The following is a 57,671-nucleotide window of genomic DNA, read 5'->3' as shown; positions in this document are numbered from 1 at the left end:
CTAACAGAAAATGCTATCCCACTATACGTTTCTCGTATAGAAAAGATATATTTACGCCTGCTTTTTTATACTTTCTAATACTTCTTCGACATGTCCCTTTACTCTCACTTTACGCCATTCTTGTACAAGTTCACCATTTTTATTAATAAGGAAAGTCGAACGTTCAATTCCCATATACTCTTTACCAAAGTTTTTCTTTAATTTCCAAACCCCATATTGTTCTGCTACCTTATGATCTTCATCCACTAATAGTAAAAATGGTAATTCGTATTTTTCAATAAATTTCACATGTCTATTAGCTGGATCCGGGCTTACTCCAAGAATGACAGTATCATTTTCTTGAAATACTCCATATGCATCTCGAAAATCACACGCTTCTGTTGTACACCCTGGTGTCATATCTTTTGGATAGAAATATAAAACAACATGTTTTCCTCTAAAATCAGATAACTTAATTTGTTCTCCATTGCTTGCTTCCAGAGTAAAGTCTGGTGCCATTTCTCCTACTGTGATCATACTTATCACTCCTTTTGCCTTCTACTATAACAAACATTTCCTTATTTTTCATTTTCTATTACAGTACGAACAACAAATGCAAAGGGTAATGTATATCCAATTAAAGCCTCTACAATCGCTATCCATCGTCCTATGCCAATCGGCGTAATATCTCCATAGCCAACCGACAATAAAGTTACTGCACTAAAATATAAACATGTTTCGACAAGCTGGAATGAATGAACAGTTAACTTTTCACCCTCTTCTCTTAGTACTGTAAACCCACTTTCTTCTAAAACAACATAACTTAATCCAAACGCAATAAGTACTGTTGTATAAATTAAAAATAATGAAGTTAAATTATACAAAGAAAAAAATCGTTTCGAATCAGCACATCTCCATACCAGTTGAATACTTCTTAAAACTGCAATTGCTGCAATTAAGAGAATAAGTCCCCATAACATGTCCTCCACCTCATTTTATATGTATGAGGACTGTATAGAATTTATCCGTCGAAACAAACAAGCCTTTCTAATTAATTTCCAGCTCCGCGATATCTTTTTACTCCTTGATTCCAAAGCGTTATTGCAATCGCAAAACAAACGATACCAACAATTGGTGTTGCAAATGCATAACTGTTCCACTCTGCTTTTCTAAGGAAATAGGCTGCCGGATAGACACCCACAAAAGCAAAAGGTAGTACGAACGTTAAAACAAAGCGAATGACACGGTTATAAATATTTACAGGATATCTTCCATAATTTCCGATGTTATACATAAGTGGCATAATAGAACTTTTCGCATCTGACCAAAAACCAAGGCTTGCAAGGGTTACAAATATCCCTCCATATACAAGCGCACCACCTCCTACCATCAGAATGAAGAAAAAGAAGTCATACCAATGGAAAGAAAGTCGGAGTTCTGCTGCGGCATATCCCATCACAATCATTCCGGTCAGCGCTCCAATTAATGATTCCAATTCCATTCTTTCTAATATAACTTGAAATAAGCTATGAATTGGTCTCGTTAATACACGATCCATTTCTCCTTTAATAATATATCGATCATTAAAATCCCATATATTAAAGAATGCGGAAAAAATGGCAAATGGAACTAAGAAAAATCCGTAAATAAAGATTACCTCTTCCCGACTCCACCCTTTTAATGCTTGCGTATGCCCGAAAACGACAAGGATGAAGATTAAATTAACAGCTTGTAATAACAAGTCCGAAAGTAATCCGACGATAAAGTCACCACGATACTCCAATTTTGTTTTTATATATTGGCTTGCATATTGTAAAAATAATCGCATATATAGCATCTCATCATCCCCCTTGTACAATTAGACGTTTTCTCGCCGTTTTCCACATCAGCACAATTGGAATAATAAGCATTACTGCCCAAATCATTTGAAAGAATAGCGCTTCATATAATTTATTTCCGCTTATTCCTTCAGAAAAAATCATACTTGGAATATAACTGATTGCTTGAAATGGTAAAAACACCATTGCCTTTTGGGCCCATAAAGGATAGAAACTAATCGGTAATAACAAACCAGAAAATAAATCAATCACAACTCGTTTCGCATACATAATTCCACTGTTATTAAACAAGAAAAAGGTAAGCATTCCCGTCATTAAGTTAATTTGTGTATTAATAATGAAACTAAATATTAAGGATAAAAAGAAATAGAACCACGTTTGAACATTCATTGTAATTTGTAATGAGAATAATAAAGTTACAATAATCATTCCTGGTATTGAAAAAAATGCAAAGCGAAATATCCCTTCTCCAAGCCCTTGCATGACTTTCATTCCTAAATAATTATATGGACGAATTAATTCTACTGCTACACGTCCTTCTTGAATTTCCATCGCAATTTCTCGATCGATATTATTAAAATAAAAAGCACGAGCCATCCAAGCAATCGCAATATAAGTCGTCATCTGCGAAATAGATAAACTTTCAATATTCTCTTTCCCACTATAAATAGCTTTCCATAAAAAGTAATACGCACCAATATTAATTGTATAAATTAAGATACCGCTATAATAATTTGTGCGATAAGCAAGCATCATTAAAAAACGAATGCGAATCATTTCCATGTACTTACCCATGAGTCATACCTTCTTCATAAATGTTACGAATCATTTCTTCTGTAGACACTTCATTAATTTTTAAATCTTTAATTTGAAAAGTTTGTACTACTTTTGAAATCAGCATAGAAATAATGACTTCTTCATTCGGTATTTTCGCAATCCATGTATGCTCATCTTTTGCTTTAGACCAAGCAACTTGACTGTCTGGCATAATCATTGCTAATTGTTGAGGCGAAACAGGAGAAACAAACTGAAAATGAATTTCCTTTTCTGCCCCCCATTGCGACCGTAAATTTTCTAAAGATCCATCATATATAATATTCCCTTCATCAAGCATAATAACGCGCTCACATAATGCCTCAATATCAGTAATATCATGCGTTGTTAATAAAATCGTTGTTTTGTAACGCTCATTCATCTCTTTTAAAAATTTGCGTATCTTCAATTTCACAAGAACATCTAAGCCAATTGTCGGTTCATCTAAAAATAATAACGGCGGATTATGAATTAAAGCTGCTGCTAATTCACAACGCATCCTTTGCCCAAGTGATAGTTTTCGCACTGGCTTATTTAATAACGGGCCAATATCTAATGTTTCAATCACATGTTCCATATGCTCTTTATACTGTGCATCTGATACACTATACACTTTTTTCAATAAGCGAAATGATTCTTGTACAGCGATATCCCACCAAAGCTGAGATCGTTGACCAAATACAACACCGATTGTTCTTACGAATTCCTCTCTCTGTTTGTGCGGATTCATTCCGTTTACTATAATTTCTCCAGATGTTGGAGTCAAAATTCCCGTTAACATTTTAATAGTCGTTGATTTACCAGCACCATTTTCACCAATATAACCAACCATTTCACCTCGCTTGACAGTAAACGAAACATCATTTACTGCTGGTACTATTTTATAATTACGATTTAATAAATCACGGAATGCACCTTTTAAGCCAGAACGACTGGAGTAAGCTGTAAATTCTTTTCGTAATCCTTTTACTTCAATTACTGATTTCATAATTAGCCCCCTTCCTAAATATCACAACGAATAGTTTACCCGAGCTAATATCCTTATCACAAATAATACGTCTTTCTAAAAAACATGTTAGAATAATACATAGATTTTTGTAAGGAGATGAATGATAGTGAATTTCACAAAATCAGAAGCATTACATAAGGAAGCTTTAGAACATATTGTTGGCGGTGTGAATAGTCCTTCTCGTTCTTTTAAAGCAGTTGGCGGTGGTTCTCCCGTTGCAATGGAACGTGGAAAAGGTGCTTACTTTTGGGATGTAGATGGCAATAAATACATCGATTATTTAGCAGCATACGGTCCCATTATTACAGGACATGCTCACCCACATGTAACAAAGGCAATTAAAACAGCTGCTGAAAATGGTGTTTTATACGGAACACCAACAGCATTAGAAGTAAAGTTTGCAAAAATGTTAAAAGAAGCAATGCCAGCTTTAGATAAAGTGCGTTTCGTAAACTCTGGTACAGAAGCTGTTATGACTACAATCCGTGTGGCTCGTGCTTATACTGGGCGCACAAAAATTATGAAATTCGCCGGTTGTTACCATGGGCATTCAGATTTAGTACTTGTTGCAGCTGGCTCTGGCCCTTCTACTCTTGGAACTCCTGATTCAGCTGGCGTGCCACAAAGTATTGCTGAAGAAGTGATTACCGTACCATTTAACAATGTCGAAACTTTAAAAGAAGCACTCGACAAATGGGGACATGAAGTTGCAGCGATTCTTGTTGAACCAATCGTTGGAAACTTTGGGATTGTAGAACCGAAACCTGGATTCCTTGAACAAGTAAACGAACTTGCTCATGCAGCTGGTGCCTTAGTAATCTATGATGAAGTTATCACCGCTTTCCGCTTTATGTACGGGGGGGCTCAAGACCTTCTTGGCGTAACACCAGACTTAACAGCTCTTGGTAAGATTATTGGTGGCGGACTACCAATTGGAGCATATGGCGGTAAAAAAGAAATTATGGAACAAGTCGCTCCGCTTGGCCCCGCTTATCAAGCAGGTACAATGGCAGGAAATCCAGCTTCTATGTCAGCAGGTATCGCATGCTTAGAAGTATTAAAGCAAGAAGGCGTATACGAAAAATTAGATAAGCTTGGAGCAATGCTTGAAAAAGGTATTTTAGAACAAGCGCAAAAACATAATATCAATATTACAGTAAACCGCTTAAAAGGAGCACTCACTGTTTACTTCACCACAAATACAATTGAAGATTATGATGGTGCGCAAAATACAGATGGAGAAATGTTCGGTAAATTCTTCAAACTTATGCTGAAAGAAGGAATTAATTTAGCTCCATCCAAATATGAAGCTTGGTTCTTAACAACAGAGCATACTGCAGAAGACATTGAATATACAATTGAAGCTGTCGGTAGAGCATTTGCTGCTTTAGCAAAATAATAAAGAAAAAGAAAAAAATAGAGACCTTTCTCTATTTTTTCTTTTTCCTATTTCATAAATCACACACAAATAGTATAATTATTCATAATTATCAGTTTTATTTCTTTTTTCGCATTCATTGCATACAAAGTCTTTTAACAATAATTAGTCAGATTATTTAGTTTTTTATAAAAAGAGGGGGGATTGACGGATGCTCAATACACAAAAGACATGGACACCGTCTTTATTTCGAGATTATAAAAACGCTGAACACGATGCGTGTGGAATCGTTTCCGTGATAGAAAAGCAAAGAATTCCTACAAAAGAAAACATCGACCTTTGTATACAATCACTTATTAAAATGAATCACCGTGCTGGTTTCATTAATGGTGAAGGAGATGGGATCGGCATTCACATTGATTTACCAAAAGAACTTTGGAAAGAAAAATTAAAAAATAGCGGATATAATCCAGCGATTGTGGAACATCCTCACTTTATCATTGGACATTTTTTTCTAGACAAAAAAGCAAATGTAAACCATTTAAAAAATGATGTACGTCAAAAATTAGAGCAAAACAATCTCACCATTATATTTGAGAATGATAATGCGGTAAACTCCGATGCACTCGGTCCTCTTGGGAAACAAGAAGAACCCGTATTTTGGCAAATTGCCATGATTGCAGAGAAAGACGCTATAAATATTGATCAAATGCTATTCTCTTTAACAATTGCGATTGAAGAGAAAAGGCAGGTTCACGTTTCCTCACTTAGTCAACATCATGTCGTTTATAAAGTGCTCGGAGCTGGTGATACACTTGTCGCTTACTATAATGACTTGCAACATCCGCTTATTGCATCAACAATGACATTAGGACATAACCGTTACTCCACGAATACATTATCTAATTTTTTTCGTGTACAACCGTTTAGTATTCTCGGACATAATGGTGAGATTAATACGATTGCTACACTACGTGATCAAGCCAAAATGATTGGTGTACCACTTACTGCTGGTGGCAGTGACTCTCAAGATTTAAACCGCACCTTAGAAACACTTCTCATTCATTACAACTACAGTTTATTCGAAGCAATGGACATCTTATTTCCACCGATTATAAATGAAATAAAATTATATGAAACACACTTACAAGATTTATATACGTATATACGTGAAGCGTGGGGACATTTTGCCCAAGGGCCAGCTGGTATCATTTCGCGTTATAAAGATGAAGCCGTCTTTAGTGTCGATTCCCTTGGTTTACGACCAGTTTGGAAAGTGGAAACGGAAACTTCTTTTATTTTTTCTTCAGAGCCAGGAATCATCTCACCAAATGAATATGTAGCAGAACCAAAACCTCTTGCACCTGGAGAAAAAATCGGATTACATTGGCAGGAAGACACCCTTGTTCTCTATGAATATGAAAAGTATCAAGAAGAAGTATTCAATCGTTTCAAACAGCGAATTGATGTGACAGACTACCATCTGAATGTAACCATTCCAGCTATAGAGAACATCAATGGACAATCTAATCGTAATCAAGTAGCAACCGAGGAATATGTTGCGTTTGGATGGAATCGTGAGCATATTCAGCTTCTTGAACAAATGGCTGCAAAAGGAGTTGAACCAATTCGCTCTCTCGGACACGATGCTCCTCTCGCTGCACTTGATACAGATAGACGTAACATCTCTGATTTTATAAAAGAAAGCGTAGCAGTTGTTACAAATCCAGCGATTGACCGCGATAGAGAGATTGAACATTTCTCTACACGTATCGTACTCGGAGAACGCCCAAGTTTATCACATACGTCTCATCATCCATTTGTGTTTGAACTTTTATCGCCAATTATATTAGAAGGGAATTTAGCTCAGTCTATAACGAATGATTTAGAAACTATCACATATGAGCAACTCCTTCAATTATTCGTCACTCATAGCACAATTTATAAACTGTCCATGACTTTTACATCATCAGAAACATTATACGATGCGCTGAATCGAATCAATGAAGAAGCAATTATGGCTGTCCGAAAAGGAGCTACTCTATTAATTTTAGATGATGCGAAAGCGCACAAAGATGGTCAACTATGGATGGATCCACATTTAATCACAGCTAGTATCCATCAGGCATTAATGGAAAAACAACTGAGAAGAAACTGCTCTCTTCTTGTTAGATCTGGTGCTCTTCGTTCCTTACACGATCTTGTGACGCTATATGGATTCGGTGCAGATGTTATTAATCCTTACTTCATGTTTGCAACTGTAAATGATGGTACAACATCACCGATTATTAATTTATATACAGCATTAAACAAAGGGATTGAAAAAGTAATTTCCACGATCGGGATTCATGAGCTACGAGGTTATGGTCGTCTCTTTTCTTCCATCGGATTACACGAAGAGATTGCAAATATACTGCAAATTACAAATTTCTTTGGGGCTAATCATTTAGCATTCTCCCTTACATCACTTGTAGAAGGCGCGAAATCTAGAGCAATGGATTATAACAATCCAAAGGTAAAAATGCGAAAAACGTTCCATATATTCCCGCGCATTTGGAAAGCGATTGGCGATGTGGCAAAAGGAAACCAGTATGATGATTTTCGCGAAAAATTAACAGAGCTAGAAGAAAAAAATCCAATCGCAATCCGTCATCTTATTCAATTAAAAGAAGCAGAACAAGCCGTACCACCTGAACAAGTTTCTATTGCCATCAAAAATCATAACTTACCATTTATTATTAGCTCCATGTCTTTTGGATCTCAAAATGAAACTGCCTTCCGCGCTTATGCGGAAGCTGCCGAGCGTTTAAATATGATTAGCCTAAATGGTGAAGGCGGAGAAATTAAGGATATGATTGGTAAATATCCACATACACGCGGCCAACAAATTGCATCTGGACGTTTTGGTGTAAATGCCGAACTACTTAACTCATCCAATTTAATTGAAATCAAAATCGGGCAGGGAGCAAAACCTGGTGAAGGCGGGCATTTACCAGGTTCAAAAGTAACTTTAAAAATCGCTGAAGCACGAAACGCAACAATTGGCTCAGACCTTATTTCGCCTTCTAACAATCATGATATTTACTCCATTGAAGACTTAGCTCAAATGATTACTGAAATTAAAACAGCGAATCAATTTGCAAAAGTGGCTGTGAAAGTTCCTGTTGTTCCTAATATTGGAACGATTGCCGTTGGGATTGCCAAAGCCGGGGCTAATTTTATTAATATAAGTGGATTCGATGGCGGAACCGGAGCTGCACGTATTCATGCCCTGCAACATGTCGGCCTTCCTGTAGAAATCGGAGTAAAAGCTGCTCATAACGCCCTTCTTGAAGCAAATATGAGACATCAAGTAGAAATATGGGCAGATGGTGGTATTCGCAGTGTTAATGATGCGCTTAAAATTATGCTTTTAGGTGCCAATCGCATCGGTTTTGGTACTTTATCCATGATTGCAATTGGCTGCACAACTTGTCGCGGCTGTCATTTAGATACATGTCATGTAGGAATTGCAACACAAATTGAGTCAGAAGCACAAGCAAAAGAGCACGGTCTCCGCCGCTTTATCCCGCGTCAATTCGAACATGCTGTAGAAGGATTACTAAACTTATTTACTGCTTTTGGAGAGGAACTGAAACGATTAACAGGAATACTTGGTTATACGAATTTACAAGAAATTGTTGGACGTTCAGATTTATTAGAGCAAACTCGCGGTATAGATTTATTAGATTTACACAGTTTATTACACACATTAAATATCTCATCTTCCACTTCAATCCAGTCTATACAAAACGAACAACCTATTGTAATGAATGCGGTCCGTTCTAAAGAATTAGTGGGTGTTAGTGTGAATCAACGCGTAATGGGAGGCTTAGAATCCTGTTATCGCGTTCGTAGTAAGCTGTATGAAAATAATCCTCTTGAACCGCTCATTCTCAAGTATACAAATGGATCTATTCCAGGTAACGGCCTAGGAGCTTATAATAGTGAGAATTTATTTATTCACGTCAATGGTGGTGCTCAAGATGGTATCGGAAAAACATCATTTGGCGGTGGCATTTATATTACAAAATCAAAAGGAAAAGATGGTGTATATTACAACGGCTCTGTCGGAAAGTGCTTTGGATATGGTGCTCAAAAAGGGGCCTTATATGTCCAAGGGAATGCTGATGCACGTGCAGGAATTCGTCTTTCAGGAGCAGACATGGTTATTGGCGGCAGAATTACCAAACCACTTCGCTCGAAGGAAAACGGCAACTTAGGTTCCTATGCAAGTATAAAAGGATTCGCCTTTGAATATATGACAAATGGTCGCGCTCTTGTTTTAGGAGATCCTGGTCCATGGATTTGTGCTGGCATGACAGGTGGAATTGTCTATTTACGTCATCAACCAGAACTCGGTTTAACAGAGCACGCTTTAAAAAGACGAATTGCCAAAGGGGCAAATGTCACATTACAACCGCTTAGCAATCATGGCAAATTAGACGTTACCCAATTATTAACAGACTATATTCGAGTATTAAATGAACATGAGCAATTTGAAGAAGTTGCTCTCTTAACACCGTTACTAGATGATATACAAAAACATTTTTATGAAATCATCCCGAAAAAAGAACAAGCAGATCCATCTGTTTCAACTGAATAATTTTATCCTTATAAGAATTGACTAAGTCAATCACGCATAGTAATCTATAATAACAAATTGAAACCTGCTGACATTCAGCGGGTTTTTTCACTAAGCATGATGGATTCAAAAAAAGAGAACAATGAAAAATCCTTCACTAGTCTTTTTACATGAATTTGATTTGAAATGTCACTAAAATATCACTTGCTAACATATTGTAATGAATGTATAGTATCATGTTGTACATTCACTATGACAAGAAGAAAGGACATCAATAAGGGTATGAAACTTGGTGCTCGCATTTTAAAAACGGGTATTGCCATTACATTAGCACTGTTTGCTAGTACTTTGCTCCATCTGCCAAGTCCAGTATTTGCAGGGATTTCAGCCATTTTTGCTGTACAACCATCTGTATACCGCTCATACTTGACAGCACTCGAGCAAATTCAAGCAAATATAATTGGTGCGGTCTTTGCCATCGCATTCGCTTTTGCTTTTGGAAATAATCCATTTATTATTGGATTAACTTGTATACTAGTTATCGCTCTTACATTACAATTACGTTTAGAAAAAACAATATCAATCGCTTTAGTTACAGTCATTGCTATTATGGAATATCAAGGGGAAAATTTCTTTGATTTTGCATTACTACGCTTTGCAACGATTATGACCGGAATTATTGCTGCTTCACTTGTGAATTTAATATTCATGCCGCCAAAATACGAAACGAAACTATATTATCGTATTGTTGATAATACAGAAGAAATTGTAAAATGGATTCGCATGAATAGTAGGCAAGCCTCAGATTTCACAACATTAAAAACTGATATTGATCGCATGAAAGAAAAGATGATTAAGCTCAATCATTATTACTTGCTTTATAAAGAAGAACGAAGCTATACAAAGAAAATACGATTTGCAAAAATTCGTAAGCTTGTTTTATTTAGACAAATGCTTGCAACGACGAGCCGTGCTTTAAGTACGTTAAAATCACTTCATCGCACTGAGAATGAGCTGCGCCATATGCCAGAGTCATTCCAAGAATCCATTCAAAATGAACTGGATTCCTTAACAAATTACCACGAGCAAGTTTTATTAAAATTTATCGGCAAAGCGAAAAAGCAACAATCGGTAGAAATGTTAGATGAAGTTGAAACAGGTAAACAAGAATTGATTGATATTTTTATGGATTATCAAAATAAAGATGATGAAGAATCTTATAAAATATGGCTGCATCTCTTTCCTCTTATTTCCTCCATTATTAATTATAGTGAGGAAGTGGAGCATTTGGACTTACTGGTAGACAGTTTTTACACCTATCACAAACCAGAAAATGAGTTACAAATTAGTGAAAAACAAGCCGATGAATAAGAAACAACCCCATTAGCGTAAAGGGGTTGTTTCTTCTATATGCTGAAGTTGATACAAATTATAATACAATCCACGCTTCTCCATGAGTTGCTCATGAGAACCTTTTTCCTTGATTTCTCCATTTTCAATATAAACGATTGTATCAACATGCGTAATTGTTGCGAGTCTATGAGCAATGATAATTGTTGTACGATCAGCAGCTAATGTTTGAAGAGCCTCTTGAATATATCTTTCATTTTCTAAATCCAAAGCTGAAGTTGCTTCATCTAATATAAGCAAGGATGGATTTTTTAAGAACACACGAGCAATCGCAATACGCTGCCTTTGTCCGCCAGATAATTTTACTCCTCGTTCCCCAACTATCGTATAATACCCATCTGGTAAAGCAAGAATAAAATCATGAATCTGCGCAGCTCTTGCAGCTGCAATTACCTCTTCATCCGTAGCATTTGGATTTCCATATAAAATATTTGCTCGAATTGTATCACTAAATAATAAATTATCTTGCAGTACAATCCCGATGTGGCTGCGTAAATTTCTCATTTCATACTCTTTTACGTTTACATCATCTATATAAACAGCACCGCTAGATACATCATAAAAACGCGGAATTAAACTCGCGATGGATGATTTTCCTCCTCCACTTGCTCCAACAAGCGCTACTTTTTCCCCAGGAGCAATGGTAAATGAAAGATGACGTAATACGTCTGCTTCTTTTTCATTATAACGAAACGAAACATCATCAAATACAACTTTTCCATCTAATTTTTTCGTTTGAATTGCATGATCGACATTTACAATATCATATTTTTCATCTAATAATTCGAAAACACGATCCATAGAAGCAAATGATTGTGTCAATGTTGTAGAAGAATTCACAAGACGTCGCAGCGGACTATATAAACTATCCATATAGCCAACAAAAGCAACCATCGTCCCGAGAGTGAGTTTCCCATGAATAACCTCATATGCTGCAAATACAATAACGAGCAATGGACCTAAATCTGTTAATGTATTCACCGCTGAGAATGTTTTAGCAGTCCAACTTGTATGATTCAATGCTTTTGTTAAAAAATTATTATTTCTTTTTTCAAACTGTCTCTGTTCATATTCTTCAAGCGCGAAACTACGTGTCACTTGCATACCTTGAATCCGCTCATGTAAATAACCTTGCATCGTTGCAAGTGCTTGCGAACGCACTCTCGTTAATTTCCGAAGACGACTGAAAAAATATTTTACTGCAACTGCATAGATTGGCAAAATAAATAACGCGACGAGCGTCAATTTTATATTCATAGAAAACATCACTACCACAGCAATTAAAATGGTAGCCATATCAAGCCAAACGTTCATCAATCCCGTAATAACAAAGTCTTTCGTCTGCTCTACATCATGAATTACACGTGAAATGACTTCACCTGTTTTCGTATTTGAATAATACCTTAAACTTAATCGTTGCAGATGATCAAAAATATGTTTCCGTAAATCATAAAGCACTGTATTACCAATACGTTGTGCAAAATATTGACGATAATATTCAATTGGCGGCCTTAACACTGCAAAAATGAAAAAAGTAATCCCAACTGCTGTTATTAATTGCGATGTTTTTTCTTGAAGTGATCCCCCGCCTTGAATAACATCATCAATAATATACTTTAATAACCATGGCATAATAAGCGGAATACCAAATTTAATTACGCCAATAATGATGGTAATTACAATAAGCCATCTATATGGTTTTACAAACTGTAAATACCTTTTTATTCCTTGCATATAACTTCCCCCTCAATAGGACAAACCTGCTAGGGTATTCCCTGCAGGTTTGTTTTAATCTCTATACATTAAATAGCGCTCATACCACATATCTACAAAGTCCGGTGCAAACGGTCCTTTTCGCTGATGAATCCACTTTCTTAAATATTCTACGTTCCTCTTTAAAATTGTATCAATGACAGGTGGATACTTCATCATTTTGCTATGTTTCTCATACTCATCCTCATCTAAAAGAGTATATGTCATATCTGGATATACTTTAATATCCAAATCATAATCAATATACTTTAACGCTTCAAGATCATATGCAAATGGGGAACTTAAATTACAATAGTAGTATACACCATCTTCTCGCAACATCCCAATTACATTAAACCAATAATTTGCATGAAAATAACAAATTGCTGGTTCACGAGTAATCCATGTTCGTCCATCTGATTCCGTAACAAGTGTCCGATCATTCGCACCAATCACTAAACTTTGTGTTCCTTTTAAAATGGTCGTCTCTTCCCACATTCTATGAATGGAGCCATTATGTTTATAACTATGTATTTGTACTTTTTCTCCTTCTTTGGGAAATCCCATGCGTGCTCCCTTCTTTCATTGCAAATGCCCCTCTTAAGTTGTTAAAACTTCTATTGAACCGCATTTACTTTTTTTCTATTATAACTTTTTTGTCGAAATTTTAAAACTAAGCCGTTAGCACTCGCCTAAAAAATCAGTCTCCTGCATAAGATACAAAAAAACCCTTCTTCAATTCATTACGGAAGGGCACGTAACTATATGATGAACATGTTTCTAATCCTTAATTAGAAATGATCCTTTCCCTTTTAAAAGAATGAATGACCTCATTTGTCTGCTTCTCAAATTTTTCATGTAACAACTTTAATGCTAACTCGGTTTTGGATATTTCTTGACGAATAAAATATAAGTCCTTTTGATCATACTTCTCTTGCTCATTCCTTTCAATTTGTTGGTATCTCTCTAAATGCGCTTGTAGTTTTAAAAGTTCGTCCATTATTTGCAACTGCTCTCCTACCAACTTATCAAATGAATTCATCAGCTACCCCCTTTATTTATGCATCCTAAATTTATACAAGATACATCGTCTACTACATATTTTTTCTCATTTGATGTATCGTTCTCCTTTGACTACATTTGTTGACTTATTAGAAGTTATGTCGCTATCTACTGTATGACTCATTCCTTTATTTCAGTACAAAGAAAACACTTCCCTTAAAAAGAGAAGTGTTTTTCCTTTGTTACTGATTTGTACTAGAAGATTGTGATTTTTTTGCAGCTGATTGTGCGTTTTGCTTTTTCACTGCTTGTACATCCGTTTCAGTTGCAAACTCTGTACCATAGCTTGCATTTGCACTTTGAGTACCAGAAGCTTGTGCCTTTTTCGCCTCTGATTGTGCGTTTTGCTTTTTCACTGCTTGCACATCTGTTTCAGTTGCAAACTCTGTACCATAACTAGCATTTGTGCTTTGAATGCTAGCGCCAGAAGTTGCTTTGTTATACCCTTGTTGTTTTTTGTTCATCTTTCTCACCTCCACAACTAATAATGTCCCCAATCATATAAAAGATATCCCCCTATTTATTTTTTCACGAGTGTATATATCTATTCACGATCATTCAAACTACCTATGATGGAGGTGTAAGTATGTACGTTGGACGTGATATGGCGGAACTAACAATGATTTCAAAAAAAGAATGGAAAGAAGAAGAATTAGCTTATTTTCATCATTCTTTACAACAAATCATGCCGTATTTAAATGTAGAAGGCCAAACAATATATAAAGAAATTATAAAAGAGATTGAAGCTCGCGGTGGTTTTCATAAAAGCGAGGCCGATGGGACTCATGGTACTCGTGTTTCTTATGACTAAAAAACGTGTTCCCTAACTTGGGAACACGTTCCACCTTCATCCTTTCTTACCAGTTGTAAAAGACCAAATTGGAGAAGTTACTCGGCCACCATATCGGTCTTCGACTTTGATATACCAATGATATGTTGTATTTTCCTCTAAGTCTTTCAGTGTCACTTTTGCATTACGCCAATTTGCCACAAAATTATCTTTGCCAATCACTTCATCTGTGTAGACGTTTGCTTCTACATAATCTGTTGCAACTTGTTTAATCGCAGGTTTTAAATCCATATCTAATGTAAATTCATCTTTCCCCGGATATTCTTCGGGTTTGTAGAAATTATATTCATTTAAATATAGAGAATATGTTTTTACATACATTTTATTTGCAGTTGTATCAAACTGTAAAAGGCGCATATATCCTTGGCCACCTTCTGGTCCATCTTGATAATCTGCTAACATTTGATATACTTTACGATCTGCAATTCCATCCCCATCATCATCCATTTCATCAATTAATGTCTCGCTATCATGATAATGTCCACATAATACTGCTAACACATTTTTATTTGGCTTTACGACTTCATTAAAAATTTTCTCTCCAATGGGGCTACGATTACCGGATACAAATAAAAACTTGCTGTTCCTCTTCTTCAGCCAAAGAAACTTGCAGCGGTGCAGTTAACGTTTGAATGAAAAAGGCCGCCACAATTGCCGAACAAATTGTTTTTTTAACATCGTCGATCTCCCTTTCCTTTGCACTACAAATTCTATTTTATTTGTCATTTGTTAAGACAATATGAAATATTTGTAATTTATTGTTATGTTTATGTTGAAAAAACTCCAACCATCAAGGTTGGAGTCTTTCCACGCATTCTTCATAAATGGTGCGATGTGCTTTTGAAAAAGGTAACTGTTCAAAGGCTTCTTTCGTTACAACCTTCAAAGTATCTGTTTCTACAATTTCTCCTGTTACTTTTCCATAAAATACAAATATATCCCATGTCCGATGTGTAAAGGTATGCTGTACATTCATCGCATATTCATTAACTGATACAGAAAGATTGAATTGTTCTTTCACATAATCAATAAGTTGTTGTTTTTGATTCCGAATCCCTGCACGAATTTCAACATTTGGAAATTCCCACATATTTGCAAGCAATCCTTCGCTTGGACGTTTATGAATCACATAGCGACCATCTTCTGTTTGAAGTACACCAGCAACAAGCGGTACCATTTTAGGAGCTTTCGCTTTACTTTTAACCGGTAACTCTTTTTGAACACCTTCAGCGTATCCACGGCAATGCTCTCGTACAGGACAAAGTAAACAAGCTGGGTTTTTCGGGATACAAATTAATGCTCCTAGCTCCATTAGCCCTTGATTAAAGTATGATGGGTTTTCTATCGAAATGATTTCACGTACAATATCTTCGAATATTTTTCTTGTTTTCGGCTTTGCAATATCTTCCCAAACGGATAAAATGCGAGATAATACACGCATAACGTTTCCATCAACTGCCGGTTCAGGTATTCCATATGCAATACTTAAAATAGCACCTTTTGTATACGGGCCAATCCCTTTTAATTTTTCAATTTTTTTCACATCACTTGGAACTTCCCCGCCGTATACTTCTTTAACTTCCTTTACAGCCGCGTGTAAATTTCTTGCTCGTGAGTAATACCCAAGGCCTTCCCACGCTTTTAACACTTCTTCATCTTCAGCATCTGCTAATGCTTCTAGCGTCGGGAACTTTCCCATGAATTTTGCGTAATATGGTTTTACAGCTTCCACTCGTGTTTGTTGTAACATAATTTCAGACACCCAAACACGATATGGATCTTTATTTTTGCGCCATGGTAAGTCCCTTTGCTCTTTTTCAAACCAATCAATTAAATCTTCTTGAAATTGCTTTATATTAAAATCATCTAATATTTCAAGTGTCAAACCGTGTCCCCCTTATTTTTTGCATATACGTACTATTATAAAGATTTTAGGAAAAAATTTAAGTAAGATAATGCAGGAAATAGAAGGCAAATGACTTGAGGTGTTGAATAAAAAGAGTTACATTAATAAAAAAATGGAGGTGTGTGTTTATGGACACAGCCACTCATCTTGTTATGGGGGTCACATTAGGTGGTTTAGCAACTTTAGATCCAACTATAGCTCAAAGTGATTTTGGACCTCAAGCCGTGATGTTTGCAACAATTGCAGGTTCCAATATCCCTGATATAGATACTGTTTTAAAGCTACGTAATAATGCAAAATATATACGAAATCATCGCGGAATTACCCATTCCATTCCTGCCGTTATTCTTTGGTCATTTCTTATAAGTGGAATTTCCTTCGCCTTCTTTGCAGAAGTTCCCTATCTTCACCTGTTACTTTGGTCATTTATTGCTGTCTTTCTTCATGTATTTGTTGATATTTTTAACGCTTATGGTACCCAAGCATTACGCCCTTTCACCAAAAAATGGATCGCGCTTGGTGTCATTAATACATTTGATGCCATTATTTTCTTTATCCATATCTTAGCAATTGCCTGTATGCTTGTTGGTGCTCATAAAGGTTATACTGCTTTAGCTGCGTATTTATTAATGGCCGTCTATTATATAGGTCGAATTATCATGCGACAAAATGTGAAAAACGTTGTGTACAAACGTTTTAAAAATGTGGAAAAAGTGATTATCTCTCCTTCTTATCGTTTTTATCATTATCATTTAGCTGTTGTCACAACAGAGCATTACTATGTTGCTCGTTGGCACCGCGGCAATATTATGGTATATGATAAATTTGATCGAGTTCCATTTCCAGAAAATGATATTATGCATGCTGCGAAACAAGATGAGAATATTGCTGCTTTTTTATCTTTCTCTCCTGTCTATCGCTGGGATATTTTTGACTACAATAACTACTATGAAGTACGCTTTATTGATTTACGTTACAGAAGCAAAGATTACTATCCGTTTGTTGCAATCGTTCAATTAGATCACAATTTAAATATTATTCGTTCCTATACAGGGTGGATTTTCAGCGAGGAAAAACTTCGTAAAAAATTAGAATTACTTCCACATTAAAAGAAGTGACCAAGAGCGGTCGCTTCTTTTAATGCTTTATATGCTCTTCTTGATTAATGAAATGACTATATTTAGGATTATTTGTACGTATTTCATGAAGTCTTCCACCATGATTCTCAATCCATGCTCTCACCACTTGCTCCGTCATTTTTGCTCCTTGATAGCGACCAGATTTTGCATATGTTGCTTGAAAATCTTCCCATAATAGCTCAACCCATGCACGAGCTTGCGCATAAGATAAAAAATTATTTTTCGCTAGTAGTTCTTTTGTTAATGTTTCATAAATATCATTCATATTACATTCTCCTTTTATTTCTTTCCTCAATTTCTAGAGGATATTTTCTTCTACTTTGCACATTCTATTAATGATACTTCTTAACAAGTATCAAATGATAATGAGGGGGCGTTCTTCTTGGGTAGACAAGCCGAATTTTGGTCTGAGTCAAAAAACAACAGCAAAATAGATGGTCAACCGAAGGCAAAAGCACGTTTTGCTTCCAAAAGACCTAACGGCACAATTAACACGCACCCACAGGAACGTATGCGTGCTGCAAATCAGCAGGAAGAGGAATAGTGTACATGACATCCATTTAACTTCCTACACGAGGTGATAAAGATGAGCTACCGCGATCACTTAGATAGTCGTTCTGAATTATTTAACCATACGTGGACACGTCCAAAACATGCAAAAGCGCAAGTGAATGGACAAACGCAACAAACCCAGTCTCTCATTATATTGGCGAATGAATGTAAAAAACGTCAATTTTAAAATCTCCTATCTCCTTTAACGCCTACCAAAGATGAAAACCAGAGAGATTTTTTCCTCTCTGGTTTTTATCTTACTATTGATAGACTGCATCCCACCATAAAAACAGTATGTTTTTTCTTCGAGACGTTTAAGTCTACACATTTTGATATCGTATATGCTTCACTCGCTCCTTTCATCATGCGGCTTCTGATTTGGCTGGTTCATTCTGTCTAATCAAATTAGCTTTTAACATTATGCGAAAAAAGCAGTTTCATTCTTGATACCTTTATTTCTTCTTCAGTAATGAAATAGGAATACCCATTTCTTCACTGTCATTTTGTTTATGCCCCCAAGCAAATACCCCATTGAAATACGTAATTGTAAAGAATACACCTGGTTCTTCTACTAATTCATACGTTTCGCCAATTTGAAACTTGCTCATATCTGTCATATAAGCACGAGCCATTGCTATTTTTCTCATTAACACGTCGAATTCATTTACAATACCAAGTTGCTCCGCCTTTACAGCCCGCTCTTTTAACATTCCAATTTCTTCTCTTAGTTCATGTGTTGTCATTTCACTGTATCTCTTAGGCATATTCATTCTATTCCCTCATCCCTCTTCACATTTCATTTGTAAAAATCCCTCTATTTCATCAATCGAAAATCCTTTTCGATATAATGCTTGCTTCATCTTATTTTCAAACGTCCAACCATCATATTTCTTATACTTCTCATAATATTTGTTCCCATGATAGTATAGCGCTTCTTGTTGTTTGGAATCATCTTTTTCTTCTTTCAATTCTTCTAAACAAATTTGAATCACATCACGCGAAAATCCTTTACGAATGAGCATATCCTCTAACTTTTGTTTTATTTGTAAAAAGGAATGCTTTTGATAAGATCTTTTCTTTTTTTCTACCAACATAAATGCATTATCAACTTGCTTCTCTTTTGGGTATTCTTGTAAACTATGGGTAATAATAACTTCTTGAACACCTTTTCTTAAAAGTTCTTTTCTTATAACAGACGGCCCCTTTTGGTTTACATTACTTTGCGTTCGCACATACAAAACAGCGTACTCTTTATCATTAATATAGCGATCATGTAATAATTTTGAAATCACTTCAGAGATGATGGCTTGTCCCACTTCTTTTTTTCGTAAATATTCTTCTACTTCCTGTTTCGTTCTCATTTGATAAGATAAATAAGAAATAGCTTGCAAATATGCTTTTTGCACTTCCTCATTGTATAAAATATTAGCAATTTCTACTTCATCAATTTCTAAACCTTTTTGCAACCCATGCTTAATTAAAACAGCTTGATTTACACTAAATCCGTATTCCTCGCCTTGTCCCTTATCAATATAAATATTAAATCTTTCTTTTGTTCTCTTTTGTACTTCTATTTTCGTAATGACAGCCATATTTTTCACCTCGCTACTATTTTAACATAGTTATGTCGCAATTTTATTCTTGATGAATATATATAAGAAAGGATTCCTTTTAAAATCATACTTCCTGAAAGTACTGGTTTTATTGGAATACAACTAGCACCCTTTTAAAATTCCAAAGACATACTGCTTATGTTCTCATGCTTAAAAAATAAAGAACCTTCATTCTGACATTCAATCCTATCGCATACAATATAGTACTTCTAACATAGTAAAGATAATGGAAATGAGGTCCCTATGAAAATACTATTCAAGCAAGCCATTGTATACCCAATTACATCTCCAAAGTTGCAAGGGGATGTATTAGTCGTAGAAGACAAAATCGGCGAAGTGAAACCATATATTGAGGCAACCGAAGATATGACCGTCATCGATGCAAGAGCACTTCACCTTTTACCCGGATTTATCGACGTTCATACTCATCTTGGATTATATGACGAAGGAACTGGTTGGGCTGGAAATGATGCCAATGAAACCTCCGAAGTATCAACTCCACATATCCGTTCTTTAGATGGCATACATCCCTTTGATATCGCATTTCACGATGCTGTAAAGGGCGGCATTACAACCGTTCATGTCATGCCTGGGAGTCAAAATATTATTGGTGGCACTACATGCGTGATTAAAACGGCTGGCACTTGCATTGATCATATGGTTATACAAGAGCCAGCAGGATTAAAAATTGCTTTTGGGGAAAATCCAAAGCGTATTCATAGTAATGGTACAAAAGAATCCATTACCCGCATGGGTATTATGGGATTGCTGCGCGAATCTTTCTATGAAGCACAGCATTACGACAATGATGCTGATTTTCGGATGCTCCCTATTTTAAAAGCATTGCGCCGGGAAATCCCCGTACGCATTCATGCACATCGCGCGGATGATATTCGTTCTGCTCTTCGTTTTGCGAATGAATTTCACCTCGACTTGCGCATCGAACATTGCACAGAAGGACATTTCATTGCTGATGAACTTGGACAACATCATTTAAAAGTTTCTGTCGGCCCAACACTTACACGTCGTTCAAAAATTGAACTCAAAAATAAATCTTGGGACACATATCACATTCTCGCTCAAAAAGGAGTGGAGGTTTCCATCACAACTGATCACCCTTATACCCCCATTCAATATTTGAATATTTGCGCAGCCCTTGCTGTTAGAGAAGGGTTAGATGAGAAAACAGCCTTAGAAGGCATCACGATTTTACCAGCACGAAACTTACGTTTAGAAAATAAAATTGGGAGCATTGAGTCTGGAAAAGATGCCGATCTTGTTTTATGGACACACCATCCATTTCATTATTTAGCTAAACCTGTTCTGACTATGATTGATGGGAAAATTATTTACAAAAAAAATAAAAAAAACTAGTTTCTTTTTTTGGCTAGATACAGTATGATACGAATATAAATTGAATGAAACCATAATCAATTTGTGTCGTGATTGTTTTTCAAATTGATGAATGGGGAAGGCAAATGGTGCGCCACCAGCATTATAGACTGGTTCTAGTGGGTTCGATTCCCACCCCGAAATTTTTTAAAGTTTGATATAAAAATTTCGAGGGTGGGATGTTTTTTTCGTCATGCTACCCTCGCGTGAGGAGGAATTAGTATGTTAAAAAAACGCGACTTACACGACAGCCACGTTCTATATGAATTAATGGTGGATCCAGCTGTCTTCCCTTTTGTGCGTCAAAAGGCTTCTTCATATGAAGAATTTCTATTTTTAACAAAGCAAACAATTGAAGCGGAAGAGCGTGGGGAATTAATTTCACGAACGATTTTAGATGAATGGGGAAATCCTATCGGTACAATTACTCTATTTGATATTCAAGAAAAAGCTGGATTTCTTGGTACTTGGCTCGGAAAGCCATATCATGGTAAAGGATATAACAAACTTGCTAAAGATGCATTTTTCAGCGAGCTCTTCTATGAACTGGATATTGAAACAATTTTTATGCGCATTCGCAAAGAAAATATTCGCTCTATTAAGGCAGCTGAAAAACTAGAATATGTGAGCTTAGCAAATGAAACAAGAAAAGCTGTTTATGATCAAATTAATACACAAGAGGAAGTATATAATTTATATGAAATCTCGAAAGATCAATATACATTATCTACAATGCGTGATGCTACATTCCAAGATGCACATCATTTAAAAGAAGCATAGATTCATACTCATTTATGATGTATATCACCTCTTATCATTGGAAACGATAGATAATAACTTTATGATACGAGGTGAATGATAATGGATAAGAAAAAGCGTGAAAAAGCAAGAAATACATTATCTAGTACACAAGAGGTTCTTTATCAAAGAGAATTTAAAAGAGCTGATCGTGTAGCCGGTTATCGTCCAAAAGGCGTTTAATAATAAGAAAAGTTTCCTGATTTAACAGGAAGCTTTTTTTGTGGAAAACTTTATCCACAGAATGAATAGAATTGTGAATAAAGCGAAACTTTAATCAATGGGGTTTTCTTCATCTTCCACTAATTATGAGCCCTCACCAATCAGGATGTTACGCGAGCAGTAAGACTCCCCCCTATCTTTCTTGCTTCTCTCTAAATCTTGAGGTGGGAGTTTTACTGCCCTAAAATAGCAGAATCAATTAAGCGGTGATGGAAGCAAATATAGAAATTACTCACACAGAAACCATTTAATTTGTGGATATTTTTTCTGAAAATTGTGGATCATGTGGATATCATTGTTAATATTCTGATTAAACTTGATATTGAAATCGCATTCTTTTTGTGGATAACATAATTAAGAACCCCTCTTTCAAATAGAAAAGAGGGGTTCTTATTACGTGAAAGACTGGGCTAGAGCTGGTGATTTCATTGGCACATGATTCGTCTGTGCATGATTCTCTTCTAAAATTACATCTACAATATGAGCAGCTGGTTCTGGACGATAAATGCTTCCCATTGCTTCTTTCATTTGTAAAAGCTTCCTATCATCCTCTAATAAAGCTTTTGTTTTCTCAAAAATCTCAGCATCTTCACGTATTACAACTGCAGCTCCCTTGCTCTCAAAGTAAATTGCATTTTCGTTTTCTTGCCCCGGTACAGGTTTGTATAAAATGACAGGTACTTGTAAAGCAGCCGCTTCACTTAATGTAATGCCTCCCGGCTTTGTAATCATACAAGAAGTAACACGGAATAATTCGTCAATATTCTCTATATAGCCAAATACTTTTAATGCTTCAGAATTTTGTTCCTGTAGCTTCAATAATTCTTGCTTTAGAGCATCATTTTTCCCACAAACAACAGCTACTTGTAGATTAGGAACAGACATAAATGACGCGCACAAATCTTTCACGTTCCCTAATACACCATGAGCTCCTGCTACAATAAGTAAAATCTTTTTCTCACGAGATAACTGATATTTATTATATATAAGTTCTGAATTCATGGTTAACTCGAAATTTTTACGAATCGGAATCCCAGTTTCTACAATGCGCTCTGCGGGTACACCGATTTCAATCATTACTTGTTTTACATGATCTGTTGCAACAAAATAACGATCTACTTCACGATGAATCCATATTTTATGCAAACAGAAGTCTGTTAATACATTATAAACAGGAATTGAAAAACCCGTTTGTTTTTTCAGCTCTGGCACAGCAATAATCGGAAACGTATTAATGACTATATCTGGTTTCTCTGTATGCAAAAGTGCTTTCAGACGCTTTCTCCCAAAATTGGCATACCACGATGCAATTTTTTTATCGTAAATTTTCTCTACACCATAATAAAACAAACGATATAACTCTTTACCTATCGTATAGCTTTTTAAATATAGATATTTTGTAATATCCGTTATAACTGGATGTGACTCTCCAAATAAATCACAAACAATCACATCTTCGATTCCTTTTTGACGAAATGCTTGTTCTAATGTTTTTGCTACTTGCACATGACCATTGCCATAATGTGCTGTTAATATTAAAACCTTGGGGTTTTTTATCAAACAAATCCACTCCTAGCTTTTTCGCTTCTCCGTATTGCATATACGACAATAGGAAAAACATTTTCCTAAAAAATTACATATTTGGACCCTAACACTTTCATGTTAGCTATGTACCTGTCGTGGATATGCAAGGCATATAAGATTGACCCCTTAATCCTATTTATGCTCATATCTTTACATTATACTTTCCTATAAGAGCTTTCGCAATAATTTGAAGGTGTTCTACATTCCATAATACGCGCCTTAATACATCTTAATTCTTTTTACTATTTAGATTTCCCTTTACAATTATGTAAATTTCTCTTCTAATCCCTTTACAAAAATATGGATATTCTACTTTCAGTATACTCCTTTATCTATATATACTCTAGCGTTTATTAGAGGAAAAAGAAAAGTCTAATCCAAACTATGGATTAGACCGCTTTTAAAATTTCTTTTGCATGTAAAACACTTTGTTCTGTTGGAGGTTCAACACCTTGAAGGGGATACTTATGTCCAAGTGTTTCCCACTTATATACACCAAGTTTGTGATATGGTAGCACTTCAATCTTTTGTACATTAGACAAACTTTGAATAAACTGAGATAATCTTTGTAAATCTTTCTCGCTATCTGTAACGCCAGGAACTAATACATGTCTTACCCAAATGGATTTCTTTTTATCTGATAAATAACGAGCAAATTGTAAAATATGTTCATTTGGTTTTCCTGTTAATTTTCGATGCTTTTTGGAATCAATATGTTTTAAGTCCAGTAAAACCAAATCTGTGTAATCCATTAAGAGATCTAATTTTCTTTGGAATTCTGGTTCTTCTGAGTAACACCCTCCCGAAGAATCGATTGTTGTATGAATTCCAACTTCCTTACATTTTTTGAATAATTCAATTAGGAAATCTAATTGTAATAATGGTTCTCCACCACTAACTGTAATACCGCCTTCTGAAGCCTCAATAAAGGGAAGGTAACATGTAACATCCTGCATAATTTCATCAACTGTTATTTCTTTTCCTTTACCAATCTCCCATGTATCAGCATTATGACAATATTGGCAACGTAATAAACACCCTTGTGTAAATATGACATAACGAATTCCTGGGCCATCAACAGTACCACAAGACTCTACAGAATGAATTCTTCCTTTTACCATGTTACTTCCTCCTTTATTGAAACAATTTCCCCCGTGCCCTTATTAAGAGATAGGGGGAAATTTTTCTTTACATGCTTTCATGCATTGTACGATTAATTACATCAATTTGTTGTTCACGAGTTAATTTAATAAAGTTAACAGCATAACCAGATACACGAATTGTTAATTGTGGATATTTTTCAGGATGTTCCATTGCATCCAATAATGTTTCACGATTAAATACGTTAATATTTAAGTGATGTCCTTCTTTTACTGCATATCCATCTAACATAGATACTAAGTTACTAACTTGTACCTCTTCTTCTTTACCAAGCGCTTTCGGAATGATGGAGAATGTATTAGAAATACCATCTTGCGCATCTTCGTATGGTAATTTCGCAACAGATAATAGCGATGCTAGTGCACCTTTTGTATCACGTCCATGCATTGGATTTGCCCCTGGTGCGAATGGTTCTCCAGCACGGCGTCCATCTGGAGTATTACCAGTTTTCTTACCATATACCACATTAGATGTAATTGTTAAGATTGACATTGTATGAACAGAATTACGGTATGTTTTATGTTTACGAAGTTTGTTCATAAATGTTTTCACAAGATTTACTGCAATTTCATCAACGCGGTCATCATTGTTACCATATTTCGGGAAGTCACCTTCAATTTCAAAGTCAACCGCGATACCATTTTCATCGCGAATTGGTTTTACTTTTGCATATTTAATTGCACTTAAAGAGTCAGCTACGACAGATAGACCAGCGATCCCTGTTGCCATTGTGCGAAGAACTTCTGTATCATGAAGTGCCATTTCGATACGTTCATAGCTATATTTGTCGTGCATGTAATGAATTACATTTAATGTATTTAAGTAAAGACCCGCTAACCATTCCATTGTCATATCAAATTTATGCATAACTTCATCATAATCTAGTACGTCGGAAGTAATTGGTGCAAATTCTGGCCCTACTTGCACTTTTGATTTTTCGTCTTTCCCACCATTAATAGCGTATAATAAAGCCTTCGCTAAGTTTGCACGAGCTCCGAAGAATTGCATTTGTTTACCAATTTTCATTGCGGATACACAGCAAGCAATACCATAGTCATCGCCATATTCTGGACGCATAATGTCGTCATTTTCATATTGGATTGCAGATGTTTTAATAGACATTTTTGCACAGTAGTTTTTAAATTTCTGTGGTAATTGCTTAGACCAAAGAACTGTTAAGTTTGGCTCTGGCGCAGGTCCTAAATTGTCCAATGTATGCAAGAAACGGAATGAGTTTTTTGTTACTAATGGACGACCGTCAAGTGCAATACCACCGATAGATTCAGTTACCCAAGTTGGATCACCAGAGAATAATTCATTATAATCAGGAGTTCTTGCAAATTTTACAAGACGTAACTTCATAATGAAATGGTCAACAATCTCTTGGGCTTCCTCTTCAGTTAAAGTGCCATTTTCTAAATCTCTTTCAACATAAATATCTAAGAATGTTGAAGTACGTCCAAGACTCATTGCAGCCCCGTTTTGTTCTTTAATTGCTGCAAGATAAGCAAAGTATAACCATTGGAATGCTTCTCGTGCATTTGTCGCTGGTTTTGAAATATCAAAACCGTGAGAAGCTGCCATTTCTTTTAATTCTTGAAGTGCACGAATTTGTTCAGATACTTCTTCACGTAAACGGATAACCTCTTCACTCATTACACTTCCTGTTAGGTTTAAATCCTCTTCTTTCGCTTCAATTAAACGATCTACCCCATATAGTGCTACGCGGCGATAATCACCAATAATACGTCCGCGTCCATATGCGTCTGGAAGACCAGTAATAACACCTGATTTACGAGCTGCTCTCATTTCTGGAGTGTAAGCATCAAATACACCTTGGTTATGAGTTTTGCGCCAATCTCTAAAGATACGACTTAATTCCTCATCCACTTTAAATCCATATGCTTCACAAGATTGCTCTGCCATACGAATACCACCAAATGGTTGTAAAGAACGTTTAAATGGCTGATCTGTTTGAACACCTACTACTTTTTCAAGCTCCTTATTTAAATACCCTGGACCATGTGATGTAATAGAAGAAACAATTTTTGTGTCCATATCAAGAACGCCACCATTTTCACGTTCTTGTTTAGTTAGATCCATTACTTGATCCCAAAGTTTTTTCGTTGCTTCTGTTGCTCCTGCTAAGAAGGATTCGTCCCCGTTGTAAACGTTTACATTATTTAGAATGAAATCGCGAACATCAATCTCAACTTTCCATTTTTCACCTTTAAATTTTTCCCATGCATTTTTTACAGTCTCTAATACTTGAGTCATCCTAATCTCCTCCATTTTTGATTAGTACAGGACTAAGATTTTTTATATAACAGCTTACACATTTAGAATACTACTTTTTTTAAAAAACGAACGAGATAGTTGTGACACATTTGTGAAACGTTGAGCAAACAAATATATAGATAGTGTTAATATTAGTTTAATACTCTTTAAAATTGGCTCTTTCCTTAATTATATTTTTTAGTATCCTTATAAACGAATGCTATTTTGCAGTATAAAAAGTCATACCCCCTTATAAACTGTAATACCCTTATCTTTTATTCTGTTATATTATTTTTATGACAGAATAGACGAAGTGTACCAAATCGGTACACTTCTTTTTTATAATTTTAAACTTTAGGTCTGATGACAAACAGATATCATCACGAATCATCTTTTAATCATTCTCTATTTCACGAAACCACTGAATCGTCTCTTTTAATCCTTGCTCCCATGAAACATTAGGATGGAATTGGCACATTTCTTTTAGCTTTGTAACATCAGGCTTTCGATTCGGAATTTCTTCAAACCCATGTGGATACACCTTTTCAAATGGCACATGAACAATTTTGGAAGATGAATGCGTCAATTGATGAATATCTTGCGCTACTTCTTGAATGCTTTTTTCGTCTTCAGATCCTATATTAATAATTTCTCCATTTACTTTTTCATCCATTGCGGCAATTGTCGCTTCTACCGCATCACTTACATACGTAAAACAACGCGTTTGCTTTCCATCTCCATATACAAGAAGATCATCACCTTGAAGTGCTGCACGAATAAATCGCGGAATCACCCCAGCATATGGACCATCTTTTGCTCTAGGGCCATAAATATTAAAATAACGGACAATTGTTACTGGTAATCCTTGTAGCGCATATCCTAAACACAATGTCTCTTCTAATGTTTTACAAATTGCATAACTCCAACGAATTTTAGATGTTGCCCCATATAACCGATCATCCTCTTCCGAAAAGGGTGGCGTTCCTTTTCCATACACTTCAGAAGTGGAGGCAAAAATCACTTTCTTCTTCCCCTTTAATGCTGCTTGTAAAATATTTCTTGTTCCATCAAAATTCGTTTCAATTAATTCAATGCTTTTTTCCATTGTAGTCTTTACACCTAAAATAGCAGCTAAATGAAAGACAACATCATGCTGATTTACCAATTCATGCATTGAATTTTTATCAAGAATACTAATTGGAATAATCGGAATATTTCCTGTTAACTCTTCATGATATTTACTTTTTCCTTTATAAAAATTATCAACAATCGTAACTGGATGACCTCGTTTCACGAGTTCTTCCGCTAAATGTGATCCAATAAATCCTGCTCCACCTGTAATCAAACAACGTTTCTTCATGCACTCACCTTCTTTAGTACACCTCGTGTATCTATTACATGCTTCATTCCTTTACATATATTCCAATCTATATTGGAATGATCTGTTACAATTAGTATGCAATCTGCTTTTTCTAATGTTTTCTTCTTAAGTGGGATAGAATCATATATTTTATCTCCAATTTTCGCAGATGAAATATATGGATCGTGATATTGTACTTTATATCCCTCGTTTACTAACAGCTCGATAATTGGTAATGCTGGAGATTCTCGTAAATCATTTACATCTTTCTTATACGCAATACCAATCAGAAAGACAGTTCCTGGGGGAGCACTTAATTCTTTCACCTGCGTTACAATTTGTTGCGGCATCTTTTCATTAATCATATGAGCTACTTCGATTAATTGACTTGATCGCCCTAGCTGTCTTGCTTTCCACTGAAAATATAAAGGATCAACTGGAATACAATGTCCTCCTATTCCTGGTCCCGGCCAATATGGTGTAAAACCAAATGGTTTTGTCGCCGCAGCTTCAAGAGCCTCCCGAAAATCAATCCCCAACTTTTCACAAAGTATATTTAACTCATTTACTAAGGAAATATTAACTAAACGCTGAATATTTTCAAATAACTTACACATCTCTGCTACTTTTGGGGAACTAACTGGAACGACTGTGTCAAATATCGTGCTATACAATTTTTGGACTTGTTGCTTACATCTTTCTGTTTGACCACTAATGACTTTTGGAATGGTTTGTACTGTATATTGCTGATTCGCTGGATCAATTCGCTCTGGTGAGTATCCAATATAATAATCTTTTCCAACTTCTTTACCTGATTGAGCAATAATCGGAATGATGACTTCTTCCAATGTACCCGGATATGTGGAACTTTCAAAAATGAAGGTTTGTCCTGCTTGAAGGTTTTGTTTTATATAATGAGAGGCTGCAATAAGAGCACTTAAATCAGGTTCTTTTTGTTTATTAATTGGCGTTGGTACCGTAACAATCACATACTCACTATTTTGAAATTCTTCTATCCCTGTATGAGGCGTATAAACTACCAACTGTTTGTTTTGAACCAAATCTTTTAAAACATTCGAGGAAACATCTGGTATATAGCTATCTCCTTTTTCAATTCGTTCTATTTTTCGTTTCTCTTTATCTAATCCGACTACGTTATATCCTCTTTCCGCAAAATGTATCGCTAAAGGAAGACCAACATAGCCCAATCCAATGACAGTTATCTTCCTACTATCATTCATTTTTTCTTCTCCTTTCTCTTTTTCCATATTTACCTCGCCATTTATGAAATGAGCGTCGCGAAGTTTTTAAAAATATTATTAAAAAATAATTTAATGGTCTATTCAAACTGTTTACTAGTTTTCTTCAGTGTTTATTCAATAGACGCATTCTTAACTTTTTTCATTTATATAAAATAATATGGATAATACATCTGTACATCTTAATGTATACAAGTATTACTGATTTTGTGATAGGTAAGTCATACATTTCCTAAAAAATTAGTAGTTTCGTACATAAAGTGCAGCTTTAATCAGCGAAAACTTTCTTCATTCCCGACTGATGAGCTCTCACCAATCGGACTGCCCTAAAATAGAAGGATAAACTCATTACATAGAAAAAAGCAGGTGATGTCTCATCTGCTTTTTTTATTACTTTCATGATGCTTATGAATCCCCATATCCATATAATCCTTCTGAATATACAAAGAAATACCTCTCTAAACAAACAGAGACTATCTCAAAGATAGCCTCTTACACTTCAATATGCTGCAGCATTGTATACATATCATTATTTACTTTGCCAAATGATTTAATATTATTTTGAATGTTTGATAATAAAACAACATGTATATTTCCGCTTTTGCTAAAGCCATTTAAGCAATTCCAGCCAGGCATAACACCGTGATTCGAATAACTGCCTGGATTCACATACCATCCAAATCCATAATTTTTTCTCACAGGTGTGAACATTTCATTATAACTCTCTTCTGAAATGAGTTTTCCAGAAAATAGTCCTTCATTAAATAAATATAAATCATACGCACTTGTATATATATCACCGCATCCATATAATTGTGACATACTTGGAATAGCAGGTGTTGTCATATTATTATTCACAATCTTATATCCGGTGGAAGGATATCTTGTTTGCTCTAACGCTCTTCCAAATCCTGAGTTTTTCATTCCAATTACATCGAAAATATGTTGCTTAATATATTCTTCTAACGGTTGTCCACTCACTTTTTCAACAATATAAGCAAGGATAGAATAATTAGAGTCAGAATACTCCCATTTCCCCCCCGGATTTGCTAAACGTTTTTGTTCTCCAATTCTTTTCAACAATTCCTCGTGAGAAATATCTTCGCTACCTGCCTCATATTCTGGAATTCCTGACGTATGCGTCAATAGATGTGATAGCTTCAGTCCCTCACCGTGTGGAAAACCAGGAATATATTTCGTGACTATATCTTCTGTTTGCAGTTTGTTTTGATCCTTTAACTGCATAATCGCCGTTGCTACAAATGCTTTTGAAATTGAACCAATATAAAATGTCGTTTCTGAATTATTTGGTATTTTTTTCTCTTGATTCGCTAGGCCATATCCTTTATTCAAAAGTACTTTGCCATTCTTTACAACGACTGCCGTTCCACTAAACCCTTTACTTTGCAAATACTGATCTAACTCAGCATTTTCGTTAATATCTTGCGGAGGCCCTTCAACAGGCTGTTCTGCCGCTTTCACTGTTTGTTCTTGTTGCTTTGGTTGTTGCTCCGTTTTCTTCGATGCTTCTTCTTTCTTGTTCACCTTCGTTGCAACTTTTAACATATTCTCTTTTTTACTATGTGACATTATTTTTGTATATCCAAAATATACAATTAAAAATACTAGACTGAGAATCACGATTCCTCTTATGTACACCATTGGTCTCCGAACTTTCGGATTCACACTATCCTTTTCCTGTTCCATAACTGCTGTTTTCCCCTCATTTTATTCATTTTTTGAAAAAATTAGTCCCATTTTTTCAAAAGGAATGGAAAATCCATTTCATACCATACTTACTGTATCATGCACTACGCTGATTACCAACTGATATGTACAAAAAAGAAAAAGAAATTTTTCAAAAGTAAGATTCACATATAAGAAAGAGGATATCCTCTAAAAGATGAATTTTATCCATCTTTTCGGATATCCTCTTTTCTCTTCAATTTATACGTGTTTTTTCATATCTTCAGCAACTGATTCAACGTTTGTTCCAACGATAACTTGCACACTTGTGTTACTTAATTTCATAACACCTCTCGCACCAGCACGTTTTAACGCTGATTCATTTACTAAGTTTGCATCTTTTACTTGTAGACGGAGACGAGTCGCACAGTTATCAATCACTGTTAAGTTGTCTTTTCCGCCGAGTGCAGTTACATATGCTTCTCCAATCGAACCTGCAACTGGCGCTTCATCATCTGTTGCTAATTCCTCATCATCTTCACGCCCTGGAGTTTTCAAGTTAAATTTCTTAATTAAGAAGTAGAATACAACAAAGTAAATAGCTGCATAAATTAAGCCAATTCCTGCTAATAATAATGGTTTTGTTGCAATACCAAAGTTTAAGAAATAATCAATGGCACCAGCACTAAATGAAAAACCATCATGAATGCCAAGTGATGTTGTTACAAATAGTGAAATACCTGTTAATACAGCATGGATACCATATAATACTGGAGATAAGAACATGAACGAGAATTCAATTGGTTCTGTAATACCAGTTAAAAATGAAGTTAGTGCAAGACCCGCTAACATTCCTGTAACCATTTTACGTTTTTCTGGTTTCGCAGCTGCAATCATTGCGAAACATGCTGCTGGTAAACCAAACATCATAACTGGGAAGAAACCAGTCATAAACATACCTGCTGATGGATCTTTCGCAAAGAAACGAGCAATATCACCATGAACAATATCGCCTGCTGCATTTGTAAAGTCACCAAGCACAAACCAGAAGTATGTGTTCATTACATGGTGCAAGCCAATTGGAATCAATAAACGGTTCAATAAACCGAATAAACCAGATCCAATTGCACCTAAGTTGACAATACCATGAGCTACTGCATCAATGCCACTTTGAATTGTTGGCCAAATTTGACCAAATACTAATCCTAAAAGAAGCATAACGACGGATGTAATAATTGGAACAAAGCGTTTTCCTGCAAAGAAACCTAACCATTCTGGCAATTTGATCTTATGGAATTTGTTATATAATAACCCAGCAACAATCCCGGCAATAATCCCACCAAGGATCGCCATATTTATTTTAGGTGTTAACGCTGCTGCTTTTGAAACTTTTGTCATTGTATCCGCTAACTTACTTGGATCAACTGACCCCAATAAGTCTTGAACACTTTTTAATTTATCATTTAGTTCTGCTGTCGAATAACTAACACTTAAAGTATCAGTTGTATTCTTCATAACTAGATAACCAATCGCACCTGCAAGACCTGCAGCACCACTACCATCAACTGACAAACCGATTGCAACGCCAATTGCAAAAATAAGTGCTAAGTTATCAAAAATAGCTGCACCGGCTTGTGCCATAACAGGTATATCAAATACATCTGGTTGCCCTAAACGAAGCAATAATCCTGCTGCTGGCAGTACTGCAATTGGAAGCATTAATGCTTTACCAATACGTTGTAAAAACTGTAACATTATGATTCCCCCTATCCAATTTCTGAAATCGTTACCATTATATACATATTTAAGAAAACGCTTTATCTTTTGAAACCATCATAACATACAGTTGTATAGATGTGTAGCTTTATTTTGAAAATTTTATGGACATATTATATCTTCCAAATGATTCTACAAAAAGCAATTTAAACCACCTAACTTTTACAAATATCCCTATTCTTAGCTTATTTCTTTACTTTAGAGCTGCACAATCCATAAATAGCAAGAGAAAAGATAACTGATTGTATGAAAGTTTTATTTTATCATTCCACCTTTTCATGGTATTATTTATTTCCCACCACACACGGGAATAGTAAACTTAGTTCATTCAAAATAGGAGCGTTGGTATTATGCAGTGTGTTGAAACAAACAACTTAAAACAGTTGTTAGAACAAGTCAAACCATATACAAAAAAAGGGAAACTTGCTACTTATATCCCCGAATTAGGAAATGCAAATCCAGACGATTTAGGAATTGCAATTTACCATAAAGAAACCGAGTATGTTCATGCTGGGAGCTCCCAAATGCTTTTTACCCTTCAAAGTATTTCAAAAGTAATTACACTTGCTCTTGCCCTGTTAGACCGCGGTGAAGAATATGTATTTTCTAAAGTTGGAATGGAGCCAACGGGGGATCCATTCAATTCCATTATTAAATTAGAAACAACAAGCCCTTCTAAACCCCTTAATCCAATGATTAATGCAGGTGCACTAGCAATCACAAGTATGCTGAAAGGAGCGAATAACGAAGAAAAAATAGAACGAATTCTCAATTTCGTACGTGAAATCACGGATAATCCTACTATTCATTATTCTGCAAAAGTTGCTACTTCCGAGCTAGAAACGGCTTATTTAAATCGTTCGCTCTGTTACTACATGAAGCAAAATGGTATTATCGATAACGATATTGAAGAACTAATGGATTTATATACACGCCAATGTGCAATTGAAGTGAATTGTATTGATTTAGCACGCATCGGTTTAATTTTTGCAATGGATGGCTATGATCCCTATAAACAAAAACAAATTATCCCAAAACATATTACGAAAATTTGTAAAACATTTATGGTAACTTGCGGTATGTATAATGAATCTGGAGAGTTTGCCATCCGTGTTGGAATCCCCGCAAAAAGCGGTGTTGCTGGCGGCATTTTCGGCTGTGTCAAAGGAGAAATGGGCATTGGCATTTTCGGGCCAGCATTAGATGAAAACGGAAATAGCATCGCTGGATTTAAAATATTAGAACTGCTATCAGCTCAAGAAGGCTGGAGTATTTTTTAATGACAATGTTCAAAAGAGGTACCTTATTTCTAGTAAAATAAGGTACCCTCTTTTTATTATGCATATTTCACTCACTTCTGAATAATATAGTACAACCTAGTGCTATACTTGGTGGAGGTGTAAAAATGAAATTGATATTCCAAATGGCTAAGCAGCCTGTTTTGGAAAAAACAATCCTTCTCTTTATACTTAGTATTGTAGAAAGCTTAAAGCTAAAAGTTGTTTCCCTAGATGAAGCACATCGATACATATTTAATTTAGACGTCCTCGAGTTATTAATGGATCGTAATATTGATGATCAAGTATTAGAACTCATTCATTTCGGAATGAGCCTTGAGGACATTCTTCATGTCCTTCCAGAAGAGCTTGAACAAAGTGTTGAAGAGTTGAAATGGCGCTGTATTCAAGTTCTTAGTGAATACGAAATGTATGAAGAATCCCAACAATTAATCGAAGATATCCGCTAAAAAAGCACCTATATAGGTGCTTTAATGTTTCTTTAAACTATTTTTATACGTTTCAATATTAACAGGTAATTCTTCCTCTTCTAACGTATGCTCATTTACATCCTTATGAATGAATGCTCCTTTAGGCGGCTGATGATCATGCCCTTTTTTCTTATGGTCAAATGCTTTGCCACGTCCCATATCCATCCCCCTTTCTAGTTATGAAATCAATATTAGTATGAAGAAAAAGGTGTCGATATATGCAGTACTTTGGTGTATTCCCAAGGAAATACTCGAATTTTATTTTTCTGTATCCTGTTTACATTAATTGATCAATTCCGATTAAAATCAATAAAATCCCAGCAATGATTGTCGCCCATTTTCCTAAGTATTCTGCAAAAAATCTTTTTCCGATATAAGAAAAAGCGCTAATACAAATAAAACTAAATGCTCCTGAAATAATAGCCGTCCACCAAAGATTTAAATTAGTTACTCCCGCATCAAATCCTCCGGCAATATTATTAATTGACAATGCAACACCTAACACAAGTGCTTCAGAAAAACAAATCGTTTTTGAGCCATCAAAATCAGCATTCTCTGGATTACGTAATATGCCTATCATACTCCTCTCTTTCTCTAATCCTTCTGCTGATTTATTTAATAAGGGCTGGCATAAAACAAAGATTCCAATGCTTCCAAGAACAAGCGCTCCAATTAAATTTGCCATAAAATCTGAAATAAATAATGAAATCCAATTCCCAAATAAACCAGCTAACAAAGTAAAAAGAAATCCGAAAAAAGCGATAATGAAGTTGTTAAACCAAGAAATACGAATATTACGAATCCCGTATGCAATTCCTACACCCGCATTATCTAAATTAGAAGCAATCCCTATTAATAAAATAGAAAATAATCCTGCCGAACTCATCAACATTCACTCCTTCATTGCTATTTTCCATGCATATTATGCAAATATTGAGCAATTGTGCCTGTCAGGTTCATATACTGATAATAAAAACTCAACATTTGTTCAACACTTTCGAAACAAGAAGGAGTGCTAAACTATGTCTACGGAAAATCCGAATGATAAGCTTGGCGCATTACTAAGGAAATTATTAAAAGAACGTAATCTATCTATGCGTCAATTAGGAACACTCACAAATATTGATCCATCAACGATTTCACGAATTATAAGTGGTAAACAACAAGCAAAGCAAAAACACTTACAAAAGTTCGCTGAATGTTTAAAAGTCCCACCACAACTGTTATATGATGCACTGCATTCAGCTTCTTCCCCTATCAAAAAAGAAAAAATCGATATGTATAACTCCATTGATACGATTCAAGATACCCTACAGTCATCGAACCTTTTTGATTATGATTACACAACAATACGCGTCAAACAAGAATTGGAAAACTATGAACGGTATGCGCAAACGACAGAAGGGCAAATGCGTATTCATGAAAGCTTCTCAACAAAATTAAAGCAAATTGATAGCACAGGCCCCTTTATTGAGCAACTAACAGAAATGTATCAACAATTTTGCAAAGATACGATTTCTGAAACAGAACGTGCTGTAATCGGAAGTGCTTTATTGTATTTTGTTTTATCAACAGACATTATCCCAGATTATATATTTCCTATTGGTTATTTAGATGATGCAATCGCAGTTGAATTAGTCAAAGAAAAGCTAGCTCATTTGCGGAAAGAGCTGTAGAGAATATAATGGAACCTGTGCCAAACTATCATAAAACATGACAGTTTGGAGACAGTTTTTCCATGCTATATCGACCAGACAACAAAATTCGTCACCTTACCTCTATAAACAAGCCTGCAAAAAAAGAGACTGTTTGCAATTTTACAGTCTCTTTCACCATTTAAAAATCAACCTTTTCTAAATACAATCCATTCGCATCCGCAAGGCAATTAATCTGATTCCTTTGTTTTGCTTCTAAAATTTGCGGAATTGCTTCAGCATCAAGCTGTCCTAATCCGACTTCAATTAATGCTCCAACAATTTTTCTTACCATATTGTGAAGAAAACCATTTCCGCTCACTCGAATTTGAATAAACCCTTCGCTTTCAAAAACATCGAGTACGTATATTTCCCGAACCATTGATTTCTTTTTTGATTTCGCATTTGAAAAAGCAGTAAAATCATGCGAACCAATGAAATAGCGAGCTGCTTGTTTCATGTTTTCAACATTTAACTTTTTAGGAACATGCATACTGTATTTACGCATAAATGGATTCGTATGTTCCTCATTCCAAATTTTATATAAATATGTTTTTGTCTTTGAGTTGTAGCGAGCGTGAAAACGTTCAGGAACCTGCTCCACATCCGTGATGCTAATATCGTTTGGTAAGTATTGATTTAAATATTTTTTCACTTTCGTTTCCACTAATTTTTCATCGACCTTAAAGTTCGCTACTTGGTTTAGAGCGTGTACCCCAGCATCTGTTCTGCTACAGCCGATAATTTCAATTTCTTGTCCAATCATTTCTGACAGTACACTTTCAATTTTTCCCTGGATTGTATTATCGTTATTACCAAGACGCTGCCAGCCTTTAAAGCGTCCGCCGTCATATTGAATTGTGAGTTTGTAGTTGTTCATTTTATTCTCCTTATTTTCTAACAAGCCTAACCACATTCTCCACATGTGCTGTATGCGGGAACATGTCCACTGGCTGTACATATTCCACTTCATAGCTCTTCATTAATGTTTTTACATCGCGTGCTAGTGAAGATGGATTACAAGAAACGTATACAACTGTTTTTGGTTGTACTTTTAAAATGGTTTCAAGCAATTTATCATCACAACCTGTACGTGGTGGATCCACCACGATTACATCTGGGTGCCAGCCTTCTTTTACCCATTTCGGTAACCATTGTTCAGCTTTCCCTGCTTCATATTTCATATTTGTAAATCCGTGGCGTTTTGCATTTTTTCGTGCATCTGCAATTGCTTCTGGAATGACATCCATACCGCGCACTTCCGCTGCATCGTTTGCAAGCCACAGTCCGATCGTACCAACGCCACAATACGCATCTACAATTTTTTCTTTTCCTGTTAATGCTGCTGCTTTTTTCGCTTCATTGTAAAGAACAACAGTCTGCTCTGGATTCAATTGGAAAAAGGCACGCGCTGATAATTCAAATGATAAATCGCCGAGCGTTTCTTGAATGACTTCTTTCCCAGCTAAGTGGAACGTCTTATCCCCAAAAATAACAGATGTTTTACGTCCATTTACATTTTGCATAATAGATTTCACAGCTGGCATTTGTTTTTGTACTTCTGCAATAAACTGCTCTTTATTTGGAAATTCGTCTTTTGCCGTAATTAACGTAATTTGCACTTCTCCTGTTTGGACTGCTACACGTGTAACAATTGTACGGATAAGCCCTTTCCCTTTCCGCTCATTATAAATAGAAATGTTTAGCTTCTCTAAAATACGTCTAACGACTTTCGTCGCTTCGTTTGTTGCTTTATGTTGAATCATACAATGCGCAATATCAATTAGACGATGTGAATTTTGCTCATATAATCCTGTAATAACTTTTTCGTCTTTTCTTCCTACTTGTAATTGACTTTTATTACGATAGTGCCATGGGTCTTTCATACCAAGCGTCGGGCGAATCTTCTCTTCCAAACTATTCTTCATATACTTTTGAAATGCTTGTACAACGATATCACGCTTCTGATTTAATTGCTCCTCATAATCTAAATGCTGGAGCTGACAACCACCGCATTTATCATATACTGGACACGGAGCTTTCACGCGATGTGGGGAAACTTTACGAATGTTTTTCACTTTTGCTTCCGCAAAACCGCGCTGAATTTTCGTTGTCTCTGCAACCACTTCTTCACCTGGTAATGCTCCTGGAATAAAGACAACTTGTCTCTTAAAATAACCAACGCCCTCTCCGTTAATCCCAAGACGCTTAATGGTCACTGGAAACGTTTGGCCAACTTGCAATTTGCTTTCATGTTGCTTTTGCACGATTATTACACCTCTACTCTATACTTTTCCATAAATATAACGCTGCATAACTACAGTATGGTTCACACTCTTGTTTTATTTGTTCTAAAAGTGCATCATCTGGCTTATTGTCTAATTGAAATAATCTTTGTAGTGCACGCTGAATTCCGATATCTGTTTTGGGAAACATATTTCGACGCCCAAGTCCAAATAATAAAAAATTTTGCACTGTCCATGCTCCAATTCCTCGTACTGGTAACAATTGTGCAGAAACTTCTTCCTCTGTTTGTTTTTCTAACTTTGACAAATTAAGCTTACCTTCCACAATCTGTTTTGCTAATCCGATCATATACTCCGCTTTTCGTTGACTAAACTTTTGTCCTCTAAGTTCTTCTATTGAAATCTTTGCTACTCTTTCTGGCGTTGGAAAAAAGAAAACGTCATTCTTCTCTGTTCCATATGTCTTTACAAATTGTTCCGTAAGAACAGTAGCAAACTTTAAATTAACTTGTTGGTGAATGATACATCGAAGCAGACAAGCAAAATAATCAAATTCTAAAATAAGCGGTGTATACGCATATGTTTCAAAAAGTGGATGTAGTGATGTGTTTTGAAAATGGTCTTGTATCTTTTGCAAAGATTCATTCCACTGGAAGATAGTATAAATCCGTTCCATAACTTGTTCGCGCTGACCTGTCTCGCTCGAAATCCAAAATTGTGGTTTCTCGATTGTTCCTAGCCCTTGTATGCGAACAACAATTTGTTCTCCATTTATAAACAGTGGAACATACACGATTTTCTCATCTAATTGAACACGATGTAATGGATCAAAAGATAAGCGTCTTAATACTTCTTCAAAATGGTACGGACTCTTTAACGTAACATGTTCACTCCACATACGTTTCCCCATCCTTTTTACACATCATTATAGCATGAGAAAACCGCAAGCATACATGCTTACGGTTGATTGCGTTTTACTAAATCATCTAGACTTTTAAAATGATACCCTTTCTCTCGTAAATCATCAATGATTTTCGCAAGGGCTTCTGCATTATCTTTTGATACGGCATGTAATAAAATAATCGCACCTGGATGAACCATATTCATCACATTATCATATGCATATTGCCATCCTCTTTGCTCGTCTACTTTCCAATCAATAAAAGCAAGTGACCAAAATACATTGTAATACCCCATTTCTTTTGCAAGCGCCAATGTGCGTTCACTGAAAATACCGCGCGGAGGACGTAAATATTTTACTTCCTTTTGCTTTGTTACTTTTTTAATTTCATCTGTTACACTTTGTAGCTCTTCTTTTAACTTTGCATCATTGACGGTTGTAAGATCCGGATGTGTTTGTGAATGGTTACCAATAATATGTCCTTCATTTACCATTCGCTTTAATAAATCTTTTTGCCCTTTCACATAATGTCCTGTTACAAAAAATGTCGCTGGTACTTTCTTTTCTTTTAATACATCTAAAATTTTTTCAGTATATCCATTTTCATAGCCATTATCAAATGTTAAATATATATCTTTTTTAGTCGTATCGCCTAAATAAAAGCCACCATTATTACGAAGTAAATCCATAAACTTTTTCCCCGCATCCGGCGGAGTCTCGCTTTTAGCTCGCGGGATTCCCCAATGATTCGCCTCATTCGTATAAGCAAAAGCAAACTTCGGTACAAATGCCATTATAATCATTAAAATGAGACCTATATATAAATATCTAAACTTCATACATACTCTCCTTTCCATATGTCATCGTATCGGTAGTTTCTGTTTTTAATCTTCCTTTCATGCTGAGCATATTTTTCTACATATACCAAAAAATGCATCTCCAGTAACTCGAGATGCATTTTTTTCTTTCTTTATTTAAATACCGGTTCTTTGAACTCCTCCAACTTTTCAAGTGATGTTTTATCCACGTCAGCATGCAAGCTATTACCATGAGAATCCATTGTTACAACTGCTTTAAAACCATCAATGCGTAAATGCCACATTGCTTCTGGAATACCAAACTGTAGAAAATCTACATCTTTTACTTCTTTAATACATTCGGCATAATACTGCGCAGCACCGCCAATTGCATTTAAATAGACACCGCCATGTTCTTTCAGTGCAGCTAATGTCTTTGCACCCATACCACCTTTACCAATGACTGCACGGATACCGAATTTCTTCATAATATCTCCTTGATATGGTTCTTCACGGATACTTGTTGTTGGGCCTGCCGCTTTAATTTTCCAGTTCTCATTTTCATCTTTCACTACAACTGGCCCACAATGATAAATGATTTGACCATTTAAATCTACAGGGCAGTCATGATCCATTAAATGTTTATGAATCGCATCACGACCTGTGTACATCATACCGTTAATTGTTACAACATCCCCAACGCGCAGTTCACGAATTTGTTCTTCTGTAATTGGGGCTTGTAATACGATTTCACGTTGTTCTTGTTTTTCTTGTACAGCCTCTTGTTGAAGCGTATCTTCTCCTTCTTGATATAACCACTCGATAATTTCACCTGTTTCTGGGTGAAGTGTTACACCAAGACGGCGATATGCCCAACAATTATACGCTACAGACACATAGAAGCTCGCTGGCAAACGATTGTATACTCCAATTTTACAACCAAGTAAAGTCGTTTCTCCACCAAATCCCATTGTACCAATCCCAAGTTTATTAGCATTCTCTAATACATATTCTTCTAATTTCTGCAATTCTGGAATTGGATTCACATCATCTAATGGACGGAATAATTGATTTTTAGCTAATTCATATCCCGACGTGCGGTCTCCCCCGATACCGACACCAATTACACCTGCACTACATCCTTGTCCTTGTGCTTGATATACCGCATGAAGAAGACATTTACGAATCCCTTCTAAATCACGTCCTGCTCGTCCAAGCCCTTCTAGTTCGCAAGGCAAGCTATATTGAATATTTTTATTTTCACAGCCGCCCCCTTTTAAAATTAAACGAGCATCGATATAATCTTTTTCCCACTGTTCAAATTTGATAACAGGTGTTCCGGGCCCTAAGTTGTTTCCACTGTTGTCTCCAAAAAGGGAATCGACAGAGTTCGGACGTAATTTTCCATCCTTGGTCGCCTGCTCAAGCGCACTATAGATAGCTTCTTTCATTTTTAATTGATTCACACCAACTGGTGTATAGATTTTAAATGTTGGCATCCCTGTATCTTGGCAAATTGGCGAAATGTTGTCATCTGCCATTTTAATATTCTTTGTAATTGTGCCAAGTGCCATCGCGGAACGAGTCCCTGCATTCTCTCGTTCCTTTGCTTGTTGAATTGCACGACGAACATCCTTTGGTAAATTCGTCGACGTTTCAACAATAAGTTGATACATGCTTTCTTGAAGCTTTTCCATTGTTACTTCCCCCTCAATTGTGAACGCTACCAAAACGTCGTTAGATGAAAACTTCATTCTATCCTTCCTTGTTTGTATGTCTATCATCTGAAAGTAAAATGAAATTTTTCACAACTTGATTATACCCTTTTTTTTATATTCATTCTATTTGATAAAACAAATTCTCTCTGGTTTCTAAAATGATAAAGTACAACTTTAATCAGTAAGAGGGACTTCACTCCCCACTGATTATGAGCCTTCACCAACTTGAACTTCTATAAAAGAAAAAATGACCTCCAACATATCATTGGTGGTCACTTTCATATATTATTAATCTTTTTTAAATTGCTCACATTTTAGTTCTAATTCATCTAACATTGCAAGAAGACGATCTACATCTTCTAATTCCACTTCTTCTGGTTCAATTGAATCGATTACTTCAATGAACATATTTAAACGTTCTTTTAAATATACTAATTGCGAATCTTTATCATGAATTGCTTTTCCCACGAAAGCACTCTCCTTTTTATTCGAGTTGTTTTCATTATACCGCAAAAATGATTGACATGAACATGCCTTTTTATCAATTTTTGTACATAATATTATTCTATACAAATAAAAATATAAAAAAATTTCTTATTTTTTAACACGTCTTAAGTAACTCTACAATTTTTTGTTATGAAAAGTTTCACTTTATAAAATGTCTATATTCTTCTATTATAGAGAATGGACAAATTGTTATTCCAATAGTCAAAGGAGTATTTCATATGAGTATATCACAAACAATGAAGCCGATTACTCCTTCTTACGATCCATGGGAAGCGTATATGGACCTTGAAGAGTACGGCAAATTACTATTAACAAACGTTGAGTTTACAACGACAACGTTATGCAATATGCGCTGTGAACATTGCGCTGTTGGGTACACACTGCAACCTAAAGATCCAAATCCGCTTCCAATGGAGCTTTTATTAAAACGATTAGATGAGGTGCCTCATTTACGTTCTCTAAGCATCACTGGTGGAGAACCTATGATGTCAAAAAAATCCGTCGACAACTATGTAACACCACTCTTAAAATATGCCCATGAACGAGGCGTTCGCACTCAAATTAATTCAAACCTAACTATAGATTTAGCCCGTTACGAACAAATTATTCCTTATTTAGATGTGTTGCATATTTCACATAACTGGGGAACGATTGATGATTTCGTTGAAGGTGGTTTTGCAATGATGGCCCGCAAACCTACTTATGAACAACGTGCAAAACTGTTTGAGCGCATGATTACAAATAGTAAAGCTTTATCAGATGCCGGTGTTATCGTTTCCGCAGAAACAATGTTAAATAAACGTACATTACCACATATTGAAAACATTCATCGTCAAATTGTTGGAGAAATGGGATGTAAGCGTCATGAAATACATCCAATGTATCCAAGTGACTTTGCTAGCAATCTTGAAATTCTAACAAAAGCTGAAATCCGAAGCGCAATTGAACATCTATTAGCTATTCGGGATGAAAACGTATGGATGTTATTCGGAACGCTACCATTTTATGCATGTAGCGATGATGAACGTGATTTAGCTACTCTAAAAAAACTGCATGAGAGCAAAAATGTAACTGTTCGTAATGATCCAGATGGGCGCTCCCGCTTAAATGTAAATATCTTTGATGGCAATATTATCGTTACTGATTTTGGCGATATTCCCGTTCTCGGCAATGTACAAACAAATACATTACAAGAAGCATACGACAAATGGTACAGTTCCAAAACAGCAAAATCATTAAGCTGCCATTGTCCAGCTGTAAAATGCCTTGGTCCAAATATTCTTGTCAAAAATAGTTACTATCAAAATGAAGATTTCTTAACAAAAAAAGCGAAGATTACATTGTAAGAAAAACGTCAGCTTCCTATAGCTGACGTTTTTTCTATTGCGGATGTGGTGATGGGATGAATTTAAAGGATAAATAATCTTGAATTGGAATAGCGGCTCCAATTCCTTGTGATGTTACATTTTTAACAACCAATCTCTTTTGATTGCCCTTCAAAACAAGATATACCTCACCAAACGTAACTTTTCCTTTTTCATTTACCGCTGGCACATACGCATATAAATATCCCATTTGTTTCGGACTAATTTTGTACACTCGTTCATGATGAGTTCCATATCCAATTGTGGTTTTAAAAGAAAGAGGCAATTGAACTTTTTCAGAAGCCTTTAACAACATCATAGCTTTCACATCTGCCGCATCTTTAATAGGCGATGTTAGATTTCCTTCTATCGTTTTTTGAATCTCCTGCTTATAGCGAAGCGGATGCACCGCCTCTACTCCTCTATTATCATACACGTTACGATTTACTTGTTTATATTCCCAATTCATTGTTGTATCTGTTGATTCATAATGTAATGGCCACTGTCCTAAATAAATTTTTGCTTTATATCCGATTGCAAGTGGTGCATTTGAAATTGAAGTTTCATTTAACATCCGAATTAAATCTGGATTTTCAATTTTAATACTTGATGTTTTTAACAATTCTTGCGCAAGCTTACTTGGTTGCAAACGTGGTAAATCTTGTGTTTCATTTGAATACGTATTATCTTTTGAAATATTTAAAACAGATGATGGCATCTTAACTTGCAACGTCGTCTTGGCAAGACTATTACAAGGAAATAATAATATTAGTGTGGCTATTGTTAAAAGCCATATACTGTACACTCTTTTCACCTGTCTGACTCCTTCCTAATTAACAGCATCAAAATGATTTACTTTATTTATTCTTTTCTCTCTTCCTCATTGTTATCCGCCTTTCTTCACAACAAGTAAAAACCAATTCCCATAATAAAATAAGCAGCTAATAAAGTGCCTCCTTCAAACCAGTTTGTATCCCCATCATTGGAAATTGCAATGGTTAAAAATACAGCTGTAATCATAGAGATGAGTTCTGGCACTGTAAATACTAATGGCATTTTTATCGTGAAGAACATTGAAAGTAGCACGAGTACAGGAGCAACAAACATGGCAATCTGTAAAGTAGAACCAATCGCTATTTCAACAGCGATATCTACCTTATTTTTATATGCCATAATAATCGCCGAAGCATGTTCAGCAGCATTCCCAACAATGGCAACGATAATAACCCCAATAAATAATTCTGACCACCCAAAAGATTTTGCGACTGTTTCAAATGTATGCACAAGTGCTTCTGAAACGTAAGCAACTGCCACTGTTGAAATTGCTAAAATAAGCAATGCTTTTCCTTTTGACCATTCCGGTTCTTCTTCATGTTTTGCATCATCACTGCTATGCTGATATACACCGCGATGTGTAACCAATTTAAAAAACAGAGCTGCTAAATACATAATGATCATAATAATGGAAACGCCAATACTTAATTGATGTGTCTTTTCAATGTCCATTTTCATTGAAAAGACTTCTGGAATAACGAAAGCAACAACGACTGCAAATATTAATAATGCTGAATTATGCCTTGCATCATACACATTGAAACTTTGTCTTTTATATTTCAGTCCCCCCACAAAAAAAGAAAGACCTCCTACTAATAATAAATTTCCAAGAACAGACCCTGTTAATGAGGCTAATACAACTTCTATCAGTCCTGCTCGTAAAGCAAAAATAGAAATAATAAGTTCTACTGCATTTCCAAAAGTTGCATTCAATAGCCCTCCAATTCTTGGACCTGATACAATTGCTAAACTTTCAGTTGCCCTTCCCATAAAAGCAGCTAAAGCAACAATTGTTAAACAATAGACAGCAAACATAATTGTTTGTGGCCAGTGCATTGTTTTTCCTAAAATTGAAAGCGGTACCCCAACAATTGTCAATATAAGAAAAATTTTATTAAACATCCTGTTCACCCTTCCATCATATATCCTCACTATTTATTAGTATTCTCCTAACTGGTTCTATTTCATCACAATTCCATTTAAAAAAAGCTTGTTTTGTCGAAAACTTATGGTAAAAAAAGATAAAAAAGCTGGAACTTTCTAAAGATTCTGTTATATAATAAATATTAACTTAAATAAGCTGTATTAAAACAGTTTAGGAGGAGAACAAAATATGAAAAGAGAAGAACGGAAAAATATGATTGAATTTATTGAAAAGAAAAAAGGAATCGAACGTACAGACCTGCTGTTTATGACAGATGAGGAAGTAGAGCACATTTATAATGTAACGTACTTTTTGTACGAAGAAATTGTAGAATAATACGAAGAAAAACCCACCTTAAAAGTAATAAAGTGGGTTTTTCTTTTCCTATCTTATTATATATGAGAATGATTTTCATGTATAATACTAAAAGATGGGAGGAGTTTTACTATGAGTTCATGGTTATTATTCGCACTATTATCAGCAATTGCTGCAGCTCTCGTATCTATATTCGGGAAAATCGGTTTAGATGGCATTGATGCAAATGTCGCAACAACCATCCGCTCAATCATTATGGCATTATTTATGATCGGAGTTATTATCGTACAAGGAAAATTCCAAAACATTGGAGATGTTCTCCTTAATAAAAAAGCACTGCTATTCATCACATTAAGTGGTATTGCAGGTGCTTCATCATGGCTATTCTATTTTCTTGCCTTAAAAACAGGGAAAGTTTCGCAAGTAGGTCCTGTTGACAAATTGAGTGTAGTCATCTCAATTCTCCTAGCGATGATCATTCTAGGTGAAAAAATAAATCTCATGACCGGAATCGGTGTTATATGTATTACAACTGGTGTCTTATTCATCGCTTTTAGCTAAAGAACCGCTTATCATGAGCGGTTTCTTCTTCTTTTTAAATAAAACCAAACTGCAATTGTTATTAGTCCTGAAATAATTAATATCCAAATTCCATAATGATGTAAGCTATATTCAACAAAACGCCACTTCTCTCCCAATTTCCAACCAAGTCCGATAAAAACACTAATCCAAATAAGCGCACCACTATATGCATATAAACAAAAGCGCCATACAGTTAGATTGGACACTCCAGCAAAATACGCTGTTAAATGACGCACTCCTGGAATAAAGTATCCTACCAGTAAAAGAAATGGACCATATTTTTCAAACAAAATATGTGTTTTTTCAATTTGTTTTTCCTTAATTCGAATCTTAGGACCATATTTTTTCAATACAGGTAAGCCGAGCTTTAAACCTAATAAATAACTTAATGTAATTCCAAGCATCGCACCTGCCATCCCACTTAAAAACGCTGCCGGTCCTGACATAACACCCTTTGAAATGTTATACCCAATAAAGGTTAAGAGAAATTCATCTGGTATCGGCAGCCCGACAATTCCACCAGCTAAAGCGATAATAATCCCAAAATATCCGTATTGTGTGATTAATTCAGCAATATGTTGTTCCATTCGGATGACACATCCCATGTACAATCGTTATTCCATATTATGCCCTTTCTCATTTTGTAGCAAACATGGTATACATATTCACTATACATGTTTTTTATAATGAACTCTACTCCTATTCTTTCATTTTTCATATACATCTCATTTTGTAAAGTCATTAAAAAATAAAAATTCATAAACGATTTTTTTTGTTACAATAGAAAGAAAGTTACTGTTAGCATCGGTTTCACTATTCAGAAAAATGATATAACTGAAAAAATATATTTTGGTCGATAAAATGCAAATTCTATCCATTAAATGAAAATGCACCCTTTTTACATAACAAATCATTTTTCTAATTTATATAGGGGGAAATAACATGACCACAGAAAAACAATTCATTCAAAAGATATATTATGAAACATTTTTAACAGAACAAACCTCCACTGATGCCCAAAAAATTCTTGGAGAAGCATACATAAATGAATCCCAAAACGAATTTGCCAACATATCAAATATTCGCTTTGCACAAGGTGAAGTTTATTTTCATCATAAAGACTTTGAAGCTGCTATTTTTAAATGGGAAAAAGTAAATAATGAACTTTCTTTCTGGGCAAAGAAAAATATAGGTGATGCTTATTTTGAATTAGGTTTCCTTTCCACAGCAGAAGAAATTTATACTTCTATTAAAACGGAAAATATAACACTTACAATGGAAGTTGCTTTACAACTCTTTTCTCTTTATCTTGAACAAAATCGATTAGGTTTGGCTTTTAAAACGATTAATGAAGCTGTTTCATTCCAGCCTGATTATCCTAATATTACTACAATCGCTCGCTCCTTCTATGAAAAACAAGAAGATTGGAACAACGCAATTGAACTTGCAATACATGAAGGGATTCGAACCAAATCTTTACATTGGTTTGATATTTTGATTCATTATATCAATCTAGGTTTCACAAAAAATATGAAACCAGAATATTTTTATGAAGCATTAAAAACCTTATATACAGTTGATCAAGCACAATTTAAAGAACTCATTTCAGCACTGTGGAATAGCTACCGAGAAGAACCAAACTATTTAACATGGATCCAAACAGTGAATCATTTATTCTGCCATTTAGAAGTAGGTCCTTCCGAGGACTGGAATGAAATTTCTATCCTTTATCAAGAAACATATTGTAAGTTAATTACAGGCCAGCACTTCATGCATGAATTACAAGGAAGCATTCCAAATTTATTAACAAATTGGTTCAGTATTACCAAAAAGGAAAATTCTTTATTTGTTTCCGCTGCGGTATTAGCTTGGGATGAAGTCGCTCCTAAAACTTTAGATTCACTTCTTGTAAAAAGTGCTAAAGCTATTCTGTCTCATTTAGAGGCTAATGAAGAAATGAATATAGATGATATTTCTACGCTATTTGAAACAATTGCTACATGGGCAGAAAACAATGATGTAGATTTACCACATCAATTCACATTACTTGTTCGCGGTCTTTCTAATTTACAAGTAAAACAATTTCTGATAGCCGGAACGAGCAACCTCGATACATCGTTATTTATGAATTCAATACTAGGGGAAGACATATTAGGGGATTACCAGTCGGCTCCTATCATTTTTAAAGACAATGTTCAAACGGAAATAAACGAATTTACAGATTTAACAATTCGAAGTGTTTCGGACGTGAATACATTTCAAAATATGATGATGACACCTTCTCAAGAAGAAACGAGAAAGAACTGTGTCGAGTTCAAACTACCATGTAGATTTTTAAGAAAAAATAAATTCTCATTCATTGTTACACCTAACTTTAAACAAGCGTTACATATGAAGGATACGGCTCTTGAATATTTGCAAGCAACCGATAGTCTTATTTATATTATCAATACATCTTCACCATTATCGGATGAAGAACTCGATACATTGGTATATATGCAAGAGCAAATGCCTAATTTACAAATTCAATTTATACGAAATAAACTAGATTCAAATATTCATGCAGAGACAGCACAGCAAATGATTAATGAAATTGAAAATAAGATACATGCGTACTTCCCATCGGCACAAATCTTTCCTTATTCACCGCTACAAGAAAATAGTCAGGAATTAAGCGATGTAACTGATTCTATTCTTGCAAATATCGCTAAGAGAGATATAACTCAAGAACGCATAGAAAAACTGTTATGGTTTATTCATAAGACCATTACATATCTCATAAACGAACGTGTCGAGCTAGAAAATACATTAGAAAAATCAATTCGTTGGAATAAGCATATTTTAGTAAAATTAAATGGTTTTCTGAATAATCTCACTACAATCCAAGCAGATACCATCCGTTCGATTACAGATTCGTACCGATTAACAAAAGAAGAAATTATACATGATATACATGCTCAAATTCCAGAGTTGTTACAAAGTTGTTCTGATCTCGTTCAAGAAGATAGTGATTTTAAATCGGTTCATGAGGAAATAAATGATGCAATGAATGAACGAATTCAAAAACATTTACAACAAGTGCTACTACCTAAATTTACAAAATCGATTCAAGAATGGATTGAAACAGCTCATAATGAGTTTATTCAAGGTCAATCTTACTTAGATGAAATGAGTACAACCTTTAATAAACTATACGAAGAAGAACGCATGCAATTACCATGTGATTTCAAACTTCTAGATGATTGGCGCAGGGATGTTGTAAGAATGACGCACCGAATCAAAGTCGATAATGTCAACATATTACTACGTTTTACACCAACACAATTTTTCTTAAAGAGTGCTGGAAAACTGTTTGGAAATAAAAATCAACCTCTTCTCTCTAATAAATATAAACAATATATTGAAACGGAAGATTATACAGATGTGGCTACAACTATTTCTACACAATTCTTCCTGCAATTTGAATTGTTCGAAAGTGCATTAGAACGCGACATTATGATGTTCTTTAAAGATCCTCTTAGCATTTTAAAACAAACTGTAGAAGCAGCTCATCGAGAAATTGAAGAGGATGAACATAATTTAACAAAATTAAGAACAAACCCAGAAACTTATCATGATCCGTTATCTCTATTTAAATTACAGCTATTCCAATATAAATTTATGTTAAATAAAAAGGGACATCATGAAGTTCCAACTACTTAAATATGCCCCCAAGCAATTCTTCAGAATTGTTTGGGGGATTCTTTCCATCATTTCTATATAATTTTCATATGATGAAAAGGATAATAAATAGCAACCAGTGTCCCTAATACTTGCTTCTTATCAATAAACCCTAAACCATTCCGACTGTCTCTACTAATTAAACGATTATCTCCCATAACAAAGATTTTATTTTTTGGTACAGTAATTGGCCCAAAGTCTTCTGTTAAATGAACAAGGAGTTGCTTAGCATGTTTTCGATTTTTCTCTAAATACGGTTCACTATGCACTTGATGATTAATATATAATTGATCATTTTTCATCTCAATTACATCTCCCGGTAATCCAATCACTCTCTTCACATAAAAATTATCTGTCTTCACTACAATAATATCTTCCCTATCATAGCTTTCAAATCTCTTTGCTAATTTATTAATAATGACCTTATCACCATCTTCCAAAGCCGGTCTCATTGATGCCCCATTTACAGTGGTCGGAAAAAATAAAAACACTTTTGCTAAAAAAGCTAGTAAACATGCAATCGCAAATACTTCAAACAATTCACGAAAATGTTTTTTCTTTTCCATCTCCTTCCCCTTTCTCCCCCATCCATATTTGTTTCTATATTCCTTATAATTCGGTATCTCGCTACAAAAAGGACTACTTCACTCGCAGTCCTTCTTCTTTATATTCCCGCATAAATAATACACATTTGTGCAGCAACATATGTTAACCACACAAAAAGTGGGTCATATTTTATCTTTCTTGCACCTATCTCTGTAACTCCAATAATAAAATCAGAAATCACAAATAAAAATCCACCAAGCGCCGGTAACCACCACATAGTATGAGCTGTATCATCTAATGCGAATGCAAAACAAGCCATACCTCCCACCCATACTCCATAAATAAGTGCTCCAAGAGTAAATAACCTATCTTGATTTGGATTCCGAATAAAAAAGAACCACCCAAAGACTAACAAGAAACCATATACAAATAGCCCTATTCCAAAACCAATCCATGAAATACCTGCTTGCAAAAATGCTGTTACATAAAAACAATGCGCAATTGCAAAAGTAATCATTCCCCCTATTAATCGATGACCAAACGGAATAAGCCCAGCCATAAATAAATCACCTACTGTAGACAAGGTCATCCCAATTGCAATCCATCGACGATATTCAATAGAAGGATCTTGCAGTAACATCCATATCGCACTCACAGTTAAGGAAAAACTAAGTACTAAGCGAACAGCTAATGGTAGCGGTCTATTCTCCTGCACTTGATTTGTTTGCACAATGGCATAAATCGCACCAATAACAAAAAAAATAATTTGTCCAGTTAATAAAAGATAAATTTCATTCATAATACGTTCTCCTCAATGAATGACACATATTCTTTCATTTTCCAACGTATAAACTCCAATCATGAACATGTGCTCATTTTCTCATTTTGCTTTTACATAACATAAGGACAAAATCTTCTAATTGTCTCATCCAATACTCTCTTCTACATAAAAATAGCGTTCTCTTTATCTTTTTTCGTGATATAATATCTTTTTTCCTGTTTTTTCGTCAAATAGAAAAGAACCCGTTCAAAATTATCGCTTTTGAACGAGCTCTTTCTCTATGTTTTCGTAGCGGTGAGGGGACGAGATTTGTCGATTAGTCAATATCTCATTTCGAATCGATCATATATTATTTTTTTCTTCTGCTACAATAACAAGGAATTTTTATAACATTTTAGTATCGACTCTCCTCATGACTTTTCTACGCTACTTTCTTTTCTTTCTTTATCTCTTGTTCCTTAGGTGTACGATTTACGACAATAATCCCTGCTGCAACACAAGCTAGCCCATATAATACAAACGAATGGATTGCTTCTCCTAACATCATACTAGATAACAATACGCCAAACATAGGGATAAAGAACATATACATCGACACTTTTCCTACTTTGTTATATTTCATAACTGTATTCCATATACAAAAGCCTGCTGCCGATAAGAATGATAAATAAAGGAACATAAAAAAGGCCTTAGTAGTAAATATAAACGGCATAAATCCAACTTGAAATATACCAATACACAATAACCCAATGGATCCGAAAATCATTTGATATGCTGTCATATATCCAACATCTAATGTTTTACTACCTTCTTTAGCAAGTATATTCCCATATGAATACATCATCGCTGCTCCAAGAAGTAATACACTCCCGATTCCAAAATGGAATGTAAAACTTCCATCACTTGGTACATTCACTAAAATTACACCGCAAAAACCAATGGAAACACCAATTATTTTTCTTATATTGAGCGCATCATCTTTATACAAGAAATGCGCAATTAAAATTTGAAAAAACGAAGATGTTCCTGAAATAATGGCGCCTTCAATACCAGAACTGTAACTTATGCCGATATAAAAACATACATATTGCAAAAACGTTTGAAATAACCCGATTTGTACTACTTGCTTTGTTGTTTCTTTTTTGAAGTACAGATCCTTTCCTAACGCTTTAAAAAAGAATAAAAGGATTACTCCTGATAAGAAAAAGCGATAACCAGCAAATAAAATTTGCTCTCCTACTTCATGCGGCTGAATTCCGAGTTCGGCATAACTTAATTTAATAAAGGGAAAGGCGCTTCCCCATAAAAATGTCGCCGCTATAGCAGCGATACATACACCGATCGGATGAGTAAAAAATTTCTCTGTCTTCACTTGTTGTCTTCCTTCCCGATCTTTTTACAAACAATATTCATATATATCAAAGAAAAAGAAAAAACACAAGTTTTTCAATGTTTTGTATAAGTAAAAACGTATCATAAAAAGAAAACATGTGATATAATATATAGCAATTACAACATAATAACTATTAAAATTAATTTCTGTAAAAAGTGCTGCTATCCGTATGGATGGCAGCTTTCGTCGTTTTATAAGGATTTCGATTTTGATTCTTTTTCTCAATAAGAATTTAGAAGGAGTGAATAAGGATGAACTCAGAAGTAAAAACATTACCACCAACAAAAAATGTATCTCCCTTATCTTGGTTGAAAACATTGCAAGACCATTATGAACTCATCTTTGCAATCCTATCAGGTATTTTCATTTTAACTGGCTGGTTATTCACAAAAAATGAAATGGCAACAGTTGGCGTAACCTTTTACATTTTAGCCTATATAATTGGAGGGTATGCCAAAGCAAAGGAAGGCATTGAAGATACGATTGCTGAGAAGGAATTAAATGTAGAAATGTTAATGCTCTTTGCTGCTATCGGCGCTGCTATTATTGGATACTGGACAGAGGGCGCTATCCTCATATTTATATTTGCCTTAAGTGGTGCTTTGGAATCTTACACGTTAAACAAAAGTCACAAAGAAATTTCAGCACTTTTGGACTTACAACCTGAGGAAGCCTTGCGCATTTCAAATGGCAACGAAGAACGCATTCCTGTGGAACAATTACAAGTGAATGATACGATCTTAATTAAGCCGGGTGAGCGCGTTCCTGCTGATGGCATCATCCATAAAGGTGAGACCAATATTGATGAGGCAGCGATTACTGGTGAACCAATTCCAAATGAAAAAAAATTGGGTGATGAAGTATTTGCGGGAACTGTCAATTTACGTGGTGCAATTGAAGTAAATATTACAAAACGTAGCGATCAAACATTGTTCCAAAAAATCATCCGCCTCGTTCAAAATGCACAAAGTGAAAAATCACCGTCACAACTATTTATTGAAAAATTTGAAGGAACATATGTAAAAGGCGTATTGTTTGTTGTTGCTCTTATGATGTTTGTTCCTCACTTTTTATTAGATTGGAGCTGGAATGAAACATTTTATCGTGCAATGATTTTACTTGTCGTTGCCTCTCCTTGTGCGCTTGTTGCTGCTATTACACCAGCAACTTTATCAGCAATCTCTAATGGTGCAAGAAACGGTATTTTGTTTAAAGGTGGTATTCATTTAGAACGCCTTGCTTCTGTTAAAGCAATTGCTTTTGACAAAACAGGAACATTAACACAAGGTAAGCCAATCGTCACCGACATATATGTGCGCGAAGGAATAGCAAAAAAAGAATTGATTTCTATCATAGCAGCAATTGAAAGTCATTCTACCCATCCTTTAGCAGAAGCAATTGTTAAATATGCTAAACAAACATATGACATTACACTCTACAAACCAGAAAATGTAGAAGATGTCACTGGATTTGGATTAAAAGGAATAGTGGCAAACAAAGCTTATAAAATCGGAAAAGCAGATTTTATAGGTGAAGATACAAAAACATTCCATAACGGTATTTCTACTATACTGGAACAAGAAGGTAAAACGGTTGTCTATATTCGTGATGATGAATGCATTCTTGGACTTATTGCTTTAAAAGATACGCTTCGACAAGAAACAATTGCAGCTATTCGTGATTTACAAAGCATTGGTGTGGAAGCCATTATGATTACTGGAGATCATGAACAAACAGCTAAGGCGATCGCAACAGAAAGTAATATAAAAGAGTATTACGCATCCTGTTTACCGGAAACGAAAGTAGAAACAGTGAAACAACTAAAAGAAAAATATGGAACCGTAGCAATGGTTGGAGATGGCATTAATGATGCTCCTGCATTAGCGACTGCCAGCATTGGAGTGGCAATGGGAGAAGGAACAGATGTCGCTTTAGAAACTGCCGACGTAGTTCTCATGAAAAATGAATTATCTCGTCTCGCTCAAGCCATCCGGTTATCAAAACGAATGAATCGTATTGTAAAACAAAACGTTATCTTTTCTTTAACCGTCATTGCTATGCTTATTTGCTCTAACTTTTTACAACTTTTAGCTCTTCCATTCGGCGTAATCGGGCATGAAGGAAGTACCATTCTCGTCATCCTTAATGGCTTACGATTATTAAAAGGCAATAAATAAACGGGTCCTCTGAGAGAACCCGTTTATTTTAATGGTAACCATTCTGTCCATTCGCACTACCGCTCGTTTTATGCTTCGGATGTGAACTACTTTTTTGTTTCCCATTATTTTTGTTATTATGATTCTTTTTATTATTACTCATCATAATCCCCCCTATTCCTTTTTATTATGGAACAAGGGGCTACTTTTCATTCCGGGAATTATTGTCATTAGTACGGTAAAAGTAAAGTAATCCATTAATTTCTCCACCTAGTAAAATGACCCAAGCAGTCAAATAGAACCACAACATCAAAATGATAATACCACCAAGGCCACCATATGTATTGGCATAATTTGCAAACTTGTCTACATAATAGGCAAATGAGTACGATACGACAATCCATCCAACTGTTGCAAATAATGCTCCGGATATAACTTCTCTTCTTTTTAATTTGCGATCAGGTGCAAATGTATATAAGAAGCTAAATAAAGCGAATAAAACTAAAAAGCTCGCTACTAATCGTATAATACTCCATACGAAAGAAAAACTTTCTGATAAACCGAGCACTTTAAACACAGCGGCTCCAATTACTTGTCCAAAAACAGGCACAATTAAGGCGAAAACGATCATAAAAATCATCGCCAGTGTAAATACAATAGACAAAGCTCTTGTTACAATGAAAGAGCGCGTTTCCTTTACATCATAAGCACGATTAAATGCATTCATCACTGCATTTACACCATTTGAAGCAAACCATAGCATTGATAATAAACCAAATGATAGTAATCCACCATTTTGATTATTTATTACTTGATCTACATTTACTTCAATTAAGTTCATTGCCTCTTCAGGCACATAAGGCTCCAATAAGTTGAGCACATTCTCTGTTTGAAGGTCAATAAATCCAAGAAGCGTGATTACAAAAACAAGCCCAGGAAAAATAGCAAGCAAGAAGAAATAAGCGAGCTGTGCTGCTAAGCCCGCTACATCATCTCGCATCGTTCGATCATATAAATCTTTTCCAAACGAATAGACACGATTTCCTCTTGCTTTTTCTAGAATTTTTTTCATTTGTCCTTAAACACTTTTCTTCTCTTCTTTATTCTCTTTTAATTCCACATATGCTTCTGTTTTCTTTTCCTCTGTCTGAGAGTCCTTCATAAGTAACTCACGTGCTTCTTTCATACCACCGTCTTGAGCTACCACTGGCTCTTCTTCCGCTTTTAACTCTTTAGCTTTTACAGGAGCAGCCTGAATTTCAATTGTTTCCGGCTTCTCTTCTGAATGGATTTTTTTCTTAGTAAAGATTTCTTTCGTTTCCTTTATTGTATCCACAACAGTCGGCGTTAACTTCTTTATTTCTGCTACTTTAGCTTTTACTACATTAAAATCAGCAAGCTCGCGCCCTTTATCTGTAACAGTTTGCATTTTTTCTTTTATTTTCGCATTCTCACCAATTTCAATCATCTTTGTTTTTGCTTTTTCTGCTGTTTGTTTTACCTTTTCACGATTTTCTTTTTTTAACATAGAAATTGCTACACCTGCTGCTACCCCAATTGCAATATTTCGAGCTATATTATTCTTTTTTGCCATATTCCTTCACCCTTTCTTTTTCTTATGTTAGAAAGTATGTCTTTCTAAACTTACTCATATTCCTTGCTCATTGCGAATGAATGTTAATAACTTTGCGCACCCTTCTGTTACAAGGTCGTATACTTCTTGAAAGTTCCCTGTAAAATAAGGGTCAGGAACATCTGTCCAGCC

56 protein-coding genes (1 of these 56 only partly in view) are annotated in these 57,671 nt (G+C 35.3%); 18 read left to right on the top strand and 38 right to left on the bottom strand.

Features of this window, described 5'->3' with window-relative positions:
* Positions 1-51 precede the first annotated feature (51 nt).
* The 5 genes from bcp to MR056_RS12415 all read right to left on the bottom strand — a co-directional run bounded on the left by bcp (position 52) and on the right by MR056_RS12415 (position 3,618).
* A complete protein-coding gene (bcp, locus tag MR056_RS12435; RefSeq protein WP_140388381.1) occupies positions 52-516 on the bottom strand; it encodes a thioredoxin-dependent thiol peroxidase in 465 nt (154 codons plus the stop codon).
* A gap of 41 nt (positions 517-557) precedes the next feature.
* Entirely contained in the window at positions 558-959 is a 402-nt protein-coding gene (locus MR056_RS12430; protein ID WP_011983568.1) for a potassium channel family protein, read from the bottom strand.
* Positions 960-1,030: 71 nt separating this feature from the next.
* Positions 1,031-1,816: an ABC transporter permease gene (locus MR056_RS12425; RefSeq protein ID WP_087097661.1), complete on the bottom strand. Its 786-nt coding sequence runs from the start codon at positions 1,814-1,816 to the stop codon at positions 1,031-1,033.
* A gap of 4 nt (positions 1,817-1,820) precedes the next feature.
* Entirely contained in the window at positions 1,821-2,612 is a 792-nt protein-coding gene (locus MR056_RS12420) for an ABC transporter permease (protein ID WP_041809425.1), read from the bottom strand.
* Positions 2,605-3,618 carry an ABC transporter ATP-binding protein gene (locus MR056_RS12415; RefSeq protein WP_011983565.1) on the bottom strand — a complete coding sequence of 338 codons (1,014 nt, stop codon included), beginning with the start codon at positions 3,616-3,618 and terminating at the stop codon, positions 2,605-2,607. The genes MR056_RS12420 and MR056_RS12415 overlap by 8 nt, the downstream gene beginning before the upstream one ends.
* Before the next feature lie 121 nt (positions 3,619-3,739).
* Here MR056_RS12415 and hemL point away from each other — a divergent pair, with 121 nt between their 5' ends.
* The 3 genes from hemL to MR056_RS12400 all read left to right on the top strand — a co-directional run bounded on the left by hemL (position 3,740) and on the right by MR056_RS12400 (position 11,012).
* On the top strand, positions 3,740-5,038 hold the full coding sequence (hemL, locus tag MR056_RS12410; RefSeq protein ID WP_011983564.1) for a glutamate-1-semialdehyde-2,1-aminomutase: 1,299 nt from the start codon (positions 3,740-3,742) through the stop codon (positions 5,036-5,038).
* Between the two features lie 190 nt (positions 5,039-5,228).
* Positions 5,229-9,662, top strand: a complete 4,434-nt coding sequence (locus MR056_RS12405; RefSeq protein ID WP_087097660.1) for a glutamate synthase-related protein — start codon at positions 5,229-5,231, stop codon at positions 9,660-9,662.
* A gap of 261 nt (positions 9,663-9,923) precedes the next feature.
* The gene (locus tag MR056_RS12400) at positions 9,924-11,012 is read left to right on the top strand and encodes an aromatic acid exporter family protein (RefSeq protein WP_041809420.1); all 1,089 of its coding nucleotides are present in this window, start codon (positions 9,924-9,926) and stop codon (positions 11,010-11,012) included.
* 12 nt (positions 11,013-11,024) lie between these two features.
* On the opposite strand, the gene MR056_RS12395 is transcribed toward MR056_RS12400, so the two are convergent.
* The 4 genes from MR056_RS12395 to MR056_RS12380 form a co-directional block, all read right to left on the bottom strand.
* Positions 11,025-12,785, bottom strand: a complete 1,761-nt coding sequence (locus MR056_RS12395; protein WP_011983561.1) for an ABC transporter ATP-binding protein — start codon at positions 12,783-12,785, stop codon at positions 11,025-11,027.
* A gap of 54 nt (positions 12,786-12,839) precedes the next feature.
* Positions 12,840-13,370 carry a nucleoside tri-diphosphate phosphatase gene (gene ntdP / locus MR056_RS12390; protein WP_011983560.1) on the bottom strand — a complete coding sequence of 177 codons (531 nt, stop codon included), beginning with the start codon at positions 13,368-13,370 and terminating at the stop codon, positions 12,840-12,842.
* 220 nt (positions 13,371-13,590) lie between these two features.
* Positions 13,591-13,845, bottom strand: a complete 255-nt coding sequence (locus MR056_RS12385) for a YgaB family protein (protein WP_011983559.1) — start codon at positions 13,843-13,845, stop codon at positions 13,591-13,593.
* A gap of 202 nt (positions 13,846-14,047) precedes the next feature.
* Entirely contained in the window at positions 14,048-14,344 is a 297-nt protein-coding gene (locus MR056_RS12380) for a gamma-type small acid-soluble spore protein (protein ID WP_081428424.1), read from the bottom strand.
* A gap of 107 nt (positions 14,345-14,451) precedes the next feature.
* Between MR056_RS12380 and MR056_RS12375 the strand changes: the two genes are divergently transcribed.
* Positions 14,452-14,676: a hypothetical protein gene (locus tag MR056_RS12375; protein WP_011983557.1), complete on the top strand. Its 225-nt coding sequence runs from the start codon at positions 14,452-14,454 to the stop codon at positions 14,674-14,676.
* Positions 14,677-14,712: 36 nt separating this feature from the next.
* On the opposite strand, the gene MR056_RS12370 is transcribed toward MR056_RS12375, so the two are convergent.
* Positions 14,713-15,216 carry a hypothetical protein gene (locus MR056_RS12370; RefSeq protein WP_048724228.1) on the bottom strand — a complete coding sequence of 168 codons (504 nt, stop codon included), beginning with the start codon at positions 15,214-15,216 and terminating at the stop codon, positions 14,713-14,715.
* Between the two features lie 289 nt (positions 15,217-15,505).
* Complete coding sequence (gene mutY / locus MR056_RS12365) at positions 15,506-16,600, bottom strand: A/G-specific adenine glycosylase (protein WP_048724230.1); 1,095 nt, start codon at positions 16,598-16,600, stop codon at positions 15,506-15,508.
* A gap of 149 nt (positions 16,601-16,749) precedes the next feature.
* Between mutY and MR056_RS12360 the strand changes: the two genes are divergently transcribed.
* On the top strand, positions 16,750-17,730 hold the full coding sequence (locus MR056_RS12360; protein ID WP_011983553.1) for a metal-dependent hydrolase: 981 nt from the start codon (positions 16,750-16,752) through the stop codon (positions 17,728-17,730).
* Between the two features lie 28 nt (positions 17,731-17,758).
* Here the strand turns inward: MR056_RS12360 and MR056_RS12355 are convergent, their stop codons facing one another.
* The gene (locus MR056_RS12355) at positions 17,759-18,025 is read right to left on the bottom strand and encodes a YfhJ family protein (RefSeq protein ID WP_011983552.1); all 267 of its coding nucleotides are present in this window, start codon (positions 18,023-18,025) and stop codon (positions 17,759-17,761) included.
* 117 nt (positions 18,026-18,142) lie between these two features.
* On the opposite strand from MR056_RS12355, the gene MR056_RS12350 reads away from it, so the two are divergent.
* Both MR056_RS12350 and MR056_RS12345 read left to right on the top strand, forming a co-directional pair.
* Positions 18,143-18,304 carry a small, acid-soluble spore protein K gene (locus MR056_RS12350; protein WP_011983551.1) on the top strand — a complete coding sequence of 54 codons (162 nt, stop codon included), beginning with the start codon at positions 18,143-18,145 and terminating at the stop codon, positions 18,302-18,304.
* Between the two features lie 42 nt (positions 18,305-18,346).
* Positions 18,347-18,499, top strand: a complete 153-nt coding sequence (locus tag MR056_RS12345; protein ID WP_002174744.1) for a YpzG family protein — start codon at positions 18,347-18,349, stop codon at positions 18,497-18,499.
* A 265-nt stretch (positions 18,500-18,764) separates the two neighbouring features.
* Here the strand turns inward: MR056_RS12345 and MR056_RS12340 are convergent, their stop codons facing one another.
* Together MR056_RS12340 and recX are read right to left on the bottom strand one after the other, a co-directional pair.
* On the bottom strand, positions 18,765-19,082 hold the full coding sequence (locus MR056_RS12340; RefSeq protein WP_048724232.1) for a YfhH family protein: 318 nt from the start codon (positions 19,080-19,082) through the stop codon (positions 18,765-18,767).
* A 9-nt stretch (positions 19,083-19,091) separates the two neighbouring features.
* Positions 19,092-19,904 carry a recombination regulator RecX gene (recX, locus tag MR056_RS12335; protein ID WP_087097658.1) on the bottom strand — a complete coding sequence of 271 codons (813 nt, stop codon included), beginning with the start codon at positions 19,902-19,904 and terminating at the stop codon, positions 19,092-19,094.
* A gap of 264 nt (positions 19,905-20,168) precedes the next feature.
* Here recX and MR056_RS12330 point away from each other — a divergent pair, with 264 nt between their 5' ends.
* From MR056_RS12330 to MR056_RS12320, 3 genes are all read left to right on the top strand, one after another.
* On the top strand, positions 20,169-21,299 hold the full coding sequence (locus MR056_RS12330; protein WP_011983548.1) for an amidohydrolase: 1,131 nt from the start codon (positions 20,169-20,171) through the stop codon (positions 21,297-21,299).
* Positions 21,300-21,539: 240 nt separating this feature from the next.
* The gene (locus MR056_RS12325) at positions 21,540-22,097 is read left to right on the top strand and encodes a GNAT family N-acetyltransferase (RefSeq protein WP_048724236.1); all 558 of its coding nucleotides are present in this window, start codon (positions 21,540-21,542) and stop codon (positions 22,095-22,097) included.
* Between the two features lie 81 nt (positions 22,098-22,178).
* Positions 22,179-22,298, top strand: a complete 120-nt coding sequence (locus tag MR056_RS12320; protein ID WP_011983546.1) for a YfhE family protein — start codon at positions 22,179-22,181, stop codon at positions 22,296-22,298.
* 432 nt (positions 22,299-22,730) lie between these two features.
* Here the strand turns inward: MR056_RS12320 and MR056_RS12315 are convergent, their stop codons facing one another.
* The 7 genes from MR056_RS12315 to nagE all read right to left on the bottom strand — a co-directional run bounded on the left by MR056_RS12315 (position 22,731) and on the right by nagE (position 33,419).
* The gene (locus MR056_RS12315) at positions 22,731-23,897 is read right to left on the bottom strand and encodes a diglucosyl diacylglycerol synthase (protein WP_048724237.1); all 1,167 of its coding nucleotides are present in this window, start codon (positions 23,895-23,897) and stop codon (positions 22,731-22,733) included.
* A gap of 413 nt (positions 23,898-24,310) precedes the next feature.
* Positions 24,311-25,042 carry a pyruvate formate-lyase-activating protein gene (gene pflA, locus MR056_RS12310; protein ID WP_011983544.1) on the bottom strand — a complete coding sequence of 244 codons (732 nt, stop codon included), beginning with the start codon at positions 25,040-25,042 and terminating at the stop codon, positions 24,311-24,313.
* Positions 25,043-25,109: 67 nt separating this feature from the next.
* Positions 25,110-27,359: a formate C-acetyltransferase gene (gene pflB / locus MR056_RS12305; RefSeq protein WP_011983543.1), complete on the bottom strand. Its 2,250-nt coding sequence runs from the start codon at positions 27,357-27,359 to the stop codon at positions 25,110-25,112.
* Between the two features lie 394 nt (positions 27,360-27,753).
* The gene (locus MR056_RS12300) at positions 27,754-28,719 is read right to left on the bottom strand and encodes an NAD-dependent epimerase/dehydratase family protein (RefSeq protein WP_048724239.1); all 966 of its coding nucleotides are present in this window, start codon (positions 28,717-28,719) and stop codon (positions 27,754-27,756) included.
* Positions 28,716-29,960 (bottom strand): nucleotide sugar dehydrogenase, encoded by a 1,245-nt coding sequence (locus MR056_RS12295; RefSeq protein ID WP_048724315.1) that lies wholly within the window; start codon positions 29,958-29,960, stop codon positions 28,716-28,718. Before MR056_RS12295 ends, MR056_RS12300 begins: the two co-directional genes overlap by 4 nt.
* A 510-nt stretch (positions 29,961-30,470) precedes the next feature.
* Positions 30,471-31,685: a serine hydrolase domain-containing protein gene (locus tag MR056_RS12290; protein WP_011983540.1), complete on the bottom strand. Its 1,215-nt coding sequence runs from the start codon at positions 31,683-31,685 to the stop codon at positions 30,471-30,473.
* A 240-nt stretch (positions 31,686-31,925) separates the two neighbouring features.
* Positions 31,926-33,419: an N-acetylglucosamine-specific PTS transporter subunit IIBC gene (gene nagE / locus MR056_RS12285; RefSeq protein WP_087097656.1), complete on the bottom strand. Its 1,494-nt coding sequence runs from the start codon at positions 33,417-33,419 to the stop codon at positions 31,926-31,928.
* A gap of 371 nt (positions 33,420-33,790) precedes the next feature.
* Here nagE and glsA point away from each other — a divergent pair, with 371 nt between their 5' ends.
* Positions 33,791-34,720: a glutaminase A gene (gene glsA / locus MR056_RS12280; RefSeq protein ID WP_011983538.1), complete on the top strand. Its 930-nt coding sequence runs from the start codon at positions 33,791-33,793 to the stop codon at positions 34,718-34,720.
* Between the two features lie 125 nt (positions 34,721-34,845).
* A complete protein-coding gene (locus MR056_RS12275; protein WP_011983537.1) occupies positions 34,846-35,187 on the top strand; it encodes a DUF3969 family protein in 342 nt (113 codons plus the stop codon).
* 21 nt (positions 35,188-35,208) lie between these two features.
* Here MR056_RS12275 and MR056_RS12270 read toward each other — a convergent pair whose 3' ends face one another.
* Together MR056_RS12270 and MR056_RS12265 are read right to left on the bottom strand one after the other, a co-directional pair.
* Positions 35,209-35,367 carry a hypothetical protein gene (locus MR056_RS12270; RefSeq protein WP_000532411.1) on the bottom strand — a complete coding sequence of 53 codons (159 nt, stop codon included), beginning with the start codon at positions 35,365-35,367 and terminating at the stop codon, positions 35,209-35,211.
* Between the two features lie 118 nt (positions 35,368-35,485).
* Complete coding sequence (locus tag MR056_RS12265) at positions 35,486-36,094, bottom strand: manganese efflux pump (protein ID WP_011983536.1); 609 nt, start codon at positions 36,092-36,094, stop codon at positions 35,486-35,488.
* Between the two features lie 136 nt (positions 36,095-36,230).
* On the opposite strand from MR056_RS12265, the gene MR056_RS12260 reads away from it, so the two are divergent.
* Positions 36,231-36,884, top strand: coding sequence for a helix-turn-helix domain-containing protein (locus MR056_RS12260; RefSeq protein ID WP_087097654.1), 654 nt, complete (start codon positions 36,231-36,233; stop codon positions 36,882-36,884).
* A 160-nt stretch (positions 36,885-37,044) separates the two neighbouring features.
* Here the strand turns inward: MR056_RS12260 and truA are convergent, their stop codons facing one another.
* The 6 genes from truA to MR056_RS12230 all read right to left on the bottom strand — a co-directional run bounded on the left by truA (position 37,045) and on the right by MR056_RS12230 (position 43,032).
* On the bottom strand, positions 37,045-37,782 hold the full coding sequence (gene truA / locus MR056_RS12255) for a tRNA pseudouridine(38-40) synthase TruA (RefSeq protein WP_087097668.1): 738 nt from the start codon (positions 37,780-37,782) through the stop codon (positions 37,045-37,047).
* Between the two features lie 10 nt (positions 37,783-37,792).
* Complete coding sequence (rlmD, locus tag MR056_RS12250) at positions 37,793-39,172, bottom strand: 23S rRNA (uracil(1939)-C(5))-methyltransferase RlmD (RefSeq protein WP_048724251.1); 1,380 nt, start codon at positions 39,170-39,172, stop codon at positions 37,793-37,795.
* Positions 39,173-39,182: 10 nt separating this feature from the next.
* Complete coding sequence (locus MR056_RS12245) at positions 39,183-40,046, bottom strand: DNA-3-methyladenine glycosylase family protein (RefSeq protein WP_048724252.1); 864 nt, start codon at positions 40,044-40,046, stop codon at positions 39,183-39,185.
* Between the two features lie 59 nt (positions 40,047-40,105).
* Positions 40,106-40,888, bottom strand: coding sequence for a delta-lactam-biosynthetic de-N-acetylase (gene pdaA / locus MR056_RS12240; protein WP_011983524.1), 783 nt, complete (start codon positions 40,886-40,888; stop codon positions 40,106-40,108).
* Positions 40,889-41,019: 131 nt separating this feature from the next.
* Positions 41,020-42,543, bottom strand: a complete 1,524-nt coding sequence (gene fumA / locus MR056_RS12235) for a class I fumarate hydratase (RefSeq protein ID WP_087097652.1) — start codon at positions 42,541-42,543, stop codon at positions 41,020-41,022.
* A gap of 309 nt (positions 42,544-42,852) precedes the next feature.
* Positions 42,853-43,032, bottom strand: a complete 180-nt coding sequence (locus tag MR056_RS12230) for an SE1561 family protein (RefSeq protein WP_011983522.1) — start codon at positions 43,030-43,032, stop codon at positions 42,853-42,855.
* A 257-nt stretch (positions 43,033-43,289) separates the two neighbouring features.
* On the opposite strand from MR056_RS12230, the gene yfkAB reads away from it, so the two are divergent.
* The gene (gene yfkAB / locus MR056_RS12225; RefSeq protein ID WP_011983521.1) at positions 43,290-44,417 is read left to right on the top strand and encodes a radical SAM/CxCxxxxC motif protein YfkAB; all 1,128 of its coding nucleotides are present in this window, start codon (positions 43,290-43,292) and stop codon (positions 44,415-44,417) included.
* Between the two features lie 34 nt (positions 44,418-44,451).
* On the opposite strand, the gene MR056_RS12220 is transcribed toward yfkAB, so the two are convergent.
* Positions 44,452-45,249, bottom strand: coding sequence for a YfkD famly protein (locus tag MR056_RS12220; protein ID WP_041809408.1), 798 nt, complete (start codon positions 45,247-45,249; stop codon positions 44,452-44,454).
* An 86-nt stretch (positions 45,250-45,335) separates the two neighbouring features.
* Positions 45,336-46,391, bottom strand: a complete 1,056-nt coding sequence (gene cax / locus MR056_RS12215) for a calcium/proton exchanger (protein WP_011983519.1) — start codon at positions 46,389-46,391, stop codon at positions 45,336-45,338.
* Between the two features lie 211 nt (positions 46,392-46,602).
* Here cax and MR056_RS12210 point away from each other — a divergent pair, with 211 nt between their 5' ends.
* Together MR056_RS12210 and MR056_RS12205 are read left to right on the top strand one after the other, a co-directional pair.
* Positions 46,603-46,749 (top strand): BH0509 family protein, encoded by a 147-nt coding sequence (locus MR056_RS12210; RefSeq protein ID WP_011983518.1) that lies wholly within the window; start codon positions 46,603-46,605, stop codon positions 46,747-46,749.
* Between the two features lie 111 nt (positions 46,750-46,860).
* Positions 46,861-47,289: an EamA family transporter gene (locus tag MR056_RS12205; RefSeq protein WP_011983517.1), complete on the top strand. Its 429-nt coding sequence runs from the start codon at positions 46,861-46,863 to the stop codon at positions 47,287-47,289.
* 11 nt (positions 47,290-47,300) lie between these two features.
* Here MR056_RS12205 and MR056_RS12200 read toward each other — a convergent pair whose 3' ends face one another.
* A complete protein-coding gene (locus MR056_RS12200; RefSeq protein ID WP_087094415.1) occupies positions 47,301-47,897 on the bottom strand; it encodes a DedA family protein in 597 nt (198 codons plus the stop codon).
* Positions 47,898-48,252: 355 nt separating this feature from the next.
* Here MR056_RS12200 and MR056_RS12195 point away from each other — a divergent pair, with 355 nt between their 5' ends.
* A complete protein-coding gene (locus MR056_RS12195; RefSeq protein WP_087094414.1) occupies positions 48,253-51,012 on the top strand; it encodes a tetratricopeptide repeat protein in 2,760 nt (919 codons plus the stop codon).
* A 53-nt stretch (positions 51,013-51,065) separates the two neighbouring features.
* Here MR056_RS12195 and lepB read toward each other — a convergent pair whose 3' ends face one another.
* The 3 genes from lepB to MR056_RS12180 all read right to left on the bottom strand — a co-directional run bounded on the left by lepB (position 51,066) and on the right by MR056_RS12180 (position 53,729).
* Complete coding sequence (gene lepB / locus MR056_RS12190; protein ID WP_011983514.1) at positions 51,066-51,596, bottom strand: signal peptidase I; 531 nt, start codon at positions 51,594-51,596, stop codon at positions 51,066-51,068.
* A 98-nt stretch (positions 51,597-51,694) separates the two neighbouring features.
* The gene (locus tag MR056_RS12185; RefSeq protein ID WP_011983513.1) at positions 51,695-52,375 is read right to left on the bottom strand and encodes a lysoplasmalogenase; all 681 of its coding nucleotides are present in this window, start codon (positions 52,373-52,375) and stop codon (positions 51,695-51,697) included.
* Positions 52,376-52,778: 403 nt separating this feature from the next.
* Entirely contained in the window at positions 52,779-53,729 is a 951-nt protein-coding gene (locus MR056_RS12180) for a DMT family transporter (protein WP_087097650.1), read from the bottom strand.
* Between the two features lie 272 nt (positions 53,730-54,001).
* Between MR056_RS12180 and MR056_RS12175 the strand changes: the two genes are divergently transcribed.
* Entirely contained in the window at positions 54,002-55,927 is a 1,926-nt protein-coding gene (locus tag MR056_RS12175) for a heavy metal translocating P-type ATPase (protein ID WP_087097648.1), read from the top strand.
* Positions 55,928-56,108: 181 nt separating this feature from the next.
* On the opposite strand, the gene MR056_RS12170 is transcribed toward MR056_RS12175, so the two are convergent.
* The 3 genes in view from MR056_RS12170 to MR056_RS12160 are tightly spaced (at most 54 nt apart) and all read right to left on the bottom strand, a layout consistent with a single transcriptional unit that may run on beyond the window.
* Positions 56,109-56,978: a YihY/virulence factor BrkB family protein gene (locus tag MR056_RS12170; RefSeq protein WP_011983509.1), complete on the bottom strand. Its 870-nt coding sequence runs from the start codon at positions 56,976-56,978 to the stop codon at positions 56,109-56,111.
* A gap of 6 nt (positions 56,979-56,984) precedes the next feature.
* A complete protein-coding gene (locus MR056_RS12165; RefSeq protein ID WP_011983508.1) occupies positions 56,985-57,500 on the bottom strand; it encodes a DUF4075 domain-containing protein in 516 nt (171 codons plus the stop codon).
* A 54-nt stretch (positions 57,501-57,554) separates the two neighbouring features.
* A protein-coding gene (locus tag MR056_RS12160) for a low molecular weight protein-tyrosine-phosphatase (protein WP_011983507.1) crosses the window boundary here: on the bottom strand, positions 57,555-57,671 show its 3' end. 348 nt of this gene lie beyond the right edge of the window; only the last 117 of its 465 coding nucleotides appear in the window; its start codon lies beyond the right edge, outside the window; its stop codon occupies positions 57,555-57,557.

Origin of the sequence: Bacillus cereus group sp. BfR-BA-01360, assembly GCF_022663595.1 — a bacterium.
Lineage (GTDB): Bacteria > Bacillota > Bacilli > Bacillales > Bacillaceae_G > Bacillus_A > Bacillus_A cytotoxicus.
Note: the sequence above shows the minus strand (reverse complement) of the source record. Positions and strands in the feature narration are given on the sequence as shown.

What these genes read in the sequence shown, in the direction of transcription:
- bcp (WP_140388381.1), bottom strand. Translation starts at nt 516, where the DNA reads ATGATCACAGTAGGAGAAATGGCACCAGACTTTACTCTGGAAGCAAGC.
- MR056_RS12430 (WP_011983568.1), bottom strand. Translation starts at nt 959, where the DNA reads ATGTTATGGGGACTTATTCTCTTAATTGCAGCAATTGCAGTTTTAAGA.
- MR056_RS12425 (WP_087097661.1), bottom strand. Translation starts at nt 1,816, where the DNA reads ATGCTATATATGCGATTATTTTTACAATATGCAAGCCAATATATAAAA.
- MR056_RS12420 (WP_041809425.1), bottom strand. Translation starts at nt 2,612, where the DNA reads ATGGGTAAGTACATGGAAATGATTCGCATTCGTTTTTTAATGATGCTT.
- MR056_RS12415 (WP_011983565.1), bottom strand. Translation starts at nt 3,618, where the DNA reads ATGAAATCAGTAATTGAAGTAAAAGGATTACGAAAAGAATTTACAGCT.
- hemL (WP_011983564.1), top strand. Translation starts at nt 3,740, where the DNA reads ATGATAGTGAATTTCACAAAATCAGAAGCATTACATAAGGAAGCTTTA.
- MR056_RS12405 (WP_087097660.1), top strand. Translation starts at nt 5,229, where the DNA reads ATGCTCAATACACAAAAGACATGGACACCGTCTTTATTTCGAGATTAT.
- MR056_RS12400 (WP_041809420.1), top strand. Translation starts at nt 9,924, where the DNA reads ATGAAACTTGGTGCTCGCATTTTAAAAACGGGTATTGCCATTACATTA.
- MR056_RS12395 (WP_011983561.1), bottom strand. Translation starts at nt 12,785, where the DNA reads ATGCAAGGAATAAAAAGGTATTTACAGTTTGTAAAACCATATAGATGG.
- ntdP (WP_011983560.1), bottom strand. Translation starts at nt 13,370, where the DNA reads ATGGGATTTCCCAAAGAAGGAGAAAAAGTACAAATACATAGTTATAAA.
- MR056_RS12385 (WP_011983559.1), bottom strand. Translation starts at nt 13,845, where the DNA reads ATGAATTCATTTGATAAGTTGGTAGGAGAGCAGTTGCAAATAATGGAC.
- MR056_RS12375 (WP_011983557.1), top strand. Translation starts at nt 14,452, where the DNA reads ATGTACGTTGGACGTGATATGGCGGAACTAACAATGATTTCAAAAAAA.
- MR056_RS12360 (WP_011983553.1), top strand. Translation starts at nt 16,750, where the DNA reads ATGGACACAGCCACTCATCTTGTTATGGGGGTCACATTAGGTGGTTTA.
- MR056_RS12355 (WP_011983552.1), bottom strand. Translation starts at nt 18,025, where the DNA reads ATGAATGATATTTATGAAACATTAACAAAAGAACTACTAGCGAAAAAT.
- MR056_RS12345 (WP_002174744.1), top strand. Translation starts at nt 18,347, where the DNA reads ATGAGCTACCGCGATCACTTAGATAGTCGTTCTGAATTATTTAACCAT.
- MR056_RS12340 (WP_048724232.1), bottom strand. Translation starts at nt 19,082, where the DNA reads ATGAATATGCCTAAGAGATACAGTGAAATGACAACACATGAACTAAGA.
- recX (WP_087097658.1), bottom strand. Translation starts at nt 19,904, where the DNA reads ATGGCTGTCATTACGAAAATAGAAGTACAAAAGAGAACAAAAGAAAGA.
- MR056_RS12330 (WP_011983548.1), top strand. Translation starts at nt 20,169, where the DNA reads ATGAAAATACTATTCAAGCAAGCCATTGTATACCCAATTACATCTCCA.
- MR056_RS12325 (WP_048724236.1), top strand. Translation starts at nt 21,540, where the DNA reads ATGTTAAAAAAACGCGACTTACACGACAGCCACGTTCTATATGAATTA.
- MR056_RS12320 (WP_011983546.1), top strand. Translation starts at nt 22,179, where the DNA reads ATGGATAAGAAAAAGCGTGAAAAAGCAAGAAATACATTATCTAGTACA.
- pflA (WP_011983544.1), bottom strand. Translation starts at nt 25,042, where the DNA reads ATGGTAAAAGGAAGAATTCATTCTGTAGAGTCTTGTGGTACTGTTGAT.
- pflB (WP_011983543.1), bottom strand. Translation starts at nt 27,359, where the DNA reads ATGACTCAAGTATTAGAGACTGTAAAAAATGCATGGGAAAAATTTAAA.
- MR056_RS12300 (WP_048724239.1), bottom strand. Translation starts at nt 28,719, where the DNA reads ATGAAGAAACGTTGTTTGATTACAGGTGGAGCAGGATTTATTGGATCA.
- MR056_RS12295 (WP_048724315.1), bottom strand. Translation starts at nt 29,960, where the DNA reads ATGAATGATAGTAGGAAGATAACTGTCATTGGATTGGGCTATGTTGGT.
- MR056_RS12290 (WP_011983540.1), bottom strand. Translation starts at nt 31,685, where the DNA reads ATGGAACAGGAAAAGGATAGTGTGAATCCGAAAGTTCGGAGACCAATG.
- nagE (WP_087097656.1), bottom strand. Translation starts at nt 33,419, where the DNA reads ATGTTACAGTTTTTACAACGTATTGGTAAAGCATTAATGCTTCCAATT.
- glsA (WP_011983538.1), top strand. Translation starts at nt 33,791, where the DNA reads ATGCAGTGTGTTGAAACAAACAACTTAAAACAGTTGTTAGAACAAGTC.
- MR056_RS12275 (WP_011983537.1), top strand. Translation starts at nt 34,846, where the DNA reads ATGAAATTGATATTCCAAATGGCTAAGCAGCCTGTTTTGGAAAAAACA.
- MR056_RS12270 (WP_000532411.1), bottom strand. Translation starts at nt 35,367, where the DNA reads ATGGGACGTGGCAAAGCATTTGACCATAAGAAAAAAGGGCATGATCAT.
- MR056_RS12265 (WP_011983536.1), bottom strand. Translation starts at nt 36,094, where the DNA reads ATGAGTTCGGCAGGATTATTTTCTATTTTATTAATAGGGATTGCTTCT.
- MR056_RS12260 (WP_087097654.1), top strand. Translation starts at nt 36,231, where the DNA reads ATGTCTACGGAAAATCCGAATGATAAGCTTGGCGCATTACTAAGGAAA.
- truA (WP_087097668.1), bottom strand. Translation starts at nt 37,782, where the DNA reads ATGAACAACTACAAACTCACAATTCAATATGACGGCGGACGCTTTAAA.
- MR056_RS12245 (WP_048724252.1), bottom strand. Translation starts at nt 40,046, where the DNA reads ATGTGGAGTGAACATGTTACGTTAAAGAGTCCGTACCATTTTGAAGAA.
- pdaA (WP_011983524.1), bottom strand. Translation starts at nt 40,888, where the DNA reads ATGAAGTTTAGATATTTATATATAGGTCTCATTTTAATGATTATAATG.
- fumA (WP_087097652.1), bottom strand. Translation starts at nt 42,543, where the DNA reads ATGGAAAAGCTTCAAGAAAGCATGTATCAACTTATTGTTGAAACGTCG.
- yfkAB (WP_011983521.1), top strand. Translation starts at nt 43,290, where the DNA reads ATGAGTATATCACAAACAATGAAGCCGATTACTCCTTCTTACGATCCA.
- cax (WP_011983519.1), bottom strand. Translation starts at nt 46,391, where the DNA reads ATGTTTAATAAAATTTTTCTTATATTGACAATTGTTGGGGTACCGCTT.
- MR056_RS12210 (WP_011983518.1), top strand. Translation starts at nt 46,603, where the DNA reads ATGAAAAGAGAAGAACGGAAAAATATGATTGAATTTATTGAAAAGAAA.
- MR056_RS12205 (WP_011983517.1), top strand. Translation starts at nt 46,861, where the DNA reads ATGAGTTCATGGTTATTATTCGCACTATTATCAGCAATTGCTGCAGCT.
- MR056_RS12200 (WP_087094415.1), bottom strand. Translation starts at nt 47,897, where the DNA reads ATGGAACAACATATTGCTGAATTAATCACACAATACGGATATTTTGGG.
- MR056_RS12195 (WP_087094414.1), top strand. Translation starts at nt 48,253, where the DNA reads ATGACCACAGAAAAACAATTCATTCAAAAGATATATTATGAAACATTT.
- lepB (WP_011983514.1), bottom strand. Translation starts at nt 51,596, where the DNA reads ATGGAAAAGAAAAAACATTTTCGTGAATTGTTTGAAGTATTTGCGATT.
- MR056_RS12185 (WP_011983513.1), bottom strand. Translation starts at nt 52,375, where the DNA reads ATGAATGAAATTTATCTTTTATTAACTGGACAAATTATTTTTTTTGTT.
- MR056_RS12175 (WP_087097648.1), top strand. Translation starts at nt 54,002, where the DNA reads ATGAACTCAGAAGTAAAAACATTACCACCAACAAAAAATGTATCTCCC.
- MR056_RS12170 (WP_011983509.1), bottom strand. Translation starts at nt 56,978, where the DNA reads ATGAAAAAAATTCTAGAAAAAGCAAGAGGAAATCGTGTCTATTCGTTT.
- MR056_RS12165 (WP_011983508.1), bottom strand. Translation starts at nt 57,500, where the DNA reads ATGGCAAAAAAGAATAATATAGCTCGAAATATTGCAATTGGGGTAGCA.